42 protein-coding genes are annotated in these 49,074 nt (G+C 73.0%); 13 read left to right on the plus strand and 29 right to left on the minus strand.

Annotated elements, in window-relative coordinates; genetic code table 11:
* Positions 1–398: 398 nt before the first annotated feature.
* The 3 genes from C2142_RS12120 to C2142_RS12130 form a co-directional block, all read right to left on the minus strand.
* Positions 399–1,202 carry a DUF3710 domain-containing protein gene (locus C2142_RS12120; RefSeq protein WP_148642655.1) on the minus strand — a complete coding sequence of 268 codons (804 nt, stop codon included), beginning with the start codon at positions 1,200–1,202 and terminating at the stop codon, positions 399–401.
* A 69-nt stretch (positions 1,203–1,271) separates the two neighbouring features.
* Complete coding sequence (gene dut, locus C2142_RS12125) at positions 1,272–1,739, minus strand: dUTP diphosphatase (protein WP_148642656.1); 468 nt, start codon at positions 1,737–1,739, stop codon at positions 1,272–1,274.
* Positions 1,736–2,314 carry a PaaI family thioesterase gene (locus C2142_RS12130; RefSeq protein ID WP_148644726.1) on the minus strand — a complete coding sequence of 193 codons (579 nt, stop codon included), beginning with the start codon at positions 2,312–2,314 and terminating at the stop codon, positions 1,736–1,738. Before C2142_RS12130 ends, dut begins: the two co-directional genes overlap by 4 nt.
* Positions 2,315–2,509: 195 nt before the next feature.
* Here C2142_RS12130 and C2142_RS12135 point away from each other — a divergent pair, with 195 nt between their 5' ends.
* Positions 2,510–2,959: a DUF3093 domain-containing protein gene (locus tag C2142_RS12135; protein ID WP_148642657.1), complete on the plus strand. Its 450-nt coding sequence runs from the start codon at positions 2,510–2,512 to the stop codon at positions 2,957–2,959.
* 341 nt (positions 2,960–3,300) lie between these two features.
* Here C2142_RS12135 and C2142_RS12140 read toward each other — a convergent pair whose 3' ends face one another.
* From C2142_RS12140 to C2142_RS12155, 4 genes are all read right to left on the minus strand, one after another.
* Positions 3,301–3,600: a DUF4193 domain-containing protein gene (locus C2142_RS12140; RefSeq protein ID WP_148642658.1), complete on the minus strand. Its 300-nt coding sequence runs from the start codon at positions 3,598–3,600 to the stop codon at positions 3,301–3,303.
* A 572-nt stretch (positions 3,601–4,172) separates the two neighbouring features.
* Entirely contained in the window at positions 4,173–5,156 is a 984-nt protein-coding gene (locus C2142_RS12145; protein ID WP_174315635.1) for an acyl-ACP desaturase, read from the minus strand.
* 249 nt (positions 5,157–5,405) lie between these two features.
* Positions 5,406–6,572 (minus strand): HAMP domain-containing sensor histidine kinase, encoded by a 1,167-nt coding sequence (locus tag C2142_RS12150; protein ID WP_241003173.1) that lies wholly within the window; start codon positions 6,570–6,572, stop codon positions 5,406–5,408.
* A gap of 205 nt (positions 6,573–6,777) precedes the next feature.
* The gene (locus C2142_RS12155) at positions 6,778–7,431 is read right to left on the minus strand and encodes a response regulator transcription factor (RefSeq protein ID WP_148642660.1); all 654 of its coding nucleotides are present in this window, start codon (positions 7,429–7,431) and stop codon (positions 6,778–6,780) included.
* A 454-nt stretch (positions 7,432–7,885) separates the two neighbouring features.
* On the opposite strand from C2142_RS12155, the gene C2142_RS12160 reads away from it, so the two are divergent.
* On the plus strand, positions 7,886–8,071 hold the full coding sequence (locus C2142_RS12160) for a hypothetical protein (protein WP_030301315.1): 186 nt from the start codon (positions 7,886–7,888) through the stop codon (positions 8,069–8,071).
* 177 nt (positions 8,072–8,248) lie between these two features.
* Here the strand turns inward: C2142_RS12160 and C2142_RS12165 are convergent, their stop codons facing one another.
* Both C2142_RS12165 and C2142_RS12170 read right to left on the minus strand, forming a co-directional pair.
* A complete protein-coding gene (locus C2142_RS12165) occupies positions 8,249–9,052 on the minus strand; it encodes an inositol monophosphatase family protein (RefSeq protein WP_148642661.1) in 804 nt (267 codons plus the stop codon).
* 25 nt (positions 9,053–9,077) lie between these two features.
* Positions 9,078–10,235: a ferrochelatase gene (locus C2142_RS12170; RefSeq protein ID WP_148642662.1), complete on the minus strand. Its 1,158-nt coding sequence runs from the start codon at positions 10,233–10,235 to the stop codon at positions 9,078–9,080.
* Positions 10,236–10,363: 128 nt separating this feature from the next.
* Here C2142_RS12170 and C2142_RS12175 point away from each other — a divergent pair, with 128 nt between their 5' ends.
* Positions 10,364–11,620, plus strand: coding sequence for an MFS transporter (locus C2142_RS12175; RefSeq protein WP_148642663.1), 1,257 nt, complete (start codon positions 10,364–10,366; stop codon positions 11,618–11,620).
* A 103-nt stretch (positions 11,621–11,723) separates the two neighbouring features.
* Positions 11,724–13,046 carry a D-arabinono-1,4-lactone oxidase gene (locus C2142_RS12180; RefSeq protein ID WP_148642664.1) on the plus strand — a complete coding sequence of 441 codons (1,323 nt, stop codon included), beginning with the start codon at positions 11,724–11,726 and terminating at the stop codon, positions 13,044–13,046.
* A 63-nt stretch (positions 13,047–13,109) separates the two neighbouring features.
* Here the strand turns inward: C2142_RS12180 and C2142_RS12185 are convergent, their stop codons facing one another.
* Entirely contained in the window at positions 13,110–14,039 is a 930-nt protein-coding gene (locus C2142_RS12185) for a hypothetical protein (RefSeq protein WP_208693227.1), read from the minus strand.
* Between the two features lie 518 nt (positions 14,040–14,557).
* Between C2142_RS12185 and sepH the strand changes: the two genes are divergently transcribed.
* Positions 14,558–15,634, plus strand: a complete 1,077-nt coding sequence (gene sepH / locus C2142_RS12190; protein ID WP_148642665.1) for a septation protein SepH — start codon at positions 14,558–14,560, stop codon at positions 15,632–15,634.
* Between the two features lie 206 nt (positions 15,635–15,840).
* On the opposite strand, the gene C2142_RS12195 is transcribed toward sepH, so the two are convergent.
* Complete coding sequence (locus tag C2142_RS12195; RefSeq protein WP_148642666.1) at positions 15,841–16,701, minus strand: sulfurtransferase; 861 nt, start codon at positions 16,699–16,701, stop codon at positions 15,841–15,843.
* A gap of 154 nt (positions 16,702–16,855) precedes the next feature.
* Between C2142_RS12195 and C2142_RS12200 the strand changes: the two genes are divergently transcribed.
* The gene (locus C2142_RS12200; protein ID WP_148642667.1) at positions 16,856–17,608 is read left to right on the plus strand and encodes a VOC family protein; all 753 of its coding nucleotides are present in this window, start codon (positions 16,856–16,858) and stop codon (positions 17,606–17,608) included.
* A 67-nt stretch (positions 17,609–17,675) separates the two neighbouring features.
* Here C2142_RS12200 and C2142_RS12205 read toward each other — a convergent pair whose 3' ends face one another.
* The 4 genes from C2142_RS12205 to C2142_RS12220 form a co-directional block, all read right to left on the minus strand.
* Positions 17,676–18,332, minus strand: coding sequence for a thymidine kinase (locus tag C2142_RS12205; RefSeq protein WP_148642668.1), 657 nt, complete (start codon positions 18,330–18,332; stop codon positions 17,676–17,678).
* A gap of 51 nt (positions 18,333–18,383) precedes the next feature.
* Positions 18,384–19,568, minus strand: a complete 1,185-nt coding sequence (locus tag C2142_RS12210) for a nucleotide pyrophosphatase/phosphodiesterase family protein (protein WP_148642669.1) — start codon at positions 19,566–19,568, stop codon at positions 18,384–18,386.
* A gap of 257 nt (positions 19,569–19,825) precedes the next feature.
* Positions 19,826–20,425, minus strand: coding sequence for a DUF5998 family protein (locus C2142_RS12215; protein ID WP_148642670.1), 600 nt, complete (start codon positions 20,423–20,425; stop codon positions 19,826–19,828).
* Between the two features lie 94 nt (positions 20,426–20,519).
* Positions 20,520–23,333 (minus strand): GNAT family N-acetyltransferase, encoded by a 2,814-nt coding sequence (locus C2142_RS12220; protein ID WP_148644728.1) that lies wholly within the window; start codon positions 23,331–23,333, stop codon positions 20,520–20,522.
* A gap of 405 nt (positions 23,334–23,738) precedes the next feature.
* Here C2142_RS12220 and C2142_RS12225 point away from each other — a divergent pair, with 405 nt between their 5' ends.
* Positions 23,739–24,020 carry an HPr family phosphocarrier protein gene (locus C2142_RS12225; RefSeq protein ID WP_148642671.1) on the plus strand — a complete coding sequence of 94 codons (282 nt, stop codon included), beginning with the start codon at positions 23,739–23,741 and terminating at the stop codon, positions 24,018–24,020.
* Positions 24,021–24,175: 155 nt separating this feature from the next.
* The gene (locus C2142_RS12230) at positions 24,176–24,985 is read left to right on the plus strand and encodes an LAGLIDADG family homing endonuclease (protein ID WP_174315636.1); all 810 of its coding nucleotides are present in this window, start codon (positions 24,176–24,178) and stop codon (positions 24,983–24,985) included.
* Between the two features lie 54 nt (positions 24,986–25,039).
* Here the strand turns inward: C2142_RS12230 and C2142_RS12235 are convergent, their stop codons facing one another.
* The 3 genes from C2142_RS12235 to C2142_RS12245 form a co-directional block, all read right to left on the minus strand.
* Positions 25,040–26,233: an RtcB family protein gene (locus tag C2142_RS12235; RefSeq protein ID WP_148642672.1), complete on the minus strand. Its 1,194-nt coding sequence runs from the start codon at positions 26,231–26,233 to the stop codon at positions 25,040–25,042.
* A gap of 317 nt (positions 26,234–26,550) precedes the next feature.
* Positions 26,551–27,918, minus strand: coding sequence for a pitrilysin family protein (locus C2142_RS12240; protein WP_148644730.1), 1,368 nt, complete (start codon positions 27,916–27,918; stop codon positions 26,551–26,553).
* A gap of 20 nt (positions 27,919–27,938) precedes the next feature.
* Positions 27,939–29,327 (minus strand): pitrilysin family protein, encoded by a 1,389-nt coding sequence (locus C2142_RS12245; RefSeq protein ID WP_148642673.1) that lies wholly within the window; start codon positions 29,325–29,327, stop codon positions 27,939–27,941.
* 224 nt (positions 29,328–29,551) lie between these two features.
* Between C2142_RS12245 and C2142_RS12250 the strand changes: the two genes are divergently transcribed.
* Together C2142_RS12250 and C2142_RS12255 are read left to right on the plus strand one after the other, a co-directional pair.
* Entirely contained in the window at positions 29,552–32,002 is a 2,451-nt protein-coding gene (locus C2142_RS12250; RefSeq protein ID WP_148642674.1) for a DNA topoisomerase IV subunit A, read from the plus strand.
* Positions 32,003–32,087: 85 nt separating this feature from the next.
* Positions 32,088–32,990 (plus strand): sucrase ferredoxin, encoded by a 903-nt coding sequence (locus C2142_RS12255; RefSeq protein WP_148642675.1) that lies wholly within the window; start codon positions 32,088–32,090, stop codon positions 32,988–32,990.
* A gap of 45 nt (positions 32,991–33,035) precedes the next feature.
* Here C2142_RS12255 and C2142_RS12260 read toward each other — a convergent pair whose 3' ends face one another.
* The 3 genes from C2142_RS12260 to C2142_RS12270 all read right to left on the minus strand — a co-directional run bounded on the left by C2142_RS12260 (position 33,036) and on the right by C2142_RS12270 (position 35,964).
* Complete coding sequence (locus C2142_RS12260; protein ID WP_148642676.1) at positions 33,036–34,112, minus strand: ABC transporter substrate-binding protein; 1,077 nt, start codon at positions 34,110–34,112, stop codon at positions 33,036–33,038.
* Between the two features lie 138 nt (positions 34,113–34,250).
* Complete coding sequence (locus C2142_RS12265; protein WP_148642677.1) at positions 34,251–35,117, minus strand: ABC transporter permease; 867 nt, start codon at positions 35,115–35,117, stop codon at positions 34,251–34,253.
* Positions 35,107–35,964, minus strand: a complete 858-nt coding sequence (locus tag C2142_RS12270) for an ABC transporter ATP-binding protein (protein ID WP_148642678.1) — start codon at positions 35,962–35,964, stop codon at positions 35,107–35,109. The genes C2142_RS12265 and C2142_RS12270 overlap by 11 nt, the downstream gene beginning before the upstream one ends.
* A gap of 314 nt (positions 35,965–36,278) precedes the next feature.
* Here C2142_RS12270 and C2142_RS12275 point away from each other — a divergent pair, with 314 nt between their 5' ends.
* Complete coding sequence (locus C2142_RS12275; RefSeq protein ID WP_148642679.1) at positions 36,279–37,991, plus strand: sensor histidine kinase; 1,713 nt, start codon at positions 36,279–36,281, stop codon at positions 37,989–37,991.
* Positions 37,991–38,680: a response regulator gene (locus tag C2142_RS12280; RefSeq protein ID WP_148642680.1), complete on the plus strand. Its 690-nt coding sequence runs from the start codon at positions 37,991–37,993 to the stop codon at positions 38,678–38,680. The genes C2142_RS12275 and C2142_RS12280 overlap by 1 nt, the downstream gene beginning before the upstream one ends.
* A 114-nt stretch (positions 38,681–38,794) precedes the next feature.
* On the opposite strand, the gene C2142_RS12285 is transcribed toward C2142_RS12280, so the two are convergent.
* The 6 genes from C2142_RS12285 to C2142_RS12310 form a co-directional block, all read right to left on the minus strand.
* Positions 38,795–40,534 (minus strand): cation acetate symporter, encoded by a 1,740-nt coding sequence (locus tag C2142_RS12285; RefSeq protein ID WP_148642681.1) that lies wholly within the window; start codon positions 40,532–40,534, stop codon positions 38,795–38,797.
* Complete coding sequence (locus tag C2142_RS12290) at positions 40,531–41,115, minus strand: DUF485 domain-containing protein (RefSeq protein ID WP_241002533.1); 585 nt, start codon at positions 41,113–41,115, stop codon at positions 40,531–40,533. The genes C2142_RS12285 and C2142_RS12290 overlap by 4 nt, the downstream gene beginning before the upstream one ends.
* A 124-nt stretch (positions 41,116–41,239) precedes the next feature.
* Positions 41,240–42,019, minus strand: a complete 780-nt coding sequence (locus C2142_RS12295; protein WP_148642682.1) for a response regulator transcription factor — start codon at positions 42,017–42,019, stop codon at positions 41,240–41,242.
* On the minus strand, positions 41,989–43,155 hold the full coding sequence (locus C2142_RS12300; RefSeq protein WP_241002534.1) for a histidine kinase: 1,167 nt from the start codon (positions 43,153–43,155) through the stop codon (positions 41,989–41,991). The genes C2142_RS12295 and C2142_RS12300 overlap by 31 nt, the downstream gene beginning before the upstream one ends.
* A gap of 113 nt (positions 43,156–43,268) precedes the next feature.
* Positions 43,269–43,739, minus strand: coding sequence for a DUF1453 family protein (locus C2142_RS12305; protein WP_148642684.1), 471 nt, complete (start codon positions 43,737–43,739; stop codon positions 43,269–43,271).
* Between the two features lie 205 nt (positions 43,740–43,944).
* Positions 43,945–46,056 carry a DNA topoisomerase IV subunit B gene (locus C2142_RS12310; protein ID WP_148642685.1) on the minus strand — a complete coding sequence of 704 codons (2,112 nt, stop codon included), beginning with the start codon at positions 46,054–46,056 and terminating at the stop codon, positions 43,945–43,947.
* A 594-nt stretch (positions 46,057–46,650) separates the two neighbouring features.
* On the opposite strand from C2142_RS12310, the gene C2142_RS12315 reads away from it, so the two are divergent.
* Positions 46,651–46,884, plus strand: coding sequence for a hypothetical protein (locus tag C2142_RS12315; protein ID WP_148642686.1), 234 nt, complete (start codon positions 46,651–46,653; stop codon positions 46,882–46,884).
* A 199-nt stretch (positions 46,885–47,083) separates the two neighbouring features.
* Here the strand turns inward: C2142_RS12315 and C2142_RS12320 are convergent, their stop codons facing one another.
* Positions 47,084–47,890: a serine protease gene (locus C2142_RS12320; protein ID WP_148644732.1), complete on the minus strand. Its 807-nt coding sequence runs from the start codon at positions 47,888–47,890 to the stop codon at positions 47,084–47,086.
* A gap of 510 nt (positions 47,891–48,400) precedes the next feature.
* The coding region (locus C2142_RS12325) for an RNA polymerase sigma factor (protein ID WP_241002535.1) at positions 48,401–49,074 on the minus strand (674 nt) is incomplete at its 5' end.

Raw genomic sequence — 49,074 nt, forward strand, 5'->3', positions numbered from 1 at the left:
CACACCCGCGTTGAGCGGCACGGCAACCACCGGAATAGGGCGGCCCCGCGCACTGCGTCCTCGCTGTGTTATTTCAAAAGGAATCTCCAACCCCAGAAGAATCTGAGGCCGGGGATGTCAACATATCTGGCGTTGACTTTTGGCACGCTGTTGAGTTCTCAAGGAACGGACACTTCCTTCGGACCGCCTTCCAGCGGGCCCTCCGGGCGCTTCGTTCTTTCGTGTTCCCAGCTTATCAGATGTTTTCCGCTCCGTTTTCCGGAGTTTCATTCATCGGATTCGCTTTCCGCCGCCCCTCTCGGTGCGACTCCGGAACTGTACGGGGATCGGCCCGCCACATGCAAATCGCCCCCGCCCGGGCATCCGGGCGGGGGCGATCAGGAGAGCTGTCGGCCTGCTCAGCGGACCTCGGTGATCTCCGGGCCGCGGGCGAACGGGTCGAGCGCGGCGCCGCCGAAGCGGTTCTCGCCCTCGCCGCCGGCCGCCGCCTCGCCGCCACCATCGGCGACCATCTGCGCGTCCTCGGGAAGCTTCAGCACGATCGGGTCGCGGGGCGCCATCGGGCTCTCGCCGCGGACGACGACCGTCTGCTGGAAGACCTGCTCCAGGATCCCGGCCATCTCGGGCTGCACGGCGGCCTGGCCCGAGATCACACCGCGGAGGAACCAGCGGGGCCCGTCGCAGCCGACGAAGCGCACCAGCTGGACACCCTGCGTGCCATCCGGCAGCTGCACGGGGACCTGGGCGCGGAGGTGCCAGCCGAGCGGGCCCTCCTCCTCGTCGACGATGCCGCCCTGCGAGGTGATGCCGTTGGCGATCTCCTCGCGGACCTCGCCCCAGATGCCTTCCGACTTGGGGGCCGCGAAGGCCTGGAGCTGGATGGCGCTGTTGCCGAGGACCAGCGTCGCGGCCACGATCGAGTCGCCGGCCACCTCGACGCGCAGCTCCATACCCTCGACACCGGGAACCAGCAGACCCCCGAGGTCTACTCGGCCCTCCTCCGGATTCTCCAGCTCGGAGTAGTCCCACGGACCGTCCGGACGCGGGGCCGGCGGCAGCCCGACCCGGTCCGCCGGGTCCAGGTCGGTCACGTTCTCGCTCTCGGCGGAACCTTCGACGTCATCGGCCGTCTCGTCGGCGCTGATGGCGTCGTCGGCGAGCTGCTCGACAGCGTCCTCGCTCTTCTGGCGACGACGGAACACGGTCACTGTCCTTCCCGGTCCAAGACCGATGCGAATACCTGCTCGGCTTCCTGCGAGGCCGCGGGCAGCCTAGACCGCGGCGTGGCCGCCGGTCGACCCGAACCCACCCTCGGCCCGAGCCGACCCGGGCAGTTCTGCCACCTCGTGGAAGCGGGCCTTCTCGACCTGCTGGATGACCAGCTGGGCGATCCGGTCACCTCGGCGGAAGCTGACGGACTCGCGCGGGTCCAAGTTGACGACGATCACCTTGATCTCTCCACGGTACCCGGCATCGACCGTCCCTGGGGCGTTCACCAGAGCAACTCCGCAACGAGCTGCGAGCCCGGACCGCGGGTGGACGAAGGCCGCGTGGCCGTCGGGCAGGGCGATGGCGATACCGGTGGGTAGCACGGCCCGCTCGCCGGGGGCCAGCTCGGCGTCGACGGTGGTCCGCAGATCGGCACCGGCGTCGCCGGGCTGCGCGTACGCGGGCAGCGGCAGCTCGGCGTCGATTCGCCTGATCAGAACGTCTACGGGCGGACGGGGGGTGCTGCTCAAGGGTTCACCTCAAAGGCTCGGGCGCGCTTCATCAGATCAGGGTCGTCGAGGACCTTCTCGATGTCCTCGGGACGACCGTTCCTGGTGAAGTGTTCCAGCTTCACCTGGATGAAGAGTGCCTGTGCACGCACCGCGACCGGCCCGTCCGGGCCGCCGATCCGTGCCTCCGCGGCGCTGTAGATCTTGCGGCCGTGCACGCCGGTGACCCAGGCGCGCAGGTGCAGCACCGAGTCGACCGGCACCGGGCAGAGGAAGTCCGTCTCCAGCCGGCCGGTGACGGCGGGGGCGTGCAGCAGCCAGTTCAGCGTGCCGAGCGTCTCGTCCATCGCCGTGGCCAGCAGGCCGCCGTGGGCCAGGCCGGGGCCGCCCTGGTGGAACGAGCGGACGGCGAACTCGGCGGTGACGTCGAGGCCCTCGCCGGCCACCGCGTCGATCCGCAGGCCGCCGGGGTGCTGCGGGCCGCAGCCGAAGCAGTGCTCGTAGTGCGAGCCGAGCCGGGTGCCCGGGGCCGGGGCCTCCGGGGCGCGCGGGGGCAGCACGGCCTCCGGCGGCGGCGTGGTCGGCGACGACGGCACGGCGGCCGCCGGCGAGGTGCCCGACGGGGTGCTCGGGGAGGTGGTCGGCGACAGCGGCGTACTCGGCGCCGACTGGGCGGACGGGGAGGCGGGGGCGATGGAACCGGTCACGGCGCCCAACCCTACCCACCAGTAGCCGGACGGGGAGCGGGGGTGCCGTCCCGGACCGGCCGTCACGACGACCACAATGGGGGCATGTACGACGAACGCCTCACCGTGCCGCGCTCCTGGTGGTTGCTCCCGGTCGCGATCGGGCTCACGCTCGCGATGATCCTGCTGCGTCTCAGTGCGGTGGGCGCGCTGGTCGGGCTGGTGGTCGGCATCGCCGCCGGCGCGGCCGCGATCAGCAGCTACGGCTCGGCCCGGATCCGCGTGGTGCAGGGCTCGCTGGTCGCGGGCCCGGCCCGGATCCCGGTCGGCGCCCTCGGCACCGCGCACCCGCTCAGCCCGGCGGAGGCGGTGGCCTGGCGCGGGACCAAGTCGGACCCGCGGGCCTTCATGCTGCTGCGCAGCTACGTGCCGACCGCGCTGCGCGTCGAGGTCACCGACCCGGCCGACCCGACGCCGTACCTCTACCTGTCGACCCGCTCGCCGATGAAGCTGGCCGAGGCACTGGAAGAGGCGCGCCGCGGGGCCCGCGCCTGACGGGCACGGCCGAACGCGCCCGGGCGTCCCCGGGAAACGGAGAGGGACGGTTCCGCTGACGCGGGACCGTCCCTGTTGTCTCCGTACTGCACGAGGTGCCCCAAGGGGTGCGGCACGACGTACTGCACGTGCTGCACGTGGTGCCGCCCGAGGTGCGGCACCACGCGCTGCAAGGTACTGCGCGGTGCAAGGTACTGCGCTGGTACTACCTGACTCCGTACTGCCGGTGCGTCCGCTTCGACGGCCGCCGGAACTGCCGTCCGGCCCCGCTGCCCGGGGCCGGAAGGGGCGGTGTACCGGTCTCGCTGGCTGCGAGTCCCGGACCATGGCCGCCCTCGTACTCAGGCGCCGCAGTCCCGGCAGATCGGGTTGCCGTTCTTCTCGCTGTACAGCTGGCTGCGGTGGTGCACCAGGAAGCAGCTCATGCAGGTGAACTCGTCGGCCTGGCGCGGCAGCACCCGGACGGAGAGCTCCTCGTTCGAGAGGTCGGCGCCGGGAAGCTCCAGGCCCTCGGCCGCCTCGAACTCGTCGACGTCGACCGAGCTACCGGTCTTCTCGTTCCGCCGAGCCTTCAGTTCCTCGATGCTGTCCTCGTTGAGGTCGTCATCGGTCTTGCGTGGGGTGTCGTAGTCCGTTGCCATTTTTTCGCTCTCCCCCTCCGGGTTTGTGCGGTGTGTGCGGTATCTCCAGCGCACGTAACGCATGGGGGGTCGTTCTTGTGCCCGACCCGAGGCGGAGATTTTGCCTTACTTCAAGCCCTGTTACTCAATCGACACTCAGCCAGGGGTCCGTTGGGGTGATCCGCTCGCACGCGGGAGGCCTCACGCTGGGCCATCGCCAGCCCGCTTCCGGGACCGCCCGGCAGACACGGACAGTGACCGTCGGCCGCATGCCCATCCGCCCATTCCCTTGCCCACCAGGGACGCTCGCCAATCCACCGGGACGGATCGGGCCGCCGATTCCCTCACGGACGGCGACCGGGCCGCCGTTCACCATGATCACGCTCCGGGGTCGGCCCGACCCGCGGAGCGACACGGTGTGAGCTTGCTCACGTTCCGAATCTTCCGGGGCAAAACACGGAAAACCCACCCAAGCGGAGCGGCCGGATCCACGGCCCGCCCCGCCCTGCGGTTCGTGTCCGGCCCCTCCCGGCGTCCGGCCCCTCCCGGCGTCCGGCCCCTCCCGGCGGCCTCGGCCACTGGGCGGCCGGCGGCTACTGGGCGGCCATCCGCGCGGCCCGGCGGGCCAGCAGCGCGGCCTGCCGCTCGTCGAACCGGGTCGCCTGCGCGTCCAGGCCGCCGAGGAACACGCCGAGCTCGTCCTGGGCCTGCTGGCCCTCCGGGCCGAGGCCGTCGATCTCCATCACCCGGAGGTGGCGCAGCACCGGCTGCAGCACGTCGTCGTGGTGGATCCGCAGGTTGTAGACGCCGCCGATGGCGATCTGGGCGGCGGCCCGCTCGAAGCCGGGGATGCCGTGGCCGGGCATCCGGAAGTCGGTGACCACGTCGGCGATGGCCCGCATGGCCTGGTCGGGCGCGATCTCCAGGGCGGCCTTCAGCAGGTTCCGGTAGAAGACCATGTGCAGGTTCTCGTCGTTGGCGATCTTCGCCAGCAGCTGGTCGCAGAGCGGGTCGCCGGCGTGGTGGCCGGTGTTGCGGTGCGAGATGCGGGTGGCGAGCTCCTGGAAGGCCACGTACGCGACCGAGTGCAGCATGCTGTGCGAGTTGTCGGACTCGAAGCCCTCCGACATGTGGCTCATCCGCGCCCGCTCCAGCTCGTTCGGGTCGACGGCCCGGGTGGCGAGCAGGAAGTCGCGAATGGCTATGCCGTGCCGGCCCTCCTCGGCCGTCCAGCGGTGCACCCAGGTGCCCCAGGCGCCCTCACGGCCGAACATGGTGGCGATCTCGTGGTGGTAGCTGGGGAGGTTGTCCTCGGTCAGCAGGTTGACGACCAGCGAGACCCGGCCGAGCGGGGTCACCTGGGACTGCTCCACCGACCAGGCCTCGCCGCCCAGCACGCCGTCGAAGTCGCGGCCCTGGCTCCACGGGATGAACTCGTGGGGCATCCAGTCCTTGGCCACCTTCAGGTGGCGGTTGAGCTCCTTCTCCACGACCTCTTCGAGGGCCATGATCAGCCGCGCGTCGGTCCAGGCGCTCGAACCGAGGGAGGCGGTGCGCTGCACGGGGGCGATGGTCACGGTCTTGCTCCTGAGGGGGGCACGCGCGGGACGAGCGCGTTGGGCGGGCGCGTCGGGACGACGGTCGGGATGCACTTACGCTTCCGTAGGTTACGACACCGTAGGTTGCTCGGTCCAGAAATGACAAGCCGCCCCCGCCAGGCCTGATGTCGTTCTGACAGGCCTGACGGGGGCGGCTGGCAATGGTCGGCGCACGGAGCGCGGGCCCCCGGACGGCGTAACGGGCCCAGGAGGGCCCTGGGAGGGCGGTCAGGGCCCCGGGATGCGCACCCGCATGGTGAGGCCGCCACCGGAGCGCGGGGTGGCCTCGATGGTGCCTCCGTGCGCCCGGACCACCGAGCGGACGATGGAGAGGCCGAGTCCGACCCCCTTGTCGCTGCGGGTGCGGTCGGCGCCCTTGACCCGCCGGAACGGCTCGAAGATGTGCTCCAGCTCGTAGCCGGGCACGACCGGGCCGGTGTTCGAGACCACCAGCTCACCCGCGTTGCCGGGCACCAAGGCCGTGGTGATCTCGACCCAGCCGCCGGGAGTGTTGTAGCGCACCGCGTTCTGCAACAGGTTGAGCGCGATCCGCTCCAGCAGGACGCCGTTTCCTCCGACCATGGCCGGGGTGAGCGTGGCGCGCACCTCGACCTCGCGCCGTTCGGCCTCGGAGCGGGTCTGCTCCAGGGCGCGGCCCGCCACCTCGGAGAGTTCCACGGCCCGCCGGTCGGTCAGCTCGTTCTCGCTCCGGGCGAGCAGCAGCAGGCCCTCCACCAGCTGTTCGCTGCGCTCGTTGGTGGCCAGCAGGGTCTTGCCGAGCTGCTGGAGGTCGGCCGAGACGCCGGGGTCCGAGAGCTGGACCTCCAGCAGCGTGCGGTTGATCGCCAGCGGGGTGCGCAGCTCGTGCGAGGCGTTGGCGACGAAGCGCCGCTGGGAGTCGAAGGAGCGGTCCAGCCGGTCGAGCATGTCGTCGAAGGTGTCGGCGAGCTCCTTGAGCTCGTCGTCCGGGCCGTCCAGCTCGATCCGTCGGTGCAGGTCCGAGGAGGCCACCTCGCGGGCGGTGCGGGTGATCCGGCCGAGGGGGCGCAGCACCCGGCCGGCCATCGCGTACCCGGCGATGAAGGCGATCACGGCGAGGCAGACCAGCACCGTGAGGGACTTGCGCAGCAGGGTGTTGAGAGCCAGGTTGGCCTGGTTGGTCTGGAAGGCGTCGATGTAGCGGTCCAGCGCCGCCTGGGAGGTGATCGCCGTCCCGTCGGGTGTGGTGACCTGGCCACTGAGTCGCAGCGGGGGCAGCAGGGCGCCCTGGAAGGCCTGCCGGATGAAGAAGTACATCAGGAGGAGCAGCACCACGCCCGCCATCAGGAACATCCCGCCGTAGAGCAGGGTGAGCCGGATCCGGATGGTCGGACGGAACGGCAGCCAGGCGAGCATGCCGTCGCCGGGGACGTAGGTGTCGTGCGACGCGTGGTGCAGCCGGGGCGCTCGGGGCGGGTGCACGGGCTTGGGCGGCACGGCCCGCGGGCCGCCGGCGGGCGCGCCGGAGGGCCCGCCGGCGGGGGGCGGGGTGGTCATGGTGTTCCTCTCGGAGCGTCCGCCGGGCGGGCGGGCGACGGGCCGGCCGCAGGGGCCGGAGGGGTCAGATCCGGTAGCCGGAGCCGGGGACGGTGACGATCACCGGCGGGTCGCCGAGCTTGCGGCGCAGCGTCATCACGGTGACCCGCACGACGTTGGTGAACGGGTCGGTGTGCTCGTCCCAGGCCTTCTCCAGCAGCTGTTCGGCGGAGACGACGGCGCCGCCGGCCCGCATCAGCACCTCCAGGACGGCGAACTCCTTGGGCGCGAGCTGGACGGGCCGCCCGTCGCGGATCACCTCGCGGCGGCCAGGGTCGAGCGAGATGCCCGCGCGCTCCAGCACCGGCGGCAGCGGGACGGTCGCCCGGCGGCCCAGCGCCCTTACGCGGGCGACGAGTTCACTGAAGGCGAACGGCTTCGGAAGGTAGTCGTCGGCGCCGATCTCCAGGCCCTCGACCCGGTCGCTGATGTCGCCGGAGGCGGTCAGCATGATCACCCGGGTGGCCAGGCCCTGGTCGACCACGCTGCGGCAGACGTCGTCCCCGTGGACCAGCGGGAGGTCGCGGTCGAGGACCACGACGTCGTAGTCGTTGACCGCGATGCGCTGGAGCGCGGCCTCCCCGTCGTACACCACGTCGACGGCCATCGCCTCGCGGCGCAGGCCGGTTGCGACGGCCTCGGCGAGCAGCTGCTCGTCCTCGACGACGAGAACCCGCACGGTCGTTGTCCCTTCTCCAGGCCGGCCCCGGAAGCGGACGCACGGCTCCGACGGTGCCTCCATCCTGCCTGGTCCCGCGGTAAAGCAGCGATAAGCTGCCCCGGGGGCACGGGCACCCCGGCGGAGTGATCACCGGGGAGAGCGCGGTTCGTGCCGGGAGCACTCCGTTTGGACTGTGACACAGGCAACTTTCTCGCCCGCTGAGGTTTCCCCCGTCCGGGGGTGGGGAGGACAGGTTCACACCCGCGATCTGGCTTGTTGGCCGATCGCACCCACCCGCCGTGCGTTCATCCGCGCCGGCCCTGGGGCTGGGGCGTCACCGGGAGCGGCCGAGGGCCGTCTCCGCGCCCGACCGGAGATCTCGACCCGCCGGATCGGACGCTTCCGCTGGCCACCACCACCCCGGGGCGGGGGACGCACGAACGTGCACGTCCGACACAGTAAGGGGGCCCGTATGGACGCCTTCACCGCCGGAATCCTGCAGCGCATAGCCAACGCCGAGCAGGACCTGCACCGCGCGATCGAGGCCGGGGACGAATTCCTGGCCGAGGTGGAGCAGTCAGAGCTGGACGACCTGCGCCGGCTCGCCGCCGAGCACGGTGTGGACACGGTGCTGGAGCGCCACCGCACCGCCGCCTGATCCACCCGACCCGCCCGACCCGACGCCGGACCTCCGGCACCAGCGGCCCTACGGGGGCCGTGCGAAACCCAGGCCCTGGCATCCCCCGTATGCCAGGGCTCTTTCTTGTCCGCGTGCCTGCGGGACGGTCCGCGGCCCCGGCCGGCCGGTGTCCCCGCCGGCCGGGGTCGGGGCCCGTCAGTCCGCCCAGGCGCGCAGCCGTGCCAGCCGCTCCTGGAGCGGCTCGTACACGCCGGGCGCGGCGGCGACGGTCAGCTCGCCGTCCGGGCCGTGGCCCGGGCGGCCGCCGACCAGCGCACCGGCCTCGGCGGCGATCAGGCAGCCCGCGGCGCGGTCCCAGGGGGCGAGCCCGCGCTCGTAGTAGCCGTCCAGGCGGCCGGCCGCGACGTCGCAGAGGTCCACCGCGGCGGCCCCGCCCCGGCGGATGTCGCGGACCTCCGGCATCAGCGCGAGCAGCACCTCGGCCTGCCTGGTCCGCACCCGCTGCACGTAGTTGAAGCCGGTGGCGATCAGCGCCTGCCCCCACGGCGGGGCCGGGCGGGCGGAGAGCCGCCCGCCGTCCAGGTGGGCGCCACCGCCGAGCACGGCGTGGAACAGCTCGCCCCGCGCGGGTGCGTACACCACGCCGACGACCGCCTCGCCGTCCAGCTCGGCGGCCACGCTGACCGCCCACGAGGGCAGCCCGTAGAGGTAGTTGACGGTGCCGTCGAGCGGGTCGACGACCCAGCGGACCCCGCTGGTGCCGGGCCGCTCGGAGCCCTCCTCGCCGAGGTAGCCGTCCGCCGGGCGGCGGGCGCCGATCAGCTCCAGGACCAGCTTCTCGGAGGCGAGGTCCATCTCGGTCACGACGTCGACGGGGCTGCTCTTGGTGCCCGCCACGCCGAGGTCCGCGGGCCGGCCGTCGCGCAGCAGCTCACCCGCCTGCCGGGCGGCGTCGAGGGCGACGTCGAGCAGTTCGTCGAGCAGTTCGGGGCTGGGCACGGGATCCTCCGGGGGGACGGGGCGGTCAGCGCTCGGCGGCGGCCGGGCGCGCGGCGCGCGGGTTGGGGCAGCAGGCCACCGCGCAGACGTCGTGGCCGGGCCCGAGCGTGCCGGTGGCGCAGCGGGCCGGGGCCTCGCCGCGCTCGGTGGCGGCGCGCTCCAGGACGAGCTCGCGGACGGCCGCGGTGAACCGGGGGTCGGCACCGACGGTGGCGGCCCGGGCGACCGGCAGGCCGAGCTCGGCGGCCTTGGCCACCGCCTCGGTGTCCAGGTCGTACTTGACCTCCATGTGGTCGGAGACGAAGCCGATCGGGACCATCACCACGGCCGGGGCGCCGTCCGCGTGCTGGGCCTCCAGGTGGTCGCAGATGTCGGGTTCCAGCCACGGGATGTGCGGGGCGCCGCTGCGGCTCTGGAAGACCAGCTCCCAGGGCCGGTCCGGGACGCCGGTGCGCTCGGCGACGGCGTCGGCGACCAGCCGGGCCACGTCCAGGTGCTGGGCGACGTACGCGCCGCCGGGCCGGCCGCGGGCCGGGTCGTCCGGGGCGCCGGAGGTCTCGGCCATGGTGTCCGGAATGGAGTGGGTGGTGAACGCCAGCCGGGCGCCGGCCCGGACCTCCTCGGGCAGCCGCTCCAGCGCAGCCGCGGTGGCGTCGATCATCGGCCCGACGAAGCCGGGGTGGTTGTAGAAGTGGCGCAGCTTGTCCACCTGCAGGGCGGGCAGCCCCTCCTCGGCGAGCCGCGCCAGCGCGTCGGCGAGGTTCTCCCGGTACTGGCGGCAGCCCGAGTAGCCCGCGTAGGCGCTGGTGGCGAGGACGGCGATCCGGCGGTGCCCGTCGGCGGCGATCTCGCGGAGGGTGTCGGTCAGGTAGGGCGCCCAGTTCCGGTTGCCCCAGTAGACCGGGAGGTCCAGGCCGTGCTCGGCGAAGTCCTTGCGCAGGGCGGCCAGCAGCTCGCGGTTCTGCTCGTTGATCGGGCTCACCCCGCCGAACATGAAGTAGTGCTTGCCCACCTCCTTCAGCCGCTCCTTCGGGATGCCCCGGCCCCGGGTGACGTTCTCCAGGAAGGGGACGACGTCCTCGGGAGCCTCGGGCCCGCCGAAGGAGAGCAGTAGCAGGGCGTCGTACGGCCGGGCGGCGACCGGAGCGGCGCCGGAGGGTGAGGGATTGCGCACGTCGGACATGGGACCGATCCTGCCATTGAGGGGCCGGAGCCCGTCGGCAGGGCTGCACCGGGTGTCCGGAAAATACTGTTTGCCAACGTACGTAAGCTGTGTTGGCCAGCCTCGTTCCTTACCCCCGCGGAGCTCCCGTGCTGTCCAGCTACCGCCAGATCTTCGCCGCCCCCGGCAGTCTGGCCTTCTCGTCCACCGGCTTCATAGCCCGGCTGCCGATCTCCATGACCGGCATCGGCATCGTGACCATGCTCTCCCAGCTGCGCGGCTCCTACGGGGTGGCCGGCCTGGTGTCGGCGACGCTGGCGGTGTCCGCCGCGGTGCTGGGCCCGCAGGTCTCCCGGCTGGTGGACCGGCACGGACAGCGCCGGATCATCCTGCCGGCCACCGCGGTCACCGTCGTCGCCGCCGTCGGACTGCTGCTCTGCGCCCGCCTGGAGGCCCCGGACTGGATGCTCTTCGTCTTCGCCGCCGGCATGGGCGTCATGCCCAGCACCGGCGCGATGGTCCGCGCCCGCTGGGCCCACCTCTACCGGGACGACGCGCCCAAGCTGCACACCGCGTACTCCTTCGAGGCCGTGGTCGACGAGATCTGCTTCATCGTCGGCCCGATCCTCTCCATCGGCCTGGCCACCTCGGTCTTCCCGGAGGCCGGCGTGCTGCTCGCCGGCCTCTTCCTCGCCGTCGGCGTACTCCTGTTCGCCGGCCAGCGCTCCACCCAGCCGCCGGTCCACCCGGCCGCCCGGCACACCGGCAGCTCGGTGATCCTCAACCGCGGCCTCCAGGTGCTGATCCTGACCTTCGTCGCCACCGGCGCGATCTTCGGCTCGGTGGAGGTCGTCACCGTCGCCTACTCCGACGACCAGGGCCACAAGGCCGTCGCCAGCGTGATCCTGGCGCTCTGGGCACTCGGCTCCTGCCTGGCCGGCGTCGTGTTCGGCACCCTCAAGCTCACGGGCTCGATGGCCGGCCGCTTCTTCGGCGGCGTCCTCTTCATGGCGCTCAGCATGGCGCCCCTGCTGCTGGTCGCCGAGTCGGTGCACGGGGTCGGCGGGCTGGTCGCGGTCGGCGCCGCGCTGCTGGTCGCCGGCATCGCCATCTCCCCCACCCTGATCACCGCGATGGCCCTCGTCGAGCGGCTCGTCCCGGCCTCCCAGCTCACCGAGGGCATGACCTGGACGACCACCGGGCTCGCCCTCGGCGTCGCGCTCGGCTCCTCCGCCGGTGGCTGGGTGGTCGACGCGGCCGGAGCCGCCTCCGGCTACTGGGTGCCGCTGGCCGCCGGGGCCTTCGGCGTGGTCGCCGCCCTGGCCGGACTCGGCCGCCTGCGGGCCGGACTGTCCTCCGCCGGGGCCGGTCAGCCCGCCGGCCAGACCGTAGACCTCGAACGGTGAACTGACTAATCTCCTCCCTACTCGCGGGCCTACCCGCGGGTAGGGCGGCGGCGCCGCCCCGGAGCGAGCCGACACCGTTCGGCCACGGAGCAGGAGGCACCGCATGCCCCAGGCCAGTACCGCACCCCGCACCCGCTGGACCAACTGGGCCGGCAACCAGAGCGCCCACCCGGCCAAGGTGGTCACGCCCGGCACCGCGGAGGAACTGGCCAAGGAGATCCTGCGCGCCGCCGACCAGGGCCGCACCGTCAAGGCCGTCGGCTCCGGCCACTCCTTCACCTCCATCGCGTCGGCCGGCGACGGCGTCCTGGTCCGCCCGCACGCGCTGACCGCCGTCCGCGGGATCGACCGCGAGGCCGGCACCGTCACCGTCGAGGCCGGACTGCCGCTGGCCCGGCTCAACCGGCTGCTCGCCGCCGCCGGGCTCTCGCTCACCAACATGGGCGACATCGAGGTCCAGACCGTGGCCGGCGCGACCAGCACCGGCACCCACGGCACCGGCCGGGACTCCGGCTCGCTCGCCGCCCAGATCCGCGCCCTGGAGATCGTCCTCGCCGACGGCTCCGTCCGGCGCTGCTCCCCCACCGAGGACCCGCGGCTCTTCCAGGGCGCCCGGCTCGGCCTCGGCGCCCTCGGCGTGATCACGGCGCTCACCTTCGCCGTCGAGCCGGCCTTCCTACTCACCGCCCACGAGCAGCCGATGCGCTTCGACGAGGTGCTCGACCGGCTCGACGACCTCACCGCCGTCAACGAGCACTTCGAGTTCTACTGGTTCCCGCACACCGACCGCTGCTCCACCAAGCGCAACAACCGCAGCCAGGGGCCGGCCGCCCCGCTGCCCCGGTTCAAGGAGTGGCTGGAGGACGACTTCCTCTCCAACACCGTCTGGGAGGGCGCCTGCCGGGTCGGCCGGCGCTTCCCCGCGACCGTGCCCTCCATCGCCTCGCTGGCCAGCCGCGCCTGGTCGGACCGCAGCTACACCGACACCGCGTACAAGGTGTTCACCAGCCCCCGCAAGGTCCGCTTCCTGGAGATGGAGTACGCGGTGCCGCGCGAGGAGGTCACCGAGGTGCTCCGCGAGCTCCGGGCCATGATCGAGCGGTCCGACTGGAGGATCAGCTTCCCGGTCGAGGTGCGGTTCGCCCCCGCCGACGACCTCTGGCTCTCCACCGCCAACGGCTGGGACAGCGCGTACATCGCCGTCCACCTCTACCGGGGCACCGCCGAACAGGGCTACTTCACCGAGGTGGAGAAGCTGATGGCCGCCCACCGCGGCCGCCCGCACTGGGGCAAGCTGCACACCCGGGACGCCGGCCACCTCGCCGACCTGTACCCCCGCTTCGGCGACTTCACGGCGCTGCGGGACGAACTCGACCCGGAGCGCCGCTTCGGCAACGACTACCTGCGCCGGGTGCTCGGGGCGTAGGGGCCTCCGGCGTTGCCCGCCCGGCGCACGACACCGGGCGGGCGACGCCGTCACGCGCCCTCGTCACTCCGCCTTCGCCGACTGGCCCGCAGCGGCGGCCGGCGGGGAGACCGCGGCGGGCGCGCCGCCCGGGGCGGACGGCTGCGGGGTGGTCCCGCCGGACGGCCTCGCGGCGCCGCCGGTCGGGGTCGCCGCGCCGGACTCCCCGGCGGACGGGCCCGCGGACGAACCCCCGGACGGAGCGGCGGACGGCGTGGAGCCCGGGCCGGCCGGCGGGGAGGCCTCACCGCCGGCCCCGGCGCCCGGACTCCGGCCCGGGGTGGCCGGCGCCGAGGCACCGCCGTCCTTCCCCGCCGCCGAAGGGCTCGCACCGCCCTGCGACGGGACGCCCGACGGGAGGCCCGCGGTGTCGCCGGCCGGCCGGTCCGCCGGGTCCGGCCGCTCCGACGGGTCCGGCCGCTCCGACGGCTTCGGGCTCACCGTGCCGCCCAGCGAGGTGCCGCTGCCCGACTCCCCCTTCACCGTGGCCGACACCGGCTGCCCGGTGGCCAGTTCGAAGGCGACCACCGGCGTCATCGCCAGGAGGAACACCAGTCCGGACACCGCCGCGTACGTTCTCCACGTCCACCGCCGACGCGCCCGGACGACCTGCGGCCGGTTCCACTCCGGGGAGAGCGCCGGCGCGGCCGGGGCCGGGCCGGCGGACGGCGCCTCGCGCAGCCCGTTCACCGCCGCCCCGGGACCGGTCCGGTCCACCGCGTCGCGCAGCTGTTCGCCGGTGCGCCGGAAGACGTGCTGGAACACCGCGCCGCCGGTGGTCGCCCCGACGCTCACCACCGCCGCGCCCAGAATCGTGCCGTAGACGCCGAGTTCGGAGGCGAGCACCGCCCCCACCACGGCGGCGAACGCACTGGCCGCGACCTGAGCGACACTCAGATCAATTCGCCTGCGACCTTCCCCGGCGGCCTTCTCGGCGGACTTCTGCTCCGGCATCAACATCCCTCGGTTCGTACGACTGTCCTTCGAACAAGTCACTCCATCTTGCCCAAAGGAGGACACAAGGGACGAAAATGCGGTTCCGCGCGGGAGATATATGTGAAGATGATCACCGTTCGCCGGCTGATCGTCGGCCATCGGGGGTGCGCGCTCTTGAGATTCCCGTGAATCGCGGGAGACTTGAGCGGCGAGCCGCCCCTTTGGATGCCACGAATGGAGTACTGTTCGTAAAGCCTGAGCCCTGGGTCGACTTGTCGACTGGCCATCAGCCGGCAGATTGACAAGGAGCCACGGCGCAGGCACGCACGGCGACGCCGGTCCCGGATCGTCGCGAACACTCCGCGTGCGAGGACGGCCGGGACACCCAGGCGCGACGTCAACAGGTGACGTGGCAAAAAAGGCAACCGTGCCACAGCGGCGAGCCCGGGCGTGAGCCCGACACGCCGGGGAACTCAGCAAGGTTGTGGCCAGTCGCGAGCGGGCAGGCCACACTCAGTACGGGAGCAGCGACGCAGGTGACGTCGGCAGGCACCACCCGGGAGGTAACCGTGCCCGAACTGCGGGTTGTGGCCGTCAGCAACGACGGCACACGGCTGGTGCTCAAGGCTGCCGACAGCACGGAGTACACCCTCCCCATCGACGAGCGGCTGCGCGCCGCCATCCGGGGTGACCGTCCGCGCCTCGGCCAGATCGAGATCGAGGTGGAGAGCCACCTCCGCCCCCGCGACATCCAGGCGCGGATACGAGCCGGTGCCTCCGCCGAGGAGGTCGCGCAGGCCGCCGGCATCTCCGTCGACCGGGTCCGCCGCTTCGAGGGACCGGTGCTCGCCGAGCGCGCCTTCATGGCCGAGCGGGCGCGCAAGACCGCCATCCGCCGGCACGGCGAGTCCACCGGACCGCAGCTGGGCGAGGCCGTCGCCGAGCGGCTCGCGCTGCGCGGCGCCGAGAAGGACACCGAGCGCTGGGACTCCTGGCGGCGCGACGACGGCACCTGGGAGGTCATCCTCTCCTACCGGGCGGAGGGCGAGGGCCGCAGTGCGTCGTGGACGTACGACCCGCCCCGGCGCCTGGTCCAGCCCAACGACGACGAGGCCCGCGCGCTGATCGGCGAGAACGTCGAGCGCGAGGAGGAGTCGGTCTTCCCGTTCATCCCGCGGATCGCCCGGCTCCCCCAGGACCGGCCGCCGCGGCCGATGATCGACCGGCCCTCGGCCGACCGCATCATGTCGGCCCGTGAGGTTCGCGAGGGCCGCGAGGCCACCGCGGACTCGCGCGACTCGCTGACCAGCCTGCTCGACGTCGTCCCGGCCTTCCGCGGCGACCTCGCCGTGGGCGCGCCGCCGCCGATCGAGCCGGTGCCCGTCGAGGTCGCCGAGGAGACCGAGGAGCCGGCGGCCGCCGCCCCCGCGGTCGGCGCGGGCTCGGCGTACGCGGACATCCTGATGCCGCGGGCTGTCGCCCCGCACCGCGAGCGACTGGTCGGGACGACCGACCGGCAGGCCGAGGCGGACGGCGTCCGGCCCGGGCGCCGGGCCACCGTGCCGAGCTGGGACGAGATCGTCTTCGGCAGCCGGCGCAAGAAGCAGGAGTAGCCGCCGCTGCCGGTCGCCTTCGGGTGACGACCTTCGGCTGACGAAGGGGCGGGAGGCCGTTCGCGGCCTCCCGCCCCTTCGTCGTGTCACCGGCGGAGTGTCACCGGCCGCGAGTCACCGGCCGCGTGCCACCCGCCGTGTGCCGCCGGGGGCGTGCCCCCGGTGCGGCGCCACCGCCGTCGTGCCACCGGCCGCGTGCCACCCGCTCAGCCCGGCTGGTCGGTGACCGCCACCGGCCGGGTCCCGTCGCTCGACCACTCGCTCCATGACCCCGGGTACAGCGTGGCCGGCAGGCCCGCCACCTCCAGCGCGAGGATCTGGTGCGCCGCCGTCACGCCCGAACCGCAGTACACGGCGGTCTCCCGCTCGCCCGCGCCCAGCGCACGGAACCGCTCGGCGAGTTCCGCGGCCGGCCGGAACCGCCCGTCCGGGCCCACGTTCTCGGTGGTCGGCGCCGAGACCGCCCCCGGGATGTGACCGGCCCGCGGGTCGATCGGCTCGGTCTCGCCGCGGTAGCGCTCCCCGGCCCGGGCGTCCAGCAGCAGGCCGGTCCGGGCCCAGGCCGCCGCGCCGTCCCCGTCCACCGTCGGCAGGTGGCCCGGCACGGGCTTGAAGTCGCCCTCCTCCGTCTCCGGCAGTTCGGCCGTCACCGGCAGCCCGGCGGCCTGCCAGGCCGCGAACCCGCCGTCCAGCACCCGCACGTCCGGGTGGCCCGCCCAGCGCAGCAGCCACCAGGCCCGGGCCGCGGCCAGCGAGGTGGCGCCGTCGTACACCACCACCGGGCGGCCGGCACAGACTCCGAAACGGCGCAGCGCGGCGCCCAACTCCTCGACGCCGGGCAGCGGGTGGCGGCCGCCGCGCCCGGGCGGTCCGGCCGGTGCGGCGAGGTCGGCGTCCAGGGCGACGAAGTGGGCGCCGGGCAGGTGGCCGGCCGTGTAGTCCTCGATCCCGGGCGGGCCGCCGAGCTGCCAGCGCACGTCGAGCAGGACGGGCGGGAGATCCGAGGCGAGCGCCTCCTGGAGGCCGGCCACCGAGACCAGCGGGGAGCCGTCGTGATAGGTCGTCATGGCGGTCATTCTCGCGCAGGGCCGCCAACTCGACGCTCTTTGTGCGGTCTTTGCCGGAATTTCCGCGCGGCCCGAGGGTTCGGCGCGCGCCAGGGTGGAACCATCACCCTCACGTGCGCAGCTCGTGCGCCGTCCGCCCCGTGAGGAGGCCCGCATGCCCGCGGTGAAACTCCGGCTGGCCCAGGGCACGCCGTGCTGGGTCAGCCTGATGACCGACGACCTGGCCGGAGCCCGCGCCTTCTACGGCGAGCTGCTCGGCTGGTCGTACACGCCGGGCCCCACCCAGCTCGGCGCCTACGTGCGGGCCGAGTCGGGCGGTGAGCCGGTCGCCGGTCTCGGCGTCTCCGCGGCGACGGGCTTCCCGGTGCAGTGGACCACCTACTTCGCGGTGGACAGTGCCGACGCGACGGCCCAGCTGGTGCGCGAGTGCGGCGGCACGGTGGCGGTCGGCCCGCTGCAGGCCGAGCGGGCCGGGCGGCTGGCGATCGCGGCCGACGTGTCCGGCGCCGTCTTCGGCCTCTGGCAGGGCGAGGAGCACCCGGGCCGGGAGGCGGGCCCCGAGCCGGGCGGCCCCGCCTGGGCGGAGCTGCTCACCCCCGACGAGGAGGGCGCGGCGTCCTTCTACGGCGCGGTGCTGGGGCGACCGGTGGCGCCGGCCGACGGCGGGTCCGCGCTGGTGGTGGACGACCTGCCGGTGGCGGGCATCCGCTCCGGCGCCGCACTGCGGGGGCATCCGCCGCGCTGGCGGGTCCACTTCGCCGTCCGGGACGCGGTGCTGACGTCCCGTCTGGCGGTCGAGCTGGGCGGCCGGGTGCTGGTCGAACCGCACGCGACCGGACGCGGCCGGGTGGCCCGGCTGGCCGACCCGCAGGGCGGGCACTTCTCCGTACTGGAGACGGGCGCGTAGGGCGTCGTCACCGGGGGTCGGGCGCCCGCCGCATCGTCACCGGGGGCGGGTTCCCGGGCGGGCGTCGTCAGGCCTGCTGCTCCTCGAAGGGCAGCACGTCCGGGGAGAGCACCGAGGCGCGGGCGGTCGCGGCGGTCAGCCGGCGGCGGTGGTGGCGGCGGCAGAGCACCTCGTAGCCGACCTCGTCCTCGCGTACCGAGATGTCGCCGACCACGACCTGCGCACCCTCGACCACCATCACGCCGCCCACCGTCCGGGCGTTGTGGGTGGCACGCGCCCCGCACCAGCAGAGCGCCTCGACCTGGAGCACCTCGACCCGGTCGGCCAGTTCGATCAGCCGCTGCGAACCGGGGAAGAGCCTGGTCCGGAAGTCGGTGGTGATGCCGAAGGTGAAGACGTCGATGCCGAGTTCGTCGACCACCCGGGCCAGCTGGTCGACCTGCTCGGCGGCGAAGAACTGGGCCTCGTCGCAGATCAGGTAGTCCACCCGGCCGCCGGCCGAGAGCCGGTGCACGACGTGGGCGTGGAAGTCGAAGTCGTCCGTCACCTCGACCGCCTCGGCCTGCAGGCCCAGGCGGCTGGAGATGGTGGCCGCGCCGGCCCGGTCGTTACGGGTGAGGATGATCCCCTGCCGGCCGCGGGCGGCGTGGTTGTGGTCCATCTGGAGCGCGAGCGTCGACTTCCCGCAGTCCATCGTGCCCGAGAAGAACACCAGTTCAGCCATGGGTGGAGCAGAGGCCTTTCAGGGAGGAGGAGTTCACGCGGAGCCGGGGGTTCACGCGCGGACTTCGAGCAGGGGGACGAACTGCTCGACCGGGGTCATCGAGCCGTGCAGGCCGATCATCGCGGACTCGCCGGGCTCGTTGCGGGAGGCGATCACGGCGACGTCGTCGCGGGCCGCGGCGACCACGTCGCCGATCCGGTGGTAGACCCGGTCGTCCACCGAGGGCCCGAACCAGCCGGCGGCGATCGCCTCGTCCCGGGTGGCCACCCACATCCGGTCGCCGAGCACCTCGCTCCAGACCGTGTGCACGTCGGCGGCGGCCCCCGGCACGGCGTACACGTGCCGGGCCCGGCCCTCGCCGCCGAGCAGCGCGACGCCGGCGCCGAGCTCCCAGTCCTCGTCGAAGTCGATCCGGTCCTCGGGGGCGATGTCGATCATGCCGTGGTCGGCGGTGACGTACATCGCCGAGCGCGGCGGCAGCTGCCGGGCCAGCCTCCGGGCCAGGCGGTCCACCGCGTCCAGCGTCATCCGCCACTCGTCGGAGTCGACCCCGAACCGGTGCCCGGCGCCGTCCAGCTCGCTGACGTAGGTGTAGACGAGGGCGCGGTCGTGCTCGGCCAGCCAGGCGGCGGTCTGGTCCATCCGCTCCTCACCGGTGGTGCGGCCGAGGAAGGTGCCGCCGGAGAGCGCCACCCGGGTCAGCGGGGTCTGGGCGAACAGCGGCGAGGAGACCTGCGCGGTCGCCACCCCGGCGGCCTCGGTCCGCTCGAACACCGTCGGGTACGGCTGCCAGAGCCCCGGATCGGTGTGCGGCTGCCAGCGCAGCTGGTTCATCAGGTAGCCGGCCCCCGGCACCGCCACCGTGTAGCCGGCCAGGCCGTGCAGGCCCGGCGGGGTCCCGGTGCCCACCGACGCCAGCGAGGTGGCCGTGGTGGACGGGAAGCCTGCCGTCAGCGGGCGGCCGGTGCCGCCGAGCGAGCTGCCGGCCAGCGAGGAGAGGAAGGGCGCGTACTCGGGGTGGCGCAGCAGCAGCTCCCAGCCGAGACCGTCGACCAGGAACACCACCACCCGGTCGGCGGGCGCGATCGGCAGCGTCGCGGTGAACCCGGGCACGCCGAGGCCGGCCGCCACCGAGGGCAGCAGGTCGCAGAGCGAGCCGCTGCCGTACGGGGGCGCCGGGGCGGTGGCGGGGTCGAGGATCTCGAAGGCGTCGTGGCCGTCGGGTGCGAAGGACATGGCTGAGGGGCTGGCTTCCTGGCTGTCCGGTGCGGCACGGGCAGGCCGCGGGTGCGGCGTCCGGGCGGGCGTCGGTGCGGGTCGGTCCGTGGGGCTGGTCGGTCCGTGGCCGGTCCGTCCGGTGCCGGTCGGTCCGTGGCTGGTCGGTCCGGGCCGGGCCGCTCGGACCGCTGCGGGGCGGTCCGGCCGGGGTCCGGTGGAGGTCGGTCGGTGGGGCTGTCCGGTGGGGCTGTCCTGAGGCCGGTCCGGCCCCGGGCTCAGACCCGCGGGCCGTTGCTGATCGTCGCGTCGGACAGCGCCCGGGCGAACACCAGTGCCTGGGCCACCGTCTCCGGACCGTCGCCGGCCTCGCTGACCCGCAGTGACAGGTCGTCAGCGGTGGCCGAACCGGTGTAGCCGTGGTCCGCCTCACAGTTCGGGTCCGAGCAGCCGGCCGGCTCCAGGTCCAGGCGCTGCACCGCACCCCAGCCGATCGTCAGCACGACCTCGCGCGGCAGCGTTCCCGGGGTGTACGTCTCCGGGTTGGCGACCATCCGGCTCACCACGACCGAACCGATCCGGTCCAGCCGGACGCTCTCGGTCGACGTCGTCGCGTACGGCACGGCCGGGCCGGCGCCGTCGCCGGACTGCTCGTCGGTGTGGCTCACCACGAACCGGGTCGGGGTCAGCACCAGCACGGTCACGTGCCGGCGGACCTCGTTGGCGTCGAAGGTGGTCTCCTGGTGCACCAGGTAGGAGCTGATCGGCTCCGGGCCCACCGCGGACTCGACCGCCTCGGACACCAGGGCCGGGTAGTAGCCGCTGCGCTCGATCGCCGAGCGCAGGTCCTGAGTGGTGGTGGTACCGGTCTTCGCCATAACTCCATCCTGGCATGGTCCGCCGACGAAGCGGGCGGCGCGGCGCCGAGCTTCCAGGCAACAGCGCCCACGGGCAGGGCGCAACCAAGGAAGGTTACAGCGTGCTCATGGCGCGCGGGCCCAGATCGCTGCGGACGGGCAGGGGTGCGATCCGCACTCGCGCCCCCAGGATCGCCAGCCCGTGCGGGGCGACGACCACGGGTTCGAGATCCACCGAGGCGACCTCCGGAAGGTCGTCCACCAGGCGCGACACCCGCAGCAGCACCTCCTCCAGCGCGTCGGTGTCCACCGCCTCCGCACCGCGCCAGCCGAACAGCAGCGGCGACGCCCGGACCTCCCGGATCAGCCCCGCGACGTCCTGGTCGGTGGCCGGGACCAGCCGGTGGGCCACGTCACCCAGCAGCTCGGCCGGGGCGCCCGCCAGGCCGAAGGAGAGGATCGCACCGACCGCCGGGTCGACCGTGGCGCCGATCACGGTGTCCACACCGCGCGGGGCCAGCCGCTGGACCACCAGCTCGGCCTGGGCGGCTCCGCCGAGCAGCGCGTCCAGCTCGCGGTGGGCGCGGCGCAGCCCCGGCTCCCCGGTGAGGTCCAGCCGGACGCTGCCGAGATCGGGGCGGTGGCGCAGGTGGGGGGCGGTGGCCTTCAGCGCGACCGGGTAGCCGAGCGCGGCGGCGGCCCGGACGGCGGTCTCCTCGTCGGGGGCCTGCAGGGTCGGCGACACGTCGATGCCGTAGCGGGCGAGCAGCGCGGCGGCGTCCGCGTCCGGCAGGGTGATCCGCGCGCCCCCCGGCTGGGTGCGAAACAGGATGGAGCGGCGCGTAGCGCCTCGAACAAGGGTGGCGGTGGGTGACGGGCGGGAGATCGCGGCCCGGGTGGAGAGCGCGGCCTCGACCAGGGCCCGGGCGCCCGCCTCGTCGATCCGGTCCAGCTCGGGCACGCGGGCGGTCTCCTCCGCCTCGGCCATCCCGCGGCGCCACTGCGCGTAGTGGACGGCGTGCGCGAGGGCGCGGACGGCCCGCTCGGGCGCCGGATAGGCGGGGATACCACCCGGGCGCAGCCTGCTCGGCAGATCGGTCAGCGCCAGGTGGGCGAGCACCAGCGGCTTGCCCAACTCCCGCGCCCGCTCCCCCGCTTCGAGCAGCGCCTCGGCGATCTCCGGGTCGTCGGAGCCCATCTCCGGATCGTCCGGTCCGGTCAGCCGGCCGCCCATGAACGCGTGGGCCGAGGTGCCGATCGGCGGGATCGCGACGGCGATCACCGCGTCCACCCCCGGATCGTCCAGCGCCACGTCCAGCGCGATCCGGAAGTTCTCACCGGTGGCGGCCGTGGTCAGGTCCACCGGGGTACGGGGGCGCAGCCCGGCGCTCAGGCAGGCGTCGTGGGTGAGCAGGCCGAGCGAGTCCGAGTTGCCGACCACCGCCACCCGGTCCCCGGACGGCAGCGGCTGCAGGGCGAGGATCTCCCCCGTGTCGTACAGCTCCGTGATGGTCTCCACCCGGGTCACGCCGGCCTGCTGGAACAGCGCGTCCACGGTGGCGTCGCGCAGCCCGGTCGCGGTGGCCGGGACGGCGTGGCCCGGCGGCAGGCTGCCGGTGTGCCGGGCGCCCTTCACCACCACGATCGGCTTGGCGGCCGCCAGCCGGCGGGCGATCCGGGTGAACTTGCGGGGGTTGCCGAAGGACTCCAGGTAGAGCAGCACCACCTCGGTCGCCGGATCCTCCGCCCAGTACTGGAGGAAGTCGTTGCCGGAGACGTCCGAGCGGTTGCCGACCGAGGCGAAGGACGAGACGCCGAGTCCCCGGCGGTGGGCCGCCTCCAGCAGGGCCACGCCGATCGCGCCGGACTGGCAGAAGATGCCGAAGCCGCCGCGCTGCGGCAGGACGGGCGCGAGGGAGGCGTTCAACGGCCGCCCGGCGTCGGTGTTGATCAGGCCGAAGGCGTTCGGGCCGATCACCCGCATGCCGGCCGCCCGCGCCTGGCGGACGAGGGCGCGCTGGCGGTCCCGGCCCTCCGGCCCGGTCTCCGCGTACCCGGCGGTGACCACCACCAGGCCCTGCACACCGTGCGCGCCGCACTCGGTGACCGCGGCGGGGACGGCGGAGGCCGGGACGGCGACCACCGCGAGGTCCACCGGCCCCGGGATCTCCAGGATCGAACGGTGCACCGGGACGCCGTCCAGCTCGGTACCGGGCGGGGCGTTGCGGTTCACCGCGTAGACGCGGCGGTCGTCGTCCCCGGCCTCGAAACCGCCGAGCAGGTCCCGCAGGATCGCCCGGCCGACCGTCTGCGGGTTGCGCGAGACGCCGAGCACCGCGACCGAGCGCGGGGTCAGCAGCCGCTGCACGGACCTCGCCTCGGCACGGTGCTCGCGCGCCCGCATCACCGCGAGCGAGGCGGCGGTCGGCTCCAGGTCGAACTCCAGGTGGACGACACCGTCGGCGAAGCTGCGATGCTGGGTGTACCCCGCGTCGGTGAAGACCTTCACCATCTTGCGGTTCTCCGGCAGCACCTCGGCCTGGAAACGGCGGATGCCGCGCTCCTGCGCCACCGCCGCGATGTGCTCCAGCAGCGCGGAGGCCACCCCGCGGCCCTGGTGGGCGTCCTGCACCAGGAACGCCACCTCGGCATCCGTGCCGGTGTCCGACGGGCGGCCGTCGGCGTCGATCCGGTCGTAGCGGACGGTCGCGATGAAGCGGTCCCGGATCACCACGGCCAGACCGACCCGGTTGACGAAGTCATGGTGGGTGAAGCGGCGGACGTCCTTGTCGGAGAGCCGCGGGTAGGGCGCGAAGAAGCGGAAGTACTTGGACTGGTCGGACACCTGCTCGTAGAACTCGACCAGCCGGCCGGCGTCCGCGGGCGTGATCGGCCGGATCCGGGCCGTGCCGCCGTCACGCAGCAGGATGTCGGCCTCCCAGTGCTGCGGGTAGTCCGGCCCCGCCTGCTCGGGGTGCTGCGCCGAGGCGGGCTTCGCCCCCTGTTTCCCGCGGTACGCCGTGCTGTGCGCCGTGCCCTGCCCGGGGTCGTGCGTCGTGCCGTGCTGCGGGTCCAGCTCGGGGTGCGGTGCCGCGGAGTCGTCCACATTCGTCAGGTTATCCGGCGGCGGGCCGAATGGCGCCGGGCGTGCGGCCGCGGCAGGGTGGGCAGGGCTCGACAGGGCCGCTGGCCGGGGCTTATGCCCCCGAAAGAAACAATCACAACTCCTGAACGCGGCGTCTCGGAGGGGCCCCCTGCGTGCAACACTGGTCTAGACAACATGGCCGCCACCCCGAGCACGGCCGTGACCAGCTTCACCGGAAAGGCACGTCTCATGGCTGAGCGCCGCGTCACCATCGGTTGGGCCGAGGGCCTGCACGCCCGTCCCGCCTCCGTCTTCGTCAGGGCCGTCACGGCCACCGGCGTGCCGATCACCATCGCCAAGCCCGGCGGCCAGCCGGTCAACGCCGCCTCGATGCTCGGCCTGCTCGGCCTCGGCGCCCAGGGCGGCGAGGAGGTCGTCCTCGCCTCCGACGCCGAGGGCGCCGACGAGGCCCTGGACCGCCTCGCCAAGCTGGTCGCGGAAGGCCTCGACGAGCTCCCGGCCGCCGCCTGAGGCCCACCGACTCGAAGTGCTCAGACGCAGGGCGCCCGGCAGTGCATTGACACTGCCGGGCGCTTTTGTTCGCACATTCGATCGCATCCACACCATGGGGCGAACCGGTCGCCGAGCGGCTCCTGTCGGCGGCCGATCGCACACATGCTCGCGGCATGACCTTCTTCGACCTCGAACAGCCCGACCACGCCTATATGTTCGCCTTCCTCCAGGCGGACGGACACCTTGCCCGGGGCACCGGCAACAAGGGCCGGCTCACCGTCGAACTCTCGGCACGCGACGCCCCGATCCTGGAGGAGTTCCAGCGCCTCTGCCCGTTCAACAGCAGCATCCGCCACCGGACTCGCACCACGAACTTCAAGGCGGAGCACACCTCGGCGATGTGGACGGTCTGCGCCCGCGAGTTCCGCGAGGAGCTCCAGGCCCTCGGCCTTCCGGCGGGCCGGAAATCCGAGATCATCGCGCCGCCGACCGTCCCGTTCTCCGAACGCGACTACCTGAGGGGCCTGATCGACGCCGACGGCTCGGTCGGGCTCACGGCCGACGGGTTCCCCTTCGTCAGCTTCGCCACGCAGAGCGACGCCCTCGCCGCCTTCTGTGCCGCCTACGCCGAGAGGCTCTGCGGCGCCCGGCGCACACTCACCCGCAACAAGCGCGATGCGATCTACAACATCCTGTACCTCAAGGAGAACGCGGTGGCACTCTCTAACGACCTCTACCATCCCGGCTGTCTCTCGCTGCCCCATAAACGGACGAGCGCCGAGACAGCGGCGGCCTGGGTCCGGCCACCCGACATGCCGATCGCGCCCCCCAGGCGCGATTGGACGCCGCAGGAGGACGAAGTGCTCCTGAACGCAGCGAGCTTGCAACTCGCCGCCGAACAACTCGGGCGGACGCTCAAGAGCTGCAGCATCCGCAAATGGCGGCTGGTCGGCCCCAAGCGCAGGCGAACTGTGCACCGGTAGACGGACGCCGCGCGGAGGGCCTCGGCACGGTCGGGGCCCTCCGCGCTTCAGCGCTCACCCCTTGATGCAGATGACCTGCTTGATCTGCGCGACGATTTCCACCAGGTCACGCTGCTGCTCCATGACCTTCTCGATCGACTTGTACGCGCCTGGGATCTCGTCGACGACGCCGCTGTCCTTGCGGCACTCCACTCCCCGGGTCTGCTCCTCCAGGTCACGCACCGTGAACCGCTTCTTCGCTGCCGAGCGGCTCATCCTGCGGCCGGCGCCGTGCGACGCGGAGTTGAACGCCGCCTCGTTGCCGAGACCGCGGACGATGAAGGAACTCGTGCCCATCGAGCCGGGGATGATCCCGTACTCGCCGCCTCCGGCCCGGATCGCACCCTTGCGGGTCACGAGCAGGTCGACACCGTCGTACCGCTCCTCCGCCACGTAGTTGTGGTGGCAGCTGATCACCTCGTCGAAGGCGACCTTCTTCCTGGCGAACTCACGGCGCAGCACGTCCTGGAACATCGCCATCATGACGGCGCGGTTGTTCTTGGCGTATTCCTGCGCCCAGTAGAGGTCCTGGCGGTAGGCCTCCATCTGCGGAGTGTCCGAGATGAACACGGCCAGATCGCGGTCGACCAGCCCTTGGTTGTGGGGCAGCGAGCGCGCGACGGTCATGTGGTGCTCCGCCAGCTCCTTGCCGATGTTGCGCGATCCGGAGTGCAACATCAGCCAAACAGAGCCAGTGGTATCAAGGCACAATTCGATCATGTGATTCCCGGCGCCCAGCGTCCCCATCTGCTGCATGGCCCGCTCGCGCCGCCACTTCACCTCGTGGGCGACCCCGTCGAAGCGCTCCCAGAAGTCGTCCCACCCCGACGTCGCGAAGCCGTGGAGCTTGCTCGGGTCGACCGGGTCGGTGTGGAGGCCGCGGCCGACCGGGATGGCCTGCTCGATCTTGGAGCGGAGGCGGGAGAGGTCGTCGGGGAGGTCCTTCGCGGTCAGCGACGTCTTCACGGCGCTCATTCCGCATCCGATGTCCACGCCGACCGCCGCCGGGCAGACGGCGCCGCGCATCGCGATCACGGAGCCGACCGTCGCGCCCTTGCCCAGGTGGACGTCGGGCATCACGGCGAGGCCGTGCAGCCAGGGCAGCGAGCTGATGTTGCGCAGCTGCTGCATGGCCTGGCCCTCGACGGTGGCCGGGTCGGTCCACATCCGGATCGGGACCCGGATGCCGGGTACCTCGGTGTACGACATGGTTGAACGACCTCCAAAGGTCGGTTGGTTCAAGCCTAGGTGGGTGCCGCGCGAAGGATCCCGGTGCGGCTCGGGGAAGATCAGGGGTGCGCGGTGCTCAGGCCGCGTAGGGGCATCGGGAGGACGGCCTTGGGGAGCGCTGTATGGTCGGCTCGACCCGCATGGTGACCGCCTCCTCTCCGTGTGTGTACCGGCTGCCGGGGATATCTACCCATAGGGCGATCACGCCCCGCAAGGGATTTAAACGCGGCGGGCCCGGCAGAGCGCAGTGCTCCACCGGGCCCTGCCCGTAAGGCGGTTCAGGCCTCTCGGCCGTATCAGGTGGTGATCACGGTGACCTCGCCGATGCCGAGCGCGCGGACGTCGTCGGCGAACGCGGCGGCGTCGCCGACCAGGACGGTGACCAGGCGGTCCGGCGGGAAGGCGGCGGCCACGGCCTCGGTGGCGGCGGCCGTGGGGAGCACGGCGAGCTGCCGGTAGACCTCGGCCTGGTAGTCGTCGGGCAGGTGCTGCTCGACCTGGTCGGCCAGGGTGCCGGCGACCGAGCCCGCGGTCTCGTACTTCAGCGGGGCCACGCCGACCAGGAACTGCACGGCGTCGTCGCGCTCGGCGTCGGTGAGGCCCTCGGCGGCGAGGGTGCGCAGGATGGTCCAGGTGTCGGCGAGCGCCGGGGCGGTGGAGGCGGTGTCCACCGAGCCGCTGATCGCCAGCAGCGCGCGGCCGGTGCCGTCGGCCGGGGAGCGCAGCGGCTGGGCGAAGGCCCGGACGCCGTAGGTGTAGCCCTTCTCCTCCCGCAGGACGCGGTCGAGGCGGGAGGTGAGGGTGCCGCCGAGGCAGTAGGTGCCGAGGATCTGGGCGGCCCAGGCCGGGTCGTGCCGGTCGGGCCCGATGCGGCCGATCAGCAGCTGGGTCTGGACGGAGCCGGGGCGGTCGACGATGACGACGCGGCCGGTGTCGTCGGCGGTGACGGGGGCGTGCGTGCTCGCCGCCGCGTCGGTGCCGGTCCAGGTGCCGAGGGTGGCTTCGAGCAGGGCGGGCAGGTCGGTGCCGGTGAGGTCGCCGACCACGACGACGGTGGTGGTGGCGGGCCGGATGTGGGCGTCGTAGAAGGCCTTGACCGCGGCCCGGTCGATGGACTTGACGGTGTCGGCGGTGCCGCCGCGGGCGCGGGAGAGCCGGTCGGCGCCGTCGAAGAGCTCGGCGTAGAGGGCCTTGGCGGCCCGGCGGGCGGGGTTGGCCTGCTCGTGGACGATCTCGTCGAGCCGGTTGGCGACGAGGCGCTCGATCTCGTCCTCGGGGAGGGCGGGGGCGCGCAGGGCGTCGGCGAGGAGGCTGAGGCCGCGCTGGAGCCGGCTGGCGGGGACTTCGAGGGAGACCCGGATGCAGGGGTGGTCGGCGTGGGCGTCCAGGGTGGCGCCGGCGCGCTCCAGCTCGGCGGCGAACTCCTCGGCGGTGAGGGTTTCGGTGCCCTCGCTGAAGGCGCGGGCGAGGATGCCGGCGATGCCGTCGAGGCCGTCGGGCTCGGCGGCGAGCGGGGCGTCGAGGAGGATGTCGACGGCGACGAGCTGCTGGCCGGGGCGGTCGCAGTGCAGGACGGTGATGCCGTTGCCGAGGGCGGCGCGCTCGGGGGCGGGGAAGGCCCACGGGCTGGGGGTGCCGGGCTCGGGCTGGGGGTGGAACGTCATGGCGGGGACGTAGTCCGTGCTCATGCGGCAGCGCCCTCCTCTTCGGTCGCGTCGGTGGCGGTCTGGTCGGCGTCGGTGCCGGTGTCGTCGGCGTCGTCGGCCGTGGTGGGCTCGTAGACGAGGACGGCCCGGTTCTGCGGGTGGAGGCGGGCCTGCGCGATCGCCTGGACCTCCTCGGCGGTGACGTCCAGCACCTTGGTCAGGGCGCTGCCCAGCAGCTTGGGGTCGCCGAACAGGACGGCGTAGCGGCAGAGTTCGTCGGCGCGGCCGGCGACGGTGGTCAGCCGGTCGAGCCATTCGCGCTCGATCTGGGCCTGGGCGCGCTCCAGTTCGGCGGCGGTGGGGCCTTCGGCGGCGAAGCGTGCGAGCTCCTCGTCGACGGCGGTCTCGACCTGCTCGATGGTGGCGTCGCCGGAGGTCTTGATGTCGAGCCAGCCGAGGCTGGGGGCGCCGGCGAGGCGGAGCAGGCCGAAGCCGGCGGCGACGGCGGTGCGGTCGCGCCGGACGAGCCGGTTGTAGAGGCGGCTGGACTCGCCGCTGCCGAGGATGGTGAGGGCGAGGTCGGCGGCGTCGGCCTCGCGGGTGCCGTCGTGCGGGAGGCGGTAGGCGGCCATCAGGGCGCGGGAGGGGACGTCCTCGCGGATGTCCTCGCGCAGTTCGCGGCCGATGGTGTCGGGGAGGGCGCCGTCGCGCGGGGGCTGCTTGCCGTCGTGGGCGGGGATGCTGCCGAAGTACTTCTCGACCCAGGCGATGGTCTGCTCGGGGTCGATGTCGCCGACGACGGAGAGGACGGCGTTGTTGGGCGCGTAGTAGGTGCGGAAGAACGTGCGGGCGTCCTCCAGCGTCGCGGCGTCCAGGTCGGCCATGGAGCCGATGGGGGTGTGGTGGTACGGGTGGCCGTCGGGGAAGGAGAGCGCGGTGAGCTTCTCGAAGGCGGTGCCGTAGGGGACGTTGTCGTAGCGCTGGCGGCGCTCGTTCTTGACGACGTCGCGCTGGTTCTCCATCGAGGCGTCGTCGAGGGCGGCGAGCAGGGAGCCCATCCGGTCGGCCTCCAGCCAGAGGGCGAGCTCCAGCTGGTGGGCGGGCATGGTCTCGAAGTAGTTGGTCCGCTCGAAGCTGGTGGTGCCGTTGAGGGAGCCGCCGGCGCCCTGGACCAGTTCGAAGTGGCCGTTGTTGGAGACGTTCGCGGAACCCTGGAACATCAGGTGCTCGAAGAGGTGGGCCAGTCCGGTGCGGCCCTTCACCTCGTGGCGGGAGCCCACGTCGTACCAGAGGCAGACGGCTGCGACCGGGGTGAGGTGGTCCTCGGAGAGGACGACGCGCAGGCCGTTGGCCAGGCGGTGCTCGGTGATGGCGATGGCAGCGCCAGTTCCTCCGGTGGAGGCGGATGCGGGGGCCGGGTTGGCCATGCGCTCGGGTCCTTCCCGTCGTCGATGTCGGGGGCTTCGTGTGGCGTCCCCATTGTGGTGCAACGCGCGAAGGGCGTGGATGTGTCCGCGCGGACGGGGCGTTCGCCAGGGGCGGAAGAGGGGCGCTGGCCGGGAGTGTCGGTGGAAGGGTCCACAATGGGGGCGCTGAGCCGTGATCCGAAGCAGACAGACGTGTCAGACAGATGCAAGGGAGCCCCGCCGCGATGGCCCGCCGCAGTTCGCAGACCCCGCCGCCCGGAGATTTCGAGGAGCGCATCCTCGATGTCGACGTCGTGGACGAGATGCAGGGCTCCTTCCTGGAGTACGCCTACTCGGTGATCTACTCGCGTGCGCTGCCCGACGCGCGGGACGGTCTGAAGCCGGTGCACCGGCGGATCCTGTACCAGGCCAACGAAATGGGCCTGCGGCCGGAGCGGGGGCACGTGAAGTGCGCGCGCCTGGTCGGCGAGGTGATGGGCCGGTTGCACCCGCACGGCGACGCGTCGATCTACGACTCCGTGGTGCGCATGGCGCAGCCGTTCTCGATGCGGTTGCCGCTGATCGACGGGCACGGGAACTTCGGTTCGCTGGGCAACGACGACCCGCCGGCCGCGATGCGGTACACGGAGTCGCGGTTGACGGCGGCGTCGATGGCGATGGTGGAGTCGATCCACGAGGACACCGTCGACTTCGGGCCGAACTACGACGGCAGTGAGCAGGAGCCGCTGGCGCTTCCGGCCGCCTTCCCGAACCTGTTGGTGAACGGTGCGACGGGTATCGCGGTCGGCATGGCGACGAACATGCCGCCGCACAACCTGTCCGAGGTGGTGGCGGCGGCCCGGCACCTGATCAAGCACCCGAACGCGGACCTGGACACGCTGATGCGGTTCGTCCCCGGTCCGGACCTTCCGACGGGTGGGCGGATCGTCGGCCTGTCGGGCATCCGGGACGCGTACGAGTCGGGCCGCGGCACCTTCAAGATCCGCGCCACCACGACGATCGAGGCGGTCTCCGCCCGCCGCAAGGGCATCGTGGTCACCGAGCTGCCGTACAACGTCGGCCCGGAGAAGGTGATCTCGAAGATCAAGGACCTGGTCAACGCGAAGAAGCTGCAGGGCATCGCGGACGTCAAGGACCTCACCGACCGCGAGCACGGGCTGCGGCTGGTGATCGAGGTGAAGAACGGCTTCGTGCCGGAGGCGCTGCTGGAGCAGCTCTACAAGCTGACGCCGATGGAGGAGACCTTCGGCATCAACAACGTGGCACTGGTGGACGGCCAGCCGCTGACGCTGGGGCTGCGGGAGCTGCTGGAGGTCTACGTCGACCACCGCTTCGAGGTCATCCGCCGGCGCAGCGACTTCCGGCGCCGCAAGCGGCAGGAGCGGCTGCACCTGGTCGAGGGTCTGCTGGTGGCGCTGGTCGACATCGACGAGGTCATCGCGATCATCCGGTCGAGCGACAACGCGGCGCAGGCGAAGGAGCGCCTGATGGAGCGCTTCTCGCTGTCGGAGACCCAGACGGCGTACATCCTGGACACTCCGCTGCGCCGGCTGACCCGGTTCGACCGGGTGGAGCTGGAGCAGGAGCAGGCGAAGCTCAACTCGGAGATCGCCGAGCTGACGGAGATCCTGGAGTCGGACGCGCGGCTGCGCAGTGTGGTGTCGGCGGAGCTGGCCGCGGTGGGCAAGCAGTTCGGCACGGAGCGGCGGACGGTGCTGTTGGAGGCGGGTGCGGTTCCGTCGGCGTCGCTGGCGGTGCCGTTGGAGGTGGCGGACGATCCGTGCCGGGTGCTGCTCTCGTCGACGGGTCTGCTGGCGCGGACGGCGGACGGCGAGCCGTTCGAGCTGTCGGAGAAGCGGTCGAAGCACGACGTGATCGTGTCGGCGGTGCCGGCGACGGCGCGTGCGGACGTGGGTGTGGTGACGTCGGCGGGCCGGGTGCTGCGGCTGCCGGTGATCGACCTGCCGGCGCTGCCTCCGACGCCGTCGCCGACGTTGGCGGGCGGCGCCGCGGTGGGCGAGTTCCTGCGTCTGGAGGCGGGTGAGCGGGCGCTGGCGCTGACGACGCTGGACGAGTCCTCGCCGGGTCTGGCGCTGGGGACGGCGCAGGGTGTCGTCAAGCGGGTGGTGCCCGAGTGGCCGGCCAACAAGGACGAGTTCGAGGTGATCGCCCTCAAGGATGGTGACGAGGTGGTCGGCGCGGTCGAACTGCGCACCGGCGAGGAGGACTTGGTCTTCATCGCCTCCGACGCCCAGTTGCTGCGTTACCCGGCGGGCCAGGTCCGTCCGCAGGGCCGTCCGGCGGGCGGCATGGCCGGCATCAAGCTGTCGGACGGTGCCCGGGTGCTGTCGTTCACGGCGGTGGACCCGGCGGCCGACGCGGTGGTGGTCTCGGTGGCGGGTGCCGCGGGCACGCTGACCGGTGAGGAGCAGAGCTCCTGGAAGGTCACCCCGTTCGAGCAGTACCCGCGCAAGGGCCGTGCGACCGGTGGTGTCCGCTGCCAGCGCTTCCTGCGGGGCGAGGAGTCGCTCACCTTCGCGTGGGCCGGCCCGTCGCCGGCCCGTGCGGCGACCGCGAAGGGTGCGCCGGTCGACCTCCCGGAGCGCGACCCGCGTCGTGACGGCTCGGGCACTCCGGTGACGACGCCCATCGCGGTGGTCGCGGGCCCGGCGTAGCGGCGCCGGCCGGCGGATCGGACTCGTGGCGGGGCACCTCTCGGTGTCCCGCCACGGTCATTTCGGTACGGGTAGCCTGACCTGCGTGAGCACTTGTGCGACGTTGTCGCGTGAACTGTCGGAGCCGTTGGCCGCCACGGCGGCGACCGCCACGACCTGGCTGCTGGTCGAGCAGAGCGGGCCGTGGGGGGCCAAGGCGCTGGCGGAGAGCCATCTGGACGCGGCGGTCGGGCGGGCGCTGGAGGCGGCCGCGGCGGGGACCGGCGTGCGGGTGGCGCTGATCCGGCGGCCGGGGCGGCATGCCGACTGTCTGCCGGCCGCGCGCCACGAGGTGATCGTGGCGCACACCGTGCCGGGGCGGGGCTGGGTGCGGCGGGCCGGGGTGGCGGATCCGGCGGAGTTGCTGGCCCTGGACTTCGCGGCGCTGGGCGCCGGGGAGCACGGCGGGTTCGGTGCGGAGCACGTCGGCGGGCCGGTGGCCCTGGTGTGCACCAACGGCCGGCGGGACCGCTGCTGTGCGCTGCTGGGCCGGCCGTTGGCGGCCGAGCTGGCGGTGGCCGGGCACAGCGAGGTGTGGGAGGTGACGCACCTCGGCGGGCACCGCTTCTCCCCCACCATGCTGGTGCTGCCGTACGGCTACGCGTACGGCCGGCTGACGGCGGAGTCCGCGAAGGAGGTCCTGGCGGCGACGGCGGCCGGGCACATGGTGCCCGAGTGGTCGCGCGGCTGCTCAGGCTGGGAGCGCCCGGGCCAGGCGGCCGACCACGCGGTCCGGCTGGCCAGCGGCGAGACCGGGGTGGACGCGCTGGCGCTGACGCAGCGGCCGGCCGGTGCGGGCCGCTGGCTGGTGACGGTGAGCCACGAGGACGGCCGCGTCTGGGAGGTCGAGATCGCCGAGGGCGCGAGTGAGCCGCCCCGCCCCGAGAGCTGCGGCAAGGCTGCGGGCACGCCGTCCCGGATGACCGTGACGGCCCTGCGGGAGGTGTGACGGCCCCGCGCCCGTGGGGGTGGGCGCGGGACCGTCGGCGCGGGTTCAGCCGGTGGCGGCCTTGCCGACGAACTCGGTGGTGTAGGTGCGGGAGAGGTCGATGGAGCCCTCCTTGCCCTTGACGTCCGGGTGGAAGGCGGCGAGGACGGCGAGGACGGTCCCGGGGCCGTCGGCGGGCATCACGCCGTTGGTGGTGAACATCGGCAGGGTCGCCTTGATCGCGGCCGCGTACTGCTCGGCGCCGCCCTGTGCGTAGTCGGCGGGCATCTTCGCGGCGATCTCCTCGGGGCTGTGGGTGGACATCCACTTGAGGGTCTTCACGAAGGCGTTGGCGAGCTTCTGGGTGGTGTCCTTGTTCTTCTCCACCCAGTCGGTGTTCATGTAGAGCGAGGACGAGGGGTAGAGCCCGCCGAGCGCGGCGCGCGAGCCCTCGGGGGTGCGCATGTCGTAGAGGATCTTGCCGAGGCCCTTGTCGAGGATGTTGGCGACGGTGGGGTCGGTGGTCATGCCGGCGTCGATGGAGCCCTGTTGGAGCGCGGCGATGAAGGTCTGGCCGGCGCCGACCGCGATCGGGCTGAAGTCGGCCACCGCGGTGCCGTTCTTGACGGCGAGGTACTTGGTGAGGAAGTCGGTGGAGGAGCCGATGCTGGTGACGCCGAGCTTCCTGCCCTTGAAGTCCGCGCCGGACTTGATGGCGTCGGCCTGCTTGGCGGAGACGATCTCGACCTCGCCGGGGGCCTGGGAGAACTGGACCACCGACTCGACGTTCTTGCCCTTGGCCTGGAGGTCGATGGTGTGGTCGTAGAAGCCGACCGCGCCCTGGACGTCGCCGGCGAGCAGGGCGGTGGTGGCGTTGACGCCGGCCGGTTCGCTCATCAGCTCGACGTTGACGCCGGCCTCGGCGAAGAAGCCCAGGCGCTGGGTGAGCATGGCGGGCATGTAGATGACCTTGTCCAGGCCACCGACCATGATCTTGACCTTGGGCCCGTCGACCTTCTGGCCTGCCGGGGCTGCGCCGTTGTGGGAGGTGGAGGCGGCGTCGTTGGCACAGGCGGCGAGCGGGAGGAGCAGGACGGCGGCGAGGGCGGCTGCGGCGACTCTGCCGGTCGGGTTCGGGCGCATGGGTGGGGTGCCTCTCTACGGACTGCGGGAAGACGGGAACGGGCGGAGCCGAGGGGGACGGCGGGGCGGACGGGAAGGGGCGGAGCCGAGGGGGACGGCGGGAACGGGCGGCGGGAACGGGCGGCGGGAACCGGGGGGTCAGCGGCCGTCGCCGGAGTCGGCGGGCTTCCAGCGGAAGAGTCTCTTCTCGGCGAAGGTCAGCAGCCCCTCGGTGAGCAGCGCGACCACCGCCAGGATGGTCATGGCCGCGTACACGCCGGCCGCGTTGAAGGTGCCCTGGGCGGCGGCGACGAGCAGGCCGAGGCCCTTGGTGGCGCCGATGTACTCGCCGACGATGGCCCCGATCAGTGCGAAGCCGAAGCTCACGTGGAGGCTGGTGAAGATCCAGGTGGTGGCGGCGGGGATGACCACCTGGAGAGTGACCCTGCGGTTGTCGGCGCCCAGGATGCGGGCGTTGGCGACGAGGTTGCGGTCCACCTCGCGGGCGCCCTGGAAGGCGTTGAAGAAGACCGGGAAGAACACCAGGACCACCGCGGAGGCCACCTTGGAGGCCGGGCCGAGGCCGAACCAGATCAGGAAGATCGGGGCCAGCACGATGCGCGGGATGGCGTTCAGCACCTTGATGTAGGGCCCGAACACGTCGGCCAGGAAGCGGATCCGGCCGAGCGCGATGCCCAGCAGCACGCCGCCGGTGACGCCGATCACCCAGCCGGTGAGGGCCTCGTAGAGGGTGTAGCCGATCTGCTCGCCGAGCGAGCCCTGGGCGGTGCCGTGGGTGGTCCACTGCCAGATCTGCGCCCAGATCCTCGACGGCTGGGAGAAGTTGAACGGGTCGATCACGTCGGTGCGGGCGCACAGCTCCCAGAGCCCGAGGAAGGCGACGAGCACCGCGACCCGGGCCCCGTACACCCCCAGCCTCCGGTTGCGGGCGGCCCGTTCGCGGGCCTCGGTCCTGGTGGTGGGCACGGCCGCCGACTCGGCGGCGACCACGGTCTCAAGCGGCACGACCCGCTCCTCTCTCACGGGTGATGCGCACCTCTTCGCCGAGCGAGGCCCAGATCTCGCGGTAGAGCTCGACGAACCTCGGCTCCAGCCGGACGGCCTCCACGGTACGCGGGCGCGGCAGGTCGACGGTGAAGACCTCCTTGACGGTGGCCGGGCCGGCCGTCATCACGACGACCCGGTCGGCCAGCGCGATCGCCTCGTCCAGGTCGTGGGTGACGAAGACGACCGAGGACCCGGTACCGGCCCACAGCTCCAGCAACTGGTCGGACATCAACGCGCGGGTCTGCACGTCCAGCGCCGAGAAGGGCTCGTCCATCAGCAGGATCCGCGGGTCGTTGACGAAGGTCTGGGCGAGCGCGACGCGCTTGCGCATGCCTCCGGAGAGCTGGTGCGGGTAGCGGTCCTCGAAGGCGCCGAGGCCGACCCGGTTCAGCCAGTCGCGGGCCCGCTCCCGGGCCTCGGCGGCCGGGACGCCGCGGAAGCGCGGGCCGGCCATGACGTTGGACAGGACGGTGCGCCAGGGGAAGACGGCGTCCTGCTGGAAGACGAAGCCGACCTGCGGGTTGATCCCGTCGACCGGCTCGCCGTACACCCGGACGTCGCCCTCGGTGGGCTCCTCCAGACCGCTGACCAGTGTCAGCGTGGTGGACTTGCCGCAGCCGGTGGGGCCGACGACGGCGACGAACTCGCCCTCCGCCACGGTCAGGTCGAGATCGCGGACGGCGGTGTGCAGGGTGCCGGACGGGGTGCGGAACCGCTTGGTCGCGCCGGTCAGCTCGATCGCCGGGGCAGCCGCCGGGGCTGCCACCGGATCCGGTACCCGGCTTGTCGCGGGGGTTTTGCTCATGGGACCTCCCGGGTCTCTGCTTGCTCCGGGAGGCTAGGAGCGACCGGGGCGGCGGCGGGAGGCTTCTCGGCGTACTGCGGGTTCTCCGCGTTGAGGGCTGTTCTGCTCGTTTTGCTTCCGCTACAACAACGGGGACGCGGCTGACAGAAACACCTCGGAAACATAGGGTGTGCCGACCACCCGCCCGCCCGGACCGAGGGGCACCCGCCCGGCCCGACCGCCCGGCCCGACCGCCCGCCGGACCGGAGGCAGGCACCCGTAGCACCCCGCCCCGCCCGTACGCCCGCCCGCGAGCCCGCCGAGAGGAGGCCCGGATGAAGCACCCCCGCTGGCCCCGCCGGGTCTTCGCCCAGCTGCTGCTGAGCCAGACCGTGGTCACCGTCGGCGTCACCGTCGTCACCGCAGGCCTGTTCCTCGCGCCGGTCAGCTCCGAGCTGGACCACGACGCGATGCAGCGCGCGCTGTCGATCGCCCAGGCCACCGCCAGTGACGAGGTGATCGCCCGGGCCGCCGAGGCGCGCGACTCCGCGACGGCGCAGCGCAACGCCGAGCAGATCCGGCTGGCCACCGGCGCCAGCTTCGTCGTGGTCACCGACCTCGACGGGATCCGGCTCTCGCACACCGATCCGGACCGGATCGGCCAACGGGTCTCCACCGACCCGGAGCCGGCGCTCGGCGGCCGCAGCGTCACCGCCATCCAGGAGGGCACCCTGGGCCGCACCGCGCGCGGGAAGGTGCCGCTGCGGATCGCCGGCGGGCGGATCGTCGGCGAGGTGTCGGTCGGGATCAGCGACGACTCGATCCGGCGGCGGCTGCTGAAGATGCTCACCGGCATCCTGCTCTGTGCGGGCGCCGGCCTGGCCGCCGGCACCGTCGCCACCCTGGCGCTGGCCCGCCGGCTGAAGCGGCGCACCCACAACATCGCGGTGGCCGACATCTCGGCGCTGCTGGTGGAACGCGAGGCGATGCTGCACGGCATCCGCGAGGGCATGGTGGCGCTGGACGAGCGCGGCCGGATCCGGCTGGCCAACGACGAGGCGGTCCGGTTGCTCGGCCTGCCCGCGGGTTGCGCCGGGCGGCCGATCGACGAGGTCCTGCCGCCCGGCCGGCTGGCCGACGTGCTGGCCGGCCAGATCACCGGCGCCGACCTGCCGGCCGTCCGCGACGACCGGGTGCTGGTGGTGAACCGGATGGCGACGGCCGAGGGCGGCGCGGTCGTGACACTGCGCGACCGGACGGAGCTGGAGTCACTGGTCCGCGAGCTGGACACCACCCGCAGCCTCACCGAGGCGCTGCGGGCGCAGGACCACGAGCACGCCAACCGGATGCACACCCTGCTGGGGCTGCTGGAGCTCGGCCGGCACGAGCAGGCGGTGGCGTTCATCTCCGAGCAGTCGGGTTCGCACGCGGCGGTCGCGGCGCGGATCGCCGAGCAGGTGCAGGACCCGCACGTCGCCGCGCTGCTGGCCGGCAAGGCGGCGGTGGCCGGCGAGCGGGGCGTCCGGCTGGTGGTCGCCCCGGCGGCGCACCTGCCGGACGCGGTGGTGGACACCCGGACGCTGGTCACCGTGCTCGGCAACCTGATCGACAACGCCGTGGACGCGCTGGCGCCGGGCGGCGGCGGCCGGGTGGCGGTGACCCTGGCCGCGGCCGGCTCCACCCTGCTGATCGAGGTCGCGGACAGCGGCCCGGGCGTGCCGGAGGAGCTGCGCGAGCGGGTCTTCGAGGAGGGGTGGAGCAGCAAGGACGCGCCCGCGCACCGGCCGCGCGGGCTGGGGCTGGCGATGGTGCGGCGGCTGGTCGAACGGACCGGCGGCCGGATCGTGCTGGACGGCGGCCCGCTCGGCGGCGCCCGGTTCACCGTCGAGCTGCCCGAGGCCCTGCACGACGGGGGCATGTGCGACGCGGCCTCCGGCGGTCTGCACGGCGGACCGCTGCCCGCAGAGTCCCTTGCCGAGGGGGCCCTGCCCACCGCCGATGTGCCGCACCCGGGGGACCAGCTCACCGCACCGCTCGTGGAGGCGTGATGATCGACGTACTCGTGGTGGACGACGACTTCCGGGTCGCCGACGTGCACGCCGCGTACGTGGCCAAGGTGCCCGGCTTCCGGGTCACCGGCACCGTGCACTCGGCCGCCGAGGCGCTGGCCGCGCTGGAACGCCGCCCGGTCGACCTGCTGCTGCTCGACCACCACCTCCCGGACGAGACCGGTCTCGCCCTGGTCCGCCGGCTGCGCGAGCGCGACATCACCTGCGACGTGATGATGGTGACCGCCGCCCGGGACGTCTCCACCGTGCACGCCGCGATGCAGCACGGCGCCCTGCAGTACCTGGTCAAACCGTTCAGCTTCGCCGGGCTGCGGGAGAAGCTGGTCGCCTACGCGCAGCTGCGGCACGCGCTCGCCGGGCCCGCCGCCCGTGAGGCCGGCCAGGACGAGGTGGACCGGCTGTTCGCGACCCTGCGCAGCGCGGCGGCCCCGGCGGCCGCCCTGCCCAAGGGCCACTCCGCGCCCACCACCGACCTGGTCCTCGGCGTGCTGCGCCGGGCCGGCCGGCCGCTCTCCGCCCAGGAGGTCGCGGACGCCACGGGGCTGAGCCGCTCCACCGCGCAGCGCTACCTCAAGCAGCTGGAGCGCGACAACCGGCTGCGGCTGACCCTGCGCTACGGCGACACCGGGCGGCCCGAGCACCGCTACGTGCTGGCGGTCCGCACCTGAGTCACCTGCCGGCCGGTCCGCGCCCGGGCCACGTGCCGGCCGGTCCGCACCTGGGCCCGGACGTGCCGAACCCCGGCGGGTCCCAGGCCCGCCGGGGTTCGGGAGGAGTGCCGCTCAGGCCGCCCCGGCGCCCGTGAGGGAGCGGACCTCCAGCTCGGCGTAGCGGTCCGGGTCGGCCGGCTCGGGCGAGGTGACCGTGCCGATCCAGCCGGCCAGGAAGCCCAGCGGGATGGAGACGATGCCCGGGTTCTCCAGCGGGAACCAGTGGAAGTCCATCCCCGGGAAGAGCGCCATCTTGCTGCCGGAGACCACCGGCGAGAAGGCCACCAGCACCACCGCCGGGATGAGCCCGCCGTAGACCGAGCAGACCGCACCGCGCGGGGTGAACCGCCGCCAGAACAGGCTGTACAGCAGCACCGGCAGGTTGGCCGAGGCGGCGACGGCGAAGGCCAGGCCGACCAGGAAGGCGACGTTCAGCTGCTGGGCGAAGAGGCTGAGCGCGATCGCGACCGCCCCGATCCCCACGGCGGCGATCCGTGCGACGCCGACCTCCTGCTGCTCGGAGAGCCGGGCGGCCGTTTCACCGGCACCGCTCCCACCGGCCGCCCGTCCGCCGGCGGCCGCCCTCGCGCGCGCCCGCCGGGAGGCCGGGACGGCGGCCCGGCGGCCCCGGGGGCGGCGGCGCGGACGGTCGCGCCAGGCGCCCGCCCAGATGTCGTGGGCGAACGCCGCCGAGGAGGCGAGCGTCAGCCCGGCGACCACGGCGAGGATGGTGGCGAAGGCGATCGCCGAGATCAGTGCGAAGAGCAGCACCCCGCCGGTGGAGCCGTTGCCGCCGCCGAGGACCAGGGCCAGCAGCGGGACGGCGGTGTTCCCCGCCGGGTTGGCGTGCCGGACCTCGGCCGAGCCGACCAGGGCGGTGGCGCCCAGGCCGAGCGCGATGGCCATCAGGTAGAAGCCGCCGACCAGCCCGATCGCCCACATCGTCGAGCGCCGGGCGGCCCGTGCGGTGGGCACGGTGTAGAAGCGGGAGAGGATGTGCGGCAGCCCGGCGGTGCCCAGGACCAGGGCCAGGCCGAGGCTGAAGAAGTCCAGCCTGCTGGTGACGCTCCCGCCGTACTTGAGCCCCGGCTCCAGGTACCGCTGCCCGGCGCCGCTGTGCTGGGCGGCCTGGCGCATCAGCTCGGCGACGTCCCCGTGGAAGCGGACCATCAGCAGCACGGTGAGCAGCACCGAACCGGCCACCAGCAGGACGGCCTTGACGATCTGGATCCAGGTGGTGGCCCGCATCCCGCCGATCGTCACGTAGACGATCATCAGCCCGCCGACCGCGACGATGGTCCAGGTCCGGGCCCCGGAACTGTTGGTGCCGAGCAGCAGGGCGACCAGGCTGCCCGCGCCGACCATCTGGGCGACCAGGTAGAGCAGGGTGACGACGACGCTGGCGCCGCCGGCCGCCGCCCGGACCTTGCGGCGGCGCAGCCGCAGGGCCAGCACGTCGGCGAGGGTGTACCGGCCGGCGTTGCGGACCAGTTCGGCGACCAGCATCAGGACCACCAGCCAGGCGACCAGGAAACCGATGCTGTAGAGCACGCCGTCGTAGCCGTAGAGCGCGATCAGCCCGGCGACGCCGAGGAAGGAGGCGGCGGAGAGGTAGTCCCCGGAGAGCGCGAAGCCGTTCTGCAACGGGGTGAAGTCGCGGCCGCCGGCGTAGAAGTCCTCGGCCGCGCTGCCTCGGCGGCCCACCCACAGGGTGATGCCCAGGGTGACGAGGACGATGACGGCGAAGAGCACGATGGCCAGGTCGTGGTGGTCCCCGGTGGGGGCGACGGGGGGCGGGGTGGCGGTCCTCATCGCAGCTGGTCCTGGGTGTCCCAGCGGAGCTCCAGGGCGGCCCGGTCCCGCTTGGTGCGGGCGTTGCGGGCGTAGAGCCAGGTGAGCAGGAAGGTCGAGGCGAACTGCAGCAGCCCCAGCAGCCAGGCCACGTTGAGCGGGCCGGCGATCCGGGTGCGCATGACGCCGGGCGCACCGGCCTGGGCCGCGACGTACAGCAGGTACCAGCCGAGGAAGGCGGCGCTGGCGGGGAAGACGAAGGCCCGGTAGCCGCGCTTGATGTCCTGGAAGGCGTCGCTGGCCTGGACGGCGCGGTACACCTCGGTGCTGCTGTCGACGGCCGGCGGGGCGGCGGGCTGCCCGGGTGCCTGCGGGGGCACGGCGTCCCCGCGGACCGGCCGGACCGACGGCTCGGCCGGTGCCGGTGCCGTGAGCCGCGCCTGCGCCGGTGCCGTGTACGGCACCGTGTACGGCACCGGGGTCGGCGCCTGTGCCGGGGGCGGCTCCTCGGCGGACCGACCGGGTGGGGCGGAGGCGGCGGGAGCGGCCCACCAGTCGAATCGCTGCCCCTGACCGGGGCTGCTCGTCTGCTGCTGTGGCACTACTGCTCCTGAGCCGAGGGGTGTACTGACCAAACCATGATGGAGGCCCGCAAACCCCGCCAACTCCCATTGCAGATACGTTCACTCGATGAGGTGATCGATGATCCGACAGACACTCATCGGACTACTGCTGCGTACCGGTGATCCCGTGTCGGAAGGCGTACGCGACCGCCTGCGCCCTGTCCCGGACGGCGGTCTTGGCGAACAGGTTGTTGATGTGGGTCTTCACCGTGGCCGGGCTGACGAACAGCCGCCGGGCGATCTCGGCGTTGGAGAGCCCGTCGGCGATCAGCGCCAGCACCTCGGCCTCACGGGCGGTCAGCCCGTCCGGCAGCTCGCCCGTGGGCGCCGCCGGGGAGGCCGCGGGCCGGGTCGGGGACGAGCTCGGGGATGAGCTCGGGGAGGGGCTCGTGCCGGGAGCGGCGGCGGGGGCGGGCCCGGCCGTGGGGGCCGCGTCCGCCAGCCGTTCCAGCAGCCGCAGCTGCACCTGCGGTGAGAGCCCCGCCGCGCCCGAGCGGACGTCCGCGATGGCCCTGGCGATCTCCTCGCCGCCGGCGTCCTTGGTCAGGTAGCCGCGCGCCCCGGCCTGCAACGCGGGGAACAGCGAGTCGTCGTCGGCGTAGGTGGTGAGCACCACCACCTCGGTCTCCGGGTGGGCGGACCGGATCCGGCGGGTCGCCTCGACGCCGTCGCAGCGGGGCATCCGCAGGTCCATCAGGACCACGTCCGGGTGGTGCCGCTCCACCAGGGCGACGGCCTCCTCGCCGTCGGCGGCGGCGGCGACCACCTCGATCCCCGGCAGCAGCCCGAGCAGCATGACGATGCCCTCGCGCACCACCGTCTGGTCGTCCGCGACCACCACGCGGACCGCGCTCACGACGGCACCCTCAGCAGCACGCGCCATCCTCCCTCGTCCGGGCCCGCCAGCAGGGTGCCGCCGAGCAGTTCCGCGCGTTCGCGCATCCCCAGCAGACCGTACCCGCTGCCGCTGGCCGCCAGCTCCCCGGCCGACTCGCCGCGCGCCGGGCGGGTGTTGCGCACCTCCAGCTCCACCTCCTCCGGCAGGTAGCGCAGTTCGACGGTGCAGCGTGTGCCGGAGGCGTGCTTGCGCACGTTGGTCAGCGCCTCCTGCGCCGTGCGCCGCACCGCGAGCCCTGCCTCGGCCGCGAGCGGACGCGGCGTGCCGGTGACCGAGAGGACGGCCCGCTCACGCCCCGTCAGCTCCACGAGGAACTCCCCGACCGGGGTGAACTCGCCCCGCAACGCGGAGAGCGCCTGCCGGGTTTCGGCCAGCCCGTCCTGCGCCATCCGCCGGGCGGCCACCACCCGTTCGCGGACCTGCTCCCGGTCGGTGCCGGCGTCCAGCATCAGCCGGGCCGCCTCCAGGTGGACGAGCTGCGCGGAGAGGCTGTGGGCGAGCACGTCGTGGATCTCCCGGGCGATCCTGGCCCGTTCGGCGAGCGCCGCGGTCTCCGCCTCGGCGGCCCGGGCCGCCCGCTCCTGGGTGAGGAGCCGGCGGGCAGTGCCGCGCGCCTCGGTGTCCAGCCGCAGCAGGTAGCCGAGCAGGGTGAGCCCTCCGACCGTGGCCAGGACGCTCAGCCAGCTCGCCCAGCTCGCCACCGCGTACGAGACGAGCGCGACCACGGCCGTGACCAGCGCGGCGGCGGGCGGCAGCCGGACCAGCGCGGTGACCGCCAGGCCGGACCAGACGAAGTCGGCCAGCAGGTACGCCCGCCCCCAGTTGGCCAGCCAGGCGCTGGCGATCAGCGAGACGGACAGGACGAGGGTGGACCGCAGCCGCTGTTCGCGGCTGGTCCACAGGAAGGCCGCCGCCTGGGCGACGCACGCGACCAGCCCGCCCCCGGCCGCCACGGCGCTCCAGCCGTCGTACCTGCCGTTGGAGTACGTCCCCAGGACGAGCGTGACGAGCAGCACGATCCGGCCGATGGCCGTGAGGGCGCGCCGCGCCGGGCTCTCGGCCTCGCGCTCCAGCCCCTCCCGGGACGGCCAGCGGGTCCAGCTCCACCCGGGCGCGGGCACGGGCACCTCCATCGGGGCACTTGGGTTCGTTTCCGGGCCGCTTCCGGGCCCGGCGGCCACGGCTCCCGGGGGAACGGCCCCCGAAGGTGCGGCTCCCGGGAAACGGCCGGCTGTCAGTAGTACGCGGGCTCCAGGTGCCGCGCCCTCCAGTTCACCACGAGTGTCCTGACCAGCAGCAGCACCGCCAGGCCGAGCAGCAGCGCGCTGCCGCTCTGGCGGACGTGCAGCGCCGCGCCGACCCCGAACAGGCCGAGCCGGATGGCGAGCATGCCCGCCCAGGCCGCCGCCGTGGCCTGGGTGCCCCGCGCCCAGACCGCGCCGTCCTCGTCCTGCCAGAGCTGGATGGTCCAGCCCCAGACGGATCCCATCGCGAGGACCAGCAGCAGCGAGACGGCGAGCAGGGCTACGGCGGCACCCTGGTGAGCACGGTCGATCATCTGTGGATCGCGCAGCGCGACCACCACGAGGATCAGCGGCAGCAGCCAGAAGCGTCGTTCGGTCTCCAGGCGGCGCGCCTGCATCTGGCGGCCGATCACCAGTGCCATCACCGCGATGACCACGAGGATGTTGACGAGGCCGGTCATCGGTCTCTCCGTTCCGGCGGAAGGGGCTGGCTGACCTCTCCGACGCTACGGATCCGGCGCCGTCCGCTGATCGGAGCCGGGGTGGACCGGGGGGTGGACCCGGCAGCACGAAGGCCCTCCACCCACGGGTGGAGGGCCTCGCTGCGGAACGGGCCGCTCAGGCGCCGAACGGCTCAGGCGTCGAACGGCCCGGTCGCCGAACGGCTCAGGCGTCGATGCGCGAGCGGTCCAGGGTGGCCGCCGAGTCCACGATGAACTCCTTGCGCGGGGCGACGTCGTTGCCCATCAGCAGGTCGAAGATCCTCTCGGCCTGTTCGAGGTCGCCCAGGTTGATCCGGCGCAGCGTGCGGTGGCGCGGGTCCATGGTCGTCTCGGCCAACTGGTCGGCGTCCATCTCGCCGAGGCCCTTGTACCGCTGCACCGGGTCCTTCCAGCGCAGGCCCTTGCGCTGGAACTCCAGCACGGTGGAGCGCAGCTCGGCGTCGGAGTAGGTGTAGTGGTACTTCTCCTGGCCGCGCTTGGGGTTGACGAGCTCGATCCGGTGCAGCGGCGGCACCGCGGCGAAGACCCGGCCCTGCTCGACCATGGGCCGCATGTACCGCTGGAAGAGCGTCAGCAGCAGGCAGCGGATGTGCGAGCCGTCGACGTCGGCGTCGGCCATGAAGATCACCCGGCCGTAGCGGGCCTGGTCGATGTCGAAGGTGCGGCCCGAACCGGCCCCTATCACCTGGATGATCGCGGCGCACTCGGTGTTCTTGAGCATGTCGCTCACGGACGCCTTCTGGACGTTGAGGATCTTGCCGCGGATCGGCAGCAGGGCCTGGAACTCGGAGTTGCGGGCCAGCTTGGCGGTGCCGAGCGCCGAGTCGCCCTCGACGATGAAGAGTTCGCTGCGGTCGACGTCGTCGCTGCGGCAGTCGGCCAGCTTGGCCGGCAGCGAGCTGGTCTCCAGCGCGGTCTTCCGGCGCTGCGCCTCCTTGTGCTGGCGGGCGGCGACCCGGGTGCGGGCGGCGGCGACGATCTTCTCCATGACGGCCCGCGCCTGGAGCTTCTCGTCCTTCTTGGCGGAGGTCAGGAAGGCCTTGAGCTCCTTGGCGACCACGGCGGCGACGATCCGGTTGGCCGCCGAGGTGCCCAGCACCTCCTTGGTCTGGCCCTCGAACTGCGGCTCGGCGAGCCGGACGGTGACCACCGCGGTGAGGCCCTCGGTGGCGTCGTCCTTGGTGATGTCGTCCTCGGCGACGCGCAGCAGCTTGCTCCCGCGGAGCGCCTCGTTGACCGTCTTGGCGAGCGAGCGCTCGAAGCCGGTGATGTGGGTGCCGCCCTTGGGCGTGGCGATGATGTTGACGAAGGAGCGCAGCGTGGTGTCGTAGCCGGCGCCCCAGCGCAGTGCGATGTCCACGCCGAGGTGGCGGGTGACCTCGGTGGGCGTCATGTGGCCGAGCTCGTCCAGGACGGGGACGGTCTCCTTGAAGGTGCCCTCGCCGCGCAGCCGCAGGACGTCGCAGACCGGCTTGTCGGGCGCGAGGAACTCGCAGAACTCGGCGATGCCGCCGTCGTAGCGGAAGGTCGACTCCTCGACCTTGTCGCTCTCGGTCAGGCGCTCGTCACGGACGACGATGGTCAGCCCGGGGACGAGGAAGGCGGTCTGCCGGGCCCGGCTGTGCAGGTGCTCCAGCGAGAGCCGGGCGTCCTTGAGGAAGATCTGCCGGTCGGCCCAGTAGCGGATCCGGGTACCGGTTCGGGTCTTGGGGACCTTGCGGGCCTTGGTGAGGCCGTTGGCCGGCTCGAAGGGGGCGTCCGGGCTGGTCTCGGTGAAGATGCCGGGGGTGCCGCGGCGGAAGCTGATCGCGTGGGTGTGGCCGTTGCGGTCGACCTCGACGTCGAGGCGGGCGGAGAGCGCGTTGACGACGGAGGCGCCGACGCCGTGCAGACCGCCGGAGGCCGCGTAGGAGCCGCCGCCGAACTTGCCGCCGGCGTGCAGCTTGGTCATCACGACCTCGACGCCGGACAGCCCGGTCTTGGGCTCCACGTCGACCGGGATCCCGCGGCCGTTGTCGCGCACCTCCACGGAGGAGTCGTCGTGCAGGACGACGTCGATCCGGTCGCAGTGGCCGCCCAGCGCCTCGTCGACGGAGTTGTCGATGATCTCCCAGAGGCAGTGCATCAGCCCACGGCTGTCGGTCGAGCCGATGTACATGCCCGGACGCTTGCGAACCGCCTCCAGGCCCTCCAGGACGAGCAGGTGCCGAGCGGTGTAGTTGGAACCGTCGTCGCCGGCCAGCAGTGCGGACGGCACGGTCGTTTCGGCACTCACGCGGCACTCTCCTCGGTGAAGTTCTGTCTCATCGGTCACATCCGACCCGGTCACGTCCGGCCCGGCCGGTTCCGGGGTGGCCGGTTCCGGGGTGGCGTCCGGCCGCAGCCGGACCGTCCGCCAGTGCAGCACACCACACCGACAGCCGTTCCCCTGCGTGTGCGCGCCCTTCCGCCGAGTGCGCAGCACGGCGGGCGGGGCCCGCGCAGCTTGTACGCGCTGCGCGAACAAGCTCCGCGCCGGACGACGGACGCCGGAGCGCCATCTCCTCCCGGTACCACCGGTCCTGGCGGATCGTGGGACCGGGCGCAGGCTCCGGAACTGCCGTTATGCAGGCTACCGGGGCCTGAGACGGGGCTTATGCTCCAACCCAGCAGAGGATTATGCTACGCGGACCTCGCACCCGATCCCGATCGGGCGTTCGAGCGTGAGGCGGATCCTGGGATTCGGTACGCATGAACCACCGGCCCCCGGGGCACGTCCTCATCAACACAGCAGAATCCTCAAAGAAGAAAAGCCACGAGCGGGAACGTTTTCGGCCTGGTTGGATGTTGACCCTGGTACGACAGCTCGTCGAGCTAGAGAAGAGGCGACGTGACTACTGTTCTGACACCTGCGAGCCCGCTCACCGCGGCTGACCGCTGCGACCGCTGCGGCGCCCAGGCCTACCTGCGCGTCGTACTCGCCAGCGGCGGAGAGCTGCTCTTCTGCGCCCACCACGGCCGGAAGTTCGAGCCCGAGCTCAAGAAGATCGCCGTGGAGATACAGGACGAGAGCGGCCGTCTCAGCAACACCCCCACTGCCACGGCCAGCGACGAAGAGCGCTGAGTCCCAGGCGCCACAGCAGCAACCAGCGACGAGCTGTGTCCGGCCGCGCACCGCGCGCGACCGGTGAGCCGGGCGACGGCCCCCCTTCCGGGGCCGGTCGCCCGGCTCTGCTGTTCTGCGCCCACCGCTCCCGGTGGTCACACCGTCACCGGTTCTCCCGCCCGGCCCGGCGACACGGCGTCAGAAAGTGACCCGGCAACTACAGTACGGAGTGCACCGCGTCCGAGACCGAGCCGATCCTGGTATAGACGCCAGGGTGTGCCGCCTCCGCGCAGCCGGTTCCCCAGGAGACCAGCCCGGCCAGCCGGCCCGCGACGACCAGCGGGCCCCCACTGTCCCCCTGGCAGGCGTCCTTGCCGCCCTTCTCCTCCGCCGCGCAGACCATGCCGCGGGCGTCGAACCGCCCGTCCGGCCCGCCCGGGTAGGCCTGCGCGCAGGTCTGGTCCGGGATGATCGGCACGTCGACGCCGCGCAGCACGGGTGAGTAGTTCCCGGTCCCGGCGGTGTCCCCCCAGCCGTAGACCTGCGCCCTGGTCCCCGGCTGGTACGGCGCGGTCTCGCCCTGGCCCACCAGGCCGATCACCGGCTTGGCGCCCTGCGACTCGGTGAGCGTGACCACCGCCACGTCGTTCATGTTGGCGGCGAAGGCGTAGTCGGGGTGGATCCAGACCGACTGGACGTTCACCTCACGGCCGACCGAGCCGCGCAGATCGTCCCGGCCGACCAGCACCTTGAGGCCCGGCCGGTCCACCCGCTGGCCCTTGGCCTCGTCGTAGAAGCAGTGCGCCGCCGTCACCACCTTGGTCGGGGTGACCAGCGCGCCACCGCAGAACTGCCCGGACCGGCCGGTGCCGAACTGCTGGCGGCTGGCCAGCGCCACCATCCACGGGTGGTCGGCGGTGGTCGCGACGGCCCCGCCGACGATCCGGCCCTGGGCCCGGGCCGGGGCGGCCGCCGGGCCCAGCGCGACCAGCGGCGCGGGCAGCGCCGCGAGCAGGGCCAGCACGGCGGCCCGGTGGCGCGCCAGCCGGGCGCCCGGGCGTGCCGGTGTCGGGGCGGCGGTCGACAGATCCGCGCGGTCCGGGTTGGGCAGCACCGTGTCTCCAGTTGGCTCGGCAGCAGGCAACCGGCACAGCGTAGGTGATCGACTACGTCCTGCGACCGGTTCCCGCCGCGCCGCCACCCGGACGAGCGACAACGGCCACCCGGACGCTGACGCACCCGGCCCCGGGCTTGCGAAGGGAGTCCGGAGGTGCCCGCCCGGGATCCGGGCAGGGCCCGGTCAGGGTTCCGACAAGGCTAGGACGGGGTTCCGGCAGGCTCGGACGGGGTTCGGACGGCGCCAGGGCGGGCTTCGGACGGGATTAGGAGGGCGCTCGGGCAGGGTTTCGGGCAGGTTTCGGGCAGGTTTCGGGCGGCGCCCGGCAGGACAGTGGGGCCCGGCGGACACGCGAAGAGGCCCGGAGCGGTGTGCTCCGGGCCTCTTCCGCAGGGCTTCCGCCCTGGATCCTGCCGATCAGTCCAGGTAGTCGCGCAGCACCTGGGAGCGCGACGGGTGGCGCAGCTTCGACATGGTCTTGGACTCGATCTGGCGGATGCGCTCACGGGTGACCCCGTAAACCTTGCCGATCTCGTCCAGCGTCTTCGGCTGACCGTCCGTCAGGCCGAAGCGCATCGACACCACGCCCGCCTCGCGCTCGGACAGGGTGTCCAGCACCGAGTGCAGCTGCTCCTGGAGCAGGGTGAAGGAGACCGCGTCGGCCGGCACGACCGCCTCGGAGTCCTCGATCAGGTCACCGAACTCGCTGTCGCCGTCCTCGCCCAGCGGGGTGTGCAGCGAGATGGGCTCGCGGCCGTACTTCTGGACCTCGATGACCTTCTCCGGGGTCATGTCGAGCTCCTTGGCCAGCTCCTCCGGGGTGGGCTCGCGGCCCAGGTCCTGGAGCATCTGGCGCTGGACGCGGGCCAGCTTGTTGATGACCTCGACCATGTGCACCGGGATACGGATGGTGCGGGCCTGGTCGGCCATCGCGCGGGTGATCGCCTGGCGGATCCACCACGTGGCGTACGTGGAGAACTTGTAGCCCTTGGTGTAGTCGAACTTCTCGACCGCACGGATCAGACCGAGGTTGCCCTCCTGGATCAGGTCCAGGAAGAGCATGCCGCGGCCGGTGTAGCGCTTGGCCAGCG

The organism is Streptomyces sp. CB01881, assembly GCF_002953255.1.
Lineage (GTDB): Bacteria > Actinomycetota > Actinomycetes > Streptomycetales > Streptomycetaceae > Kitasatospora.

Bases quoted from the DNA above. Each gene is read 5' to 3' on its own strand.
- C2142_RS12135 (WP_148642657.1), top strand. From the start codon at position 2,510: ATGTACGACGAACGCCTCACCGTGCCGCGCTCCTGGTGGTTGCTCCCG.
- C2142_RS12140 (WP_148642658.1), bottom strand. From the start codon at position 3,600: ATGGCAACGGACTACGACACCCCACGCAAGACCGATGACGACCTCAAC.
- C2142_RS12150 (WP_241003173.1), bottom strand. From the start codon at position 6,572: ATGCTCGCCTGGCTGCCGTTCCGTCCGACCATCCGGATCCGGCTCACC.
- C2142_RS12160 (WP_030301315.1), top strand. From the start codon at position 7,886: ATGGACGCCTTCACCGCCGGAATCCTGCAGCGCATAGCCAACGCCGAG.
- C2142_RS12170 (WP_148642662.1), bottom strand. From the start codon at position 10,235: ATGTCCGACGTGCGCAATCCCTCACCCTCCGGCGCCGCTCCGGTCGCC.
- C2142_RS12180 (WP_148642664.1), top strand. From the start codon at position 11,724: ATGCCCCAGGCCAGTACCGCACCCCGCACCCGCTGGACCAACTGGGCC.
- C2142_RS12185 (WP_208693227.1), bottom strand. From the start codon at position 14,039: ATGCCGGAGCAGAAGTCCGCCGAGAAGGCCGCCGGGGAAGGTCGCAGG.
- C2142_RS12195 (WP_148642666.1), bottom strand. From the start codon at position 16,701: ATGACGACCTATCACGACGGCTCCCCGCTGGTCTCGGTGGCCGGCCTC.
- C2142_RS12200 (WP_148642667.1), top strand. From the start codon at position 16,856: ATGCCCGCGGTGAAACTCCGGCTGGCCCAGGGCACGCCGTGCTGGGTC.
- C2142_RS12205 (WP_148642668.1), bottom strand. From the start codon at position 18,332: ATGGCTGAACTGGTGTTCTTCTCGGGCACGATGGACTGCGGGAAGTCG.
- C2142_RS12210 (WP_148642669.1), bottom strand. From the start codon at position 19,568: ATGTCCTTCGCACCCGACGGCCACGACGCCTTCGAGATCCTCGACCCC.
- C2142_RS12215 (WP_148642670.1), bottom strand. From the start codon at position 20,425: ATGGCGAAGACCGGTACCACCACCACTCAGGACCTGCGCTCGGCGATC.
- C2142_RS12225 (WP_148642671.1), top strand. From the start codon at position 23,739: ATGGCTGAGCGCCGCGTCACCATCGGTTGGGCCGAGGGCCTGCACGCC.
- C2142_RS12230 (WP_174315636.1), top strand. From the start codon at position 24,176: ATGACCTTCTTCGACCTCGAACAGCCCGACCACGCCTATATGTTCGCC.
- C2142_RS12235 (WP_148642672.1), bottom strand. From the start codon at position 26,233: ATGTCGTACACCGAGGTACCCGGCATCCGGGTCCCGATCCGGATGTGG.
- C2142_RS12240 (WP_148644730.1), bottom strand. From the start codon at position 27,918: ATGACGTTCCACCCCCAGCCCGAGCCCGGCACCCCCAGCCCGTGGGCC.
- C2142_RS12245 (WP_148642673.1), bottom strand. From the start codon at position 29,327: ATGGCCAACCCGGCCCCCGCATCCGCCTCCACCGGAGGAACTGGCGCT.
- C2142_RS12250 (WP_148642674.1), top strand. From the start codon at position 29,552: ATGGCCCGCCGCAGTTCGCAGACCCCGCCGCCCGGAGATTTCGAGGAG.
- C2142_RS12260 (WP_148642676.1), bottom strand. From the start codon at position 34,112: ATGCGCCCGAACCCGACCGGCAGAGTCGCCGCAGCCGCCCTCGCCGCC.
- C2142_RS12270 (WP_148642678.1), bottom strand. From the start codon at position 35,964: ATGAGCAAAACCCCCGCGACAAGCCGGGTACCGGATCCGGTGGCAGCC.
- C2142_RS12275 (WP_148642679.1), top strand. From the start codon at position 36,279: ATGAAGCACCCCCGCTGGCCCCGCCGGGTCTTCGCCCAGCTGCTGCTG.
- C2142_RS12280 (WP_148642680.1), top strand. From the start codon at position 37,991: ATGATCGACGTACTCGTGGTGGACGACGACTTCCGGGTCGCCGACGTG.
- C2142_RS12285 (WP_148642681.1), bottom strand. From the start codon at position 40,534: ATGAGGACCGCCACCCCGCCCCCCGTCGCCCCCACCGGGGACCACCAC.
- C2142_RS12295 (WP_148642682.1), bottom strand. From the start codon at position 42,019: ATGGCGCGTGCTGCTGAGGGTGCCGTCGTGAGCGCGGTCCGCGTGGTG.
- C2142_RS12305 (WP_148642684.1), bottom strand. From the start codon at position 43,739: ATGACCGGCCTCGTCAACATCCTCGTGGTCATCGCGGTGATGGCACTG.